The organism is Streptomyces triticisoli (assembly GCF_003270085.1).
Classification (GTDB): Bacteria; Actinomycetota; Actinomycetes; order Streptomycetales; family Streptomycetaceae; genus Streptomyces; species Streptomyces triticisoli.
Window position 1 is genome coordinate 1 of the sequence record NZ_QFDQ01000024.1, and the last position, 41,026, is coordinate 41,026.

At 72.2% G+C, this 41,026-nt stretch carries 32 protein-coding genes and 2 pseudogenes; 15 read left to right on the forward strand and 19 right to left on the reverse strand.

Going from position 1 to position 41,026, the window contains the following annotated elements; translation table 11 throughout:
* The first annotated feature begins 273 nt into the window (after nucleotides 1–273).
* Together DEP02_RS04785 and DEP02_RS04790 are read left to right on the forward strand one after the other, a co-directional pair.
* Nucleotides 274–1,578 carry a carboxylate--amine ligase gene (locus DEP02_RS04785; RefSeq protein WP_112466068.1) on the forward strand — a complete coding sequence of 435 codons (1,305 nt, stop codon included), beginning with the start codon at nucleotides 274–276 and terminating at the stop codon, nucleotides 1,576–1,578.
* Nucleotides 1,579–1,580: 2 nt separating this feature from the next.
* Nucleotides 1,581–2,843 (forward strand): NAD(P)-binding domain-containing protein, encoded by a 1,263-nt coding sequence (locus tag DEP02_RS04790; protein WP_112466094.1) that lies wholly within the window; start codon nucleotides 1,581–1,583, stop codon nucleotides 2,841–2,843.
* A gap of 596 nt (nucleotides 2,844–3,439) precedes the next feature.
* Here DEP02_RS04790 and DEP02_RS04795 read toward each other — a convergent pair.
* The 5 genes and pseudogenes from DEP02_RS04795 to DEP02_RS35770 form a co-directional block, all read right to left on the reverse strand.
* A complete protein-coding gene (locus tag DEP02_RS04795) occupies nucleotides 3,440–4,000 on the reverse strand; it encodes a chaplin (RefSeq protein ID WP_112466069.1) in 561 nt (186 codons plus the stop codon).
* A 155-nt stretch (nucleotides 4,001–4,155) separates the two neighbouring features.
* Nucleotides 4,156–5,019: an ABC transporter permease gene (locus DEP02_RS04800; RefSeq protein ID WP_112466070.1), complete on the reverse strand. Its 864-nt coding sequence runs from the start codon at nucleotides 5,017–5,019 to the stop codon at nucleotides 4,156–4,158.
* Nucleotides 5,016–7,667 carry an alpha/beta fold hydrolase gene (locus tag DEP02_RS04805; RefSeq protein WP_198668283.1) on the reverse strand — a complete coding sequence of 884 codons (2,652 nt, stop codon included), beginning with the start codon at nucleotides 7,665–7,667 and terminating at the stop codon, nucleotides 5,016–5,018. The genes DEP02_RS04800 and DEP02_RS04805 overlap by 4 nt, the downstream gene beginning before the upstream one ends.
* A gap of 187 nt (nucleotides 7,668–7,854) precedes the next feature.
* Nucleotides 7,855–9,357, reverse strand: a complete 1,503-nt coding sequence (mmsA, locus tag DEP02_RS04810) for a CoA-acylating methylmalonate-semialdehyde dehydrogenase (RefSeq protein ID WP_112466071.1) — start codon at nucleotides 9,355–9,357, stop codon at nucleotides 7,855–7,857.
* A gap of 308 nt (nucleotides 9,358–9,665) precedes the next feature.
* Nucleotides 9,666–9,839 (reverse strand): annotated as a pseudogene (locus DEP02_RS35770) (5-deoxy-glucuronate isomerase); the annotation flags it as partial.
* A gap of 316 nt (nucleotides 9,840–10,155) precedes the next feature.
* Here DEP02_RS35770 and DEP02_RS04825 point away from each other — a divergent pair.
* Nucleotides 10,156–10,356, forward strand: coding sequence for a helix-turn-helix transcriptional regulator (locus tag DEP02_RS04825; protein ID WP_112466096.1), 201 nt, complete (start codon nucleotides 10,156–10,158; stop codon nucleotides 10,354–10,356).
* A 25-nt stretch (nucleotides 10,357–10,381) separates the two neighbouring features.
* Here DEP02_RS04825 and DEP02_RS04830 read toward each other — a convergent pair whose 3' ends face one another.
* The gene (locus DEP02_RS04830) at nucleotides 10,382–11,425 is read right to left on the reverse strand and encodes a zinc-dependent alcohol dehydrogenase family protein (protein ID WP_112466072.1); all 1,044 of its coding nucleotides are present in this window, start codon (nucleotides 11,423–11,425) and stop codon (nucleotides 10,382–10,384) included.
* A 329-nt stretch (nucleotides 11,426–11,754) separates the two neighbouring features.
* Between DEP02_RS04830 and DEP02_RS04835 the strand changes: the two genes are divergently transcribed.
* On the forward strand, nucleotides 11,755–11,994 hold the full coding sequence (locus DEP02_RS04835) for a heavy-metal-associated domain-containing protein (RefSeq protein ID WP_112466073.1): 240 nt from the start codon (nucleotides 11,755–11,757) through the stop codon (nucleotides 11,992–11,994).
* Between the two features lie 86 nt (nucleotides 11,995–12,080).
* The gene (locus DEP02_RS04840) at nucleotides 12,081–14,324 is read left to right on the forward strand and encodes a heavy metal translocating P-type ATPase (protein ID WP_232838964.1); all 2,244 of its coding nucleotides are present in this window, start codon (nucleotides 12,081–12,083) and stop codon (nucleotides 14,322–14,324) included.
* 646 nt (nucleotides 14,325–14,970) lie between these two features.
* On the opposite strand, the gene DEP02_RS04845 is transcribed toward DEP02_RS04840, so the two are convergent.
* From DEP02_RS04845 to DEP02_RS04865, 5 genes are all read right to left on the reverse strand, one after another.
* Nucleotides 14,971–16,260, reverse strand: coding sequence for a citrate synthase (locus tag DEP02_RS04845; protein WP_112466075.1), 1,290 nt, complete (start codon nucleotides 16,258–16,260; stop codon nucleotides 14,971–14,973).
* 303 nt (nucleotides 16,261–16,563) lie between these two features.
* Entirely contained in the window at nucleotides 16,564–18,825 is a 2,262-nt protein-coding gene (gene recD2 / locus DEP02_RS04850) for an SF1B family DNA helicase RecD2 (RefSeq protein WP_112466076.1), read from the reverse strand.
* A gap of 193 nt (nucleotides 18,826–19,018) precedes the next feature.
* Nucleotides 19,019–19,855 carry a sugar phosphate isomerase/epimerase family protein gene (locus DEP02_RS04855; protein WP_112466077.1) on the reverse strand — a complete coding sequence of 279 codons (837 nt, stop codon included), beginning with the start codon at nucleotides 19,853–19,855 and terminating at the stop codon, nucleotides 19,019–19,021.
* On the reverse strand, nucleotides 19,852–21,003 hold the full coding sequence (locus DEP02_RS04860) for a dihydrodipicolinate synthase family protein (protein ID WP_112466078.1): 1,152 nt from the start codon (nucleotides 21,001–21,003) through the stop codon (nucleotides 19,852–19,854). The genes DEP02_RS04855 and DEP02_RS04860 overlap by 4 nt, the downstream gene beginning before the upstream one ends.
* Nucleotides 21,000–22,151 (reverse strand): Gfo/Idh/MocA family protein, encoded by a 1,152-nt coding sequence (locus DEP02_RS04865; protein WP_112466079.1) that lies wholly within the window; start codon nucleotides 22,149–22,151, stop codon nucleotides 21,000–21,002. The genes DEP02_RS04860 and DEP02_RS04865 overlap by 4 nt, the downstream gene beginning before the upstream one ends.
* 284 nt (nucleotides 22,152–22,435) lie before the next feature.
* On the opposite strand from DEP02_RS04865, the gene DEP02_RS04870 reads away from it, so the two are divergent.
* The 6 genes from DEP02_RS04870 (at nucleotide 22,436) to DEP02_RS04895 (ending at nucleotide 29,524) form a co-directional block, all read left to right on the forward strand.
* The gene (locus DEP02_RS04870) at nucleotides 22,436–23,485 is read left to right on the forward strand and encodes a LacI family DNA-binding transcriptional regulator (RefSeq protein ID WP_112466080.1); all 1,050 of its coding nucleotides are present in this window, start codon (nucleotides 22,436–22,438) and stop codon (nucleotides 23,483–23,485) included.
* A gap of 361 nt (nucleotides 23,486–23,846) precedes the next feature.
* Complete coding sequence (locus DEP02_RS04875; protein WP_112466081.1) at nucleotides 23,847–24,458, forward strand: dihydrofolate reductase family protein; 612 nt, start codon at nucleotides 23,847–23,849, stop codon at nucleotides 24,456–24,458.
* Between the two features lie 77 nt (nucleotides 24,459–24,535).
* Nucleotides 24,536–25,468: a bifunctional helix-turn-helix transcriptional regulator/GNAT family N-acetyltransferase gene (locus DEP02_RS04880; protein WP_112466082.1), complete on the forward strand. Its 933-nt coding sequence runs from the start codon at nucleotides 24,536–24,538 to the stop codon at nucleotides 25,466–25,468.
* Nucleotides 25,469–25,718: 250 nt separating this feature from the next.
* Nucleotides 25,719–26,636, forward strand: coding sequence for a LysR family transcriptional regulator (locus DEP02_RS04885; protein ID WP_112466083.1), 918 nt, complete (start codon nucleotides 25,719–25,721; stop codon nucleotides 26,634–26,636).
* Nucleotides 26,637–26,954: 318 nt separating this feature from the next.
* On the forward strand, nucleotides 26,955–28,832 hold the full coding sequence (locus tag DEP02_RS04890; RefSeq protein ID WP_112466084.1) for a glycoside hydrolase family 3 protein: 1,878 nt from the start codon (nucleotides 26,955–26,957) through the stop codon (nucleotides 28,830–28,832).
* 77 nt (nucleotides 28,833–28,909) lie between these two features.
* On the forward strand, nucleotides 28,910–29,524 hold the full coding sequence (locus DEP02_RS04895) for a hypothetical protein (RefSeq protein ID WP_112466097.1): 615 nt from the start codon (nucleotides 28,910–28,912) through the stop codon (nucleotides 29,522–29,524).
* Nucleotides 29,525–29,718: 194 nt separating this feature from the next.
* On the opposite strand, the gene DEP02_RS04900 is transcribed toward DEP02_RS04895, so the two are convergent.
* From DEP02_RS04900 to DEP02_RS04920, 5 genes are all read right to left on the reverse strand, one after another.
* Complete coding sequence (locus DEP02_RS04900) at nucleotides 29,719–30,108, reverse strand: hypothetical protein (RefSeq protein WP_112466085.1); 390 nt, start codon at nucleotides 30,106–30,108, stop codon at nucleotides 29,719–29,721.
* 94 nt (nucleotides 30,109–30,202) lie between these two features.
* Nucleotides 30,203–33,934 (reverse strand): ABC transporter ATP-binding protein, encoded by a 3,732-nt coding sequence (locus DEP02_RS04905; RefSeq protein WP_112466086.1) that lies wholly within the window; start codon nucleotides 33,932–33,934, stop codon nucleotides 30,203–30,205.
* Nucleotides 33,935–34,026: 92 nt separating this feature from the next.
* Complete coding sequence (locus DEP02_RS04910; RefSeq protein ID WP_198668285.1) at nucleotides 34,027–34,893, reverse strand: serine hydrolase; 867 nt, start codon at nucleotides 34,891–34,893, stop codon at nucleotides 34,027–34,029.
* Nucleotides 34,894–35,012: 119 nt separating this feature from the next.
* A complete protein-coding gene (locus DEP02_RS04915; protein ID WP_112466088.1) occupies nucleotides 35,013–35,345 on the reverse strand; it encodes a hypothetical protein in 333 nt (110 codons plus the stop codon).
* On the reverse strand, nucleotides 35,342–35,656 hold the full coding sequence (locus tag DEP02_RS04920; protein WP_112466089.1) for a hypothetical protein: 315 nt from the start codon (nucleotides 35,654–35,656) through the stop codon (nucleotides 35,342–35,344). The genes DEP02_RS04915 and DEP02_RS04920 overlap by 4 nt, the downstream gene beginning before the upstream one ends.
* A 162-nt stretch (nucleotides 35,657–35,818) precedes the next feature.
* Between DEP02_RS04920 and DEP02_RS04925 the strand changes: the two genes are divergently transcribed.
* The 3 genes from DEP02_RS04925 (at nucleotide 35,819) to DEP02_RS04935 (ending at nucleotide 37,538) form a co-directional block, all read left to right on the forward strand.
* A complete protein-coding gene (locus DEP02_RS04925; protein WP_112466090.1) occupies nucleotides 35,819–36,613 on the forward strand; it encodes a helix-turn-helix domain-containing protein in 795 nt (264 codons plus the stop codon).
* On the forward strand, nucleotides 36,606–36,827 hold the full coding sequence (locus tag DEP02_RS04930) for a DUF397 domain-containing protein (protein ID WP_112466098.1): 222 nt from the start codon (nucleotides 36,606–36,608) through the stop codon (nucleotides 36,825–36,827). The genes DEP02_RS04925 and DEP02_RS04930 overlap by 8 nt, the downstream gene beginning before the upstream one ends.
* A gap of 102 nt (nucleotides 36,828–36,929) precedes the next feature.
* Nucleotides 36,930–37,538 carry a hypothetical protein gene (locus tag DEP02_RS04935; RefSeq protein WP_112466091.1) on the forward strand — a complete coding sequence of 203 codons (609 nt, stop codon included), beginning with the start codon at nucleotides 36,930–36,932 and terminating at the stop codon, nucleotides 37,536–37,538.
* Nucleotides 37,539–37,613: 75 nt separating this feature from the next.
* Here the strand turns inward: DEP02_RS04935 and DEP02_RS04940 are convergent, their stop codons facing one another.
* The 3 genes and pseudogenes from DEP02_RS04940 to speB form a co-directional block, all read right to left on the reverse strand.
* On the reverse strand, nucleotides 37,614–37,871 hold the full coding sequence (locus DEP02_RS04940) for a type II toxin-antitoxin system VapB family antitoxin (RefSeq protein ID WP_112466092.1): 258 nt from the start codon (nucleotides 37,869–37,871) through the stop codon (nucleotides 37,614–37,616).
* A gap of 69 nt (nucleotides 37,872–37,940) precedes the next feature.
* A pseudogene (locus DEP02_RS04945) lies at nucleotides 37,941–38,876 on the reverse strand (thiamine pyrophosphate-dependent enzyme).
* Nucleotides 38,873–39,853: an agmatinase gene (gene speB / locus DEP02_RS04950; protein WP_112466093.1), complete on the reverse strand. Its 981-nt coding sequence runs from the start codon at nucleotides 39,851–39,853 to the stop codon at nucleotides 38,873–38,875. Before speB ends, DEP02_RS04945 begins: the two are co-directional and overlap by 4 nt.
* Nucleotides 39,854–40,090: 237 nt before the next feature.
* On the opposite strand from speB, the gene DEP02_RS04955 reads away from it, so the two are divergent.
* On the forward strand, nucleotides 40,091–41,026 hold a 936-nt coding region (locus DEP02_RS04955), incomplete at its 3' end, for a PucR family transcriptional regulator ligand-binding domain-containing protein (RefSeq protein ID WP_232838965.1).

The window sequence follows — 41,026 nt, forward strand, 5'->3', positions numbered from 1 at the left end:
CCTCCACGCCCGCCGCCGGGCCGGCCGCCAGGGTGGCCAGCCCGGCGACCGCCGCCGCGCCCACGGCCAGCCGGCGGACCCGGGCCCGTTTGTGCTCTGGGGTCATGCCTGTTCCTTTCTTCGCTCCGGTCCGGTCTTTCGTCCTGTTTCCCGATATTGACGGACCGTCACATGAAGTCACGCACAGGAAAGCCCCTGGCGCCACCGCCGTCGCGGCTTTCGAGTGCCTCTCTCGCCCGTGCGGGTGAGCCGATCCAAAGAAAGAGGAAATTCGTGCCGTTGCTCGACACCCGTGTCCCCGCGGTTCTGCTGCGGATCGACCGGAATCCCTTTCACCACGGAACGCTGGGTGCCGTGCGCTCGCTCGGCAGGGCGGGAGTGGATGTGCATCTCGTCGCCGACGCGGCGGAAAGCCCCGTCCACGCCTCGCGTTACGTACGCGAGGTGCATCCCCCGCCGCTTCCGGGGGCGTCCGCCGACGACATCGCCGCCGTGCTGCGCCGTGTGGCCGACCGGGTCGCGCGTCCCGCCGTGCTGGTCCCGCTGGACGACGCGAGCGCGATTGCCGCGAGCCGGATGCGGGACGTACTCGCCCCTTCCTATCTGCTGCCCGAGATGCCGGGCACGTTGCCCGAACGCGTCGCCGACAAGGCGGAGCTGGCCGCCGTGTGCGCCTCGGCGGACGTCCCGCACCCGGTGACGCTGATCCCGGACAGTCCGGCGCAGGCCGCGGCGGACACGCGCCGGCTCGGACTGCCGCTGGTGGCCAAGTGGAGCCGGCCCTGGCTGCTGCCCGCCGGCAGCGACCTGCGCAGCACGGTGCTGGTGCGCTCCGAGCAGCAGGCCCGGGAGCTGTACCTGCGCACCGAGGAGGCGGGCAGCCGGCTGCTGCTGCAGGCGTATCTGCCGCCGGGGCCGGACCGCGACTGGTTCTTCCACGGCTACGCCGACCGTTCGGGCACGGTGCGCGCGGGCGGGGCCGGCCGCAAGCAGCTGGCCTGGCCGCGCAGCGCGGGGCTGACCGCGGTGGGCCGCTGGACGGCCAACCCCGAGGTGCGGGCGCCGGCCGAGCGGCTCACCGGCGAGCTGGGCTACCGCGGCATCTTCGACCTCGACTTCCGCCGCTGCGGGGCGACGGGCCGCTACCACCTGCTCGACTTCAACCCGCGCCCCGGCGCCCAGTTCCGGCTCTTCGCGGACAGCGCGGAACTGGACGTCGTACGCGCCCTGCACCTGGACCTGACGGGCCGTGCCCTGCCGGACGGGGCCCCGAGGGTCGGGCGGGCGTTCGTGGTGGAGAACTACGCGCCGCTCGCCGCGCTGCGTGCGGCGCCGGGGGGCCGCGAACTGGCCTGGTACGCCCGGGACGACCGCGCTCCCGGGTGGGCCATGTGGGGCCTGTGGTGCCGTCATGTGTCCCGTCGGCTGCGGCAGCGGCTGGGCGCCACGGCGACGCTTCCGGCGCCGCGCCCGGCTCCCCGGGCGGCCACCGGCCCCCTCTCCTCACCTTCCCCCTCTTCCCTTCCCTCCCTTCCCTCCCTTCCCTCTGTGAGCGACAACGAGAAAGCGAGCAGTTGATGATGTACGACCTTGTAGTGGTGGGCGCGGGACCGTACGGTCTGTCGATCGCGTCCCACGCCGCTTCCGCGGGGCTGAACCTGCGCGTGTTCGGCCGGCCCATGGCCTCCTGGCGGGACCACATGCCCCGCGGCATGCTGCTGAAGTCCGAGCCGTGGGCGTCGAACCTGTCCGACCCGAAGGGGCGTTGGCGCCTGGACGCGTACTGCGCCGAACACGGTCTGACGGCGCGTCACGCCGAGCCGATCTCGGTGGAGCACTTCGCCGCGTACGGCCTGTGGTTCGCGCGCCACGCCGTGCCGGAGGTGGACGAGCGCCAGGTGGCCCGGGTGACGTCCGGGCCGGGCGGCTTCACGGCGGTCACCGAGGACGGGGAGACGGTGCACGCGCGCACGGTGGCGCTGGCGGTCGGTGTGATGCCGTTCGTCGAGGTACCGCGGGCACTGCGCGGACTGCACTCCTCGCTGGTGTCGCACAGCAGCGACCACGGCGACCTCGACCAGTTCCGCGGCAAGGACGTCACGGTGATCGGCGGTGGCCAGGCGGCGCTGGAGACCGCGGCACTCCTCGCCGAACAGGGCACACGCGTGCGTGTGCTGGCCCGGGCAGGCCGGCTGGTGTGGAACGACGTGCCGCCGCCCTGGGAGCGGCCCTGGTGGCAGTCGGTCCGCTCCCCGCACAGCGGCCTGGGTCCCGGCTGGCGGAACTGGTTCTACTCCGAGCGTCCCGACCTCTACCGGCGGCTGCCGGAGCAGACCCGGGCACGGATCGCGACCACGGCGCTGGGTCCGGCGGGCGCCTGGTGGGTGCGGAACCGGGTGGAGGGCGCGGTGGAAGTGCTGACGGGCCACGAGGTCACCGCGGCCCATGCGGTGCCGGGCGGCCTGCGGCTGGGCACGGTGAGCCGCGAGGGCGCCACGCGCACCCTGGAGACCGAACACGTCATCGCCGCCACGGGGTTCAAGGCGCGCTGCGACCGGATCGCGATGCTCTCCGCCGGTCTGCGCGCGACGCTGGCGACCCTGCCCGACGGCTCCCCGGAGGTCGGACGCGACTTCGAGTCCTCCCACCCCGGCCTGTTCCTCGCGGGCCTGATGACCGCCTCCGGCTTCGGCCCGGCCATGCGCTTCGTCCAGGGCGCGCCCTTCACGGCGGCGACCCTCGTCCGCGGGGTACGCCGCCGCCTCAGGACGACCCCGACCGGCGGAACGATCCCCGTACCGGGCGGCAGCCGCAGCAGCTCACCGTCCCCGGTACACGGCTGACGCGGGCGCCTCGCCCCACCACCCGGGATCGGCTCCATCGTCGGCACGACGCGTACGGCGGCCCATGACCGGACCGGCCACGGCTGCCTTGTGCGGCAGATCCCGCCGGTCCGAACCGTCCCTGGCCGACCCCGGTGCAGCGCGGGTGCCGAGCCGGTCGCCGTCGCCGATACGCGGCTGACGCAAGGCACCCGCTCGGCAAACCGCGCAGGTCCGGGTGGCGCAAACCCGGACCCCGCGGGATCCAGGTGCCGGGCGGGCAGCCTTCGCCGGCGCACGGCCGACGCAGGGCTCCCGCCCGGCCGCCCGCGCCGGGACCCGCCGCCGACGCGGCCGTGCGACGGCTCGCTCCCGGACCGGCTCGGACTGCCCTGCTCGGTGGACCGCAGAGGTCCGGGTGGCGCGGGCCCGGACCTCGCGGGGTCAAGTGCCGGCCGGTCGCCGTCGCCGGCGCCGACGCACGGCTGACGCACGGCTCCCGCCCGGCCGCCCGCACCGGGACCCACCGCCATGGCCCGTACAGGGGACCGTCGCTGCGGGCTCGGTGCGAGGCGAGCGCGGGTGCCGGACGGGTCATGTCCGGCACCCGGCGGCGGCTACCGGGGGGAGGTGGCCCGGCCGCGGCGGTACAGCATCGTCCCGCCCATGACCAGTGCGGCGCTGGCGGCCGAGGCTGCCAGCAGGGCCTTTCCGCCGGTCTCGGCCAGCTGCGGCGGCTCACCGGGCTGCTCACCGGCGGCCGGAGGCGGCGTCCGGTCGGTCCGCGTGGGCGGAGCCGTGGGACGCGGCGGCTCGCTGGTGCGCGGGGCCGGCGGGGTGGGAGCGCCGGTGACCGGCGGAGCGTCCTCGCACTCGTCGGTGCACTCCTCGGACTCACTGGGAGAGGGCTTGGGCGTCCGGACCTCCGTTCGGTCCGAGGCGTTGACACAGGTGTTGTCGAACGCGCCGCTCAGCCCCGCGAGCACACCGACGGCGTTGCCGCACACGTTCACCGGCACATCGACCGGCACCTGCACGGTGTTCCCGGACAGCACGCCGTGAGAATCCTTGGCGGTTCCTGTCGTGGACGTGTCGGCGAGGGCGGAGCCGCCGTACAGGGACAGAATGCCCGTGGTGGCGGCTGCCGCGGCCACTCCCCTGCTCAGTGTCTGTCGCAATGTGCTTGTCTTCCTTGCTCGACGAATCGGGAAAGCCGGGCCCTGTCGGGCGGGGGCACGTACGTTTCCCGTAGCGCCGCGTGCCCTCCTGCTTCATCAACCCGATGCGTGCGCATTGGTGTCGGGAGTTCACCCGGTTGGACCGCGCAACCAGGTCAGGACACCACGTCCTTGCGGGCGAAGGAGCGGAAGGCCAGGGCGAACAGCACCAGCGCGTAGGCGACGGAGACCGCCGCGCCCTGGATCATCCCGGACCACTCGGGGCGCGGCTGCAGGGCGTCGGCCCAGGCGAACTGCCAGTGCGCGGGCAGGAAGTCGCGCCAGTGCCCCAGAGCCGTGACCGCGTCCAGGACGTTGCCCACGATGGTCAGCCCGACCGCCCCGCCCACCGCGCCCAGCGGCGCGTCCGTCCTGGTCGACAGCCAGAACGCCAGGCCCGCGGTGACCAGCTGCGACACGAAGACGTACGCCACGACCACCACCAGCCGCTGGACGGCGGTCCCCGCGTCCAGCGCGCCGCCGGTGGGTATCCGCAGCGGACCCCAGCCGTAGACGGCCGTGCCGACGGCGAGCGCCACGACCGGCAGCAGCACCATCGCGGCCAGGCTCAGCCCGAGCCCGACGACCAGCTTGGACCACAGCAGCCGGGCCCGCGGCACGGGCGCGGCGAGCAGATAGCGCAGGGAGGACCAGCTCGCCTCGGAGGCGACCGTGTCCCCGCAGAACAGCGCCACCGGGATCACCAGCAGGAATCCCGCCGACACGAACAGGTTCACCGCCGCGAAGTTGGCGCCGGACGCGGTGGCCGCGTCCATCAGCGTCACCCGGTTGCCGCGCCCTGCCGGGTCGCCGCCGATCGCGAAGGCGGCGGCCAGCACGAAGGGCAGCGCGGCCAGGATGCCGCCCATGACCAGCGTGCGGCGCCGCTTCAGTTGCCGTATCAGCTCGACCCGCAGGGGCAGGGTGCGGCCCGCCCGGTAGCCGGCAGCGGCCTCGGTGCTCTGGGCGAGCGTGCTCATGCGGAACCTCCGATCAGGGTGAGGAAGGCGTCTTCCAGCCGGCGGTGCGGGCCGACCGAGGAGACCGGCACCTCCAGCCGCACCAGGTCCACGACCAGGTCCTGCGCCGTGCCGCCGGGCTCCAGCCGGACCAGCAGGCCGCCCTCGGTCCGTGTCGCCGAGGCCACGTCCGGCAGCCCGGCGACCTTCTCCACGACCGGCTCCGCCACGGGCGCGGCGGTGCCGACCAGCAGGGTGTCCCCGGAGCCGACGATCTCGCCGACCTCACCGGCCTGCACCAGTCGTCCGCGGTCCATCACCACCAGGTGCGTGCAGGACTGCTCGACCTCGGAGAGCAGATGGCTGGAGACGATCACCGTACGGCCGCCGGCCGCGTAGCGGATCATCACCTCGCGCATCTCGCGGATCTGGGGCGGGTCGAGGCCGTTGGCCGGTTCGTCCAGGATGAGCAGGTCCGGCAGGCCCAGCATGGCCTGGGCGATCGCCAGGCGCTGACGCATGCCCTGCGAGTAGGTGCGCACCGCGCGGGCCAGGGCGTCGCCGAGACCGGCGATCTCCAGGGCCTCGTCCAGGTGGGCGTCCTCGGCCGGGCGGCCGGTGGCCCGCCAGTACAGCTCCAGGTTCTCCCGGCCGGACAGGTGGGGCAGGAAGCCGGCGCCCTCGACGAAGGCGCCGACCCGCGACAGCACGGGCGCGCCGGGCCGGATGGCGTGGCCGAACACGCGGATCTCGCCGCCGTCCGGCCGGATCAGGCCCATCAGCATGCGCAGGGTGGTCGTCTTGCCGGCGCCGTTCGGCCCGAGCAGGCCGAGCACCTGGCCCTTCTCCACGCGGAAGGACAGGTCCCGTACGGCATACCTGTCCGCGGACTTCGCGTACCGCTTGCTCAGGCCGGTGATCACCAGCGGGACGTCGGCGAGCTCCGGGTCGGGGGCGGGCGCGGCCGTGCGGCGGCGGGCGGTCAGCAGCAGCACGAGCGCCACCACCGCGCCGGCGAGCGGCAGCCACCACACCCACGCGGGCAGCGGAGCCGCCGCGGTGGTCACACCGGGCGCGGTCGGCACCTTCAGATCGCTCTTGGGGGTGACGGTGTACGTGGCCGGGGCGGTCGGGGAGGCGTAGCCGAGGTCGGTGGAGGCGAGGAGCAGGCGGAGCCGGTGGCCCTTGCGCACCTCGTGGTCGATCGCCGGGAGGGTGAGGGTGACGTCCTTGCCGGCCTTGGCGCCCTCGACGCGCACGGGGCTCACCAGCTGGGCGGGCAGCACCGGACGCGCCTCGCCCGGCCCGACGTCGTACACCTTGGCGAAGAGCACCGCGTCCTCGCTCGTCGACGTGACGTGGACGGTCACCGTCGGCGACCCGGTGATGCGCAGGTCACTGCCGAGGGGCGCGGAGTCGAACTTCGCGTACTGGCCGGGGAAGTCCAGCGACACGCCGGCGCCGAGCGAGGACAGCTGAGCCAGTGGGCCGGAGCCGCCGAGGCCGGGCAGCGAGGACACGGCGGGCGGGTTGGCCCCCGCCGGGTTCTCGAAGCGCCGCTCTCCTCCGCTCAGGGCGATGGACCGCTGCCCGCTCTCCAGCCCCGGATACGCGCTGCCGCTCGCGCCGCGCAGCACGGCCCTGCCGTCGGTGGAGTCGACGCCTCCGGTGCGGGTGACGCGGAAGGCGGGCCCGGTGTCGGCGGCCCTGTCGTCCTTGAGGTGGCGGTCGAACCAGGTCTTCACGCGCGCCTGCACCCGGCCGGTCTCCGCGTCGCCGCCGTCGTGGCCGCCGGCGATCCAGTCGATGTCGACCGGTGCGCCGTTCGCCCGGATCGCCTTCGCGGCGGCATCGGCCTGGCCGAGCGGGAAGAGCGAGTCGGACTGGCCCTGCACCAGCAGCGCCGGCACCTTGATGCGGTCGGCGACGGCGGACGGCGAGCGCTGCCGAAGCATCCCGCGCGCCTCGGCGTCCGGCTTCCCGGACTCGGCGACCCGCTCGTACATCCGGCACAGCGCGGGCTCGAACTTCGCACAGCCGCCGCCCGCGCTGATGAACCAGCCCGCCCACAGTTTCTTGAGGACGCCGTTCGGGAACAGGGCGTCCGCGAGGTTCCAGTACGTGATCGCCGGGGCGATGGCGTCCACCCGGTCGTCGTGTCCGGCGGCGAGCAGGGAGATCGCGCCGCCGTAGGAGGCGCCGGTCACGCCCACGCGCGGGTCGCCGGGCCTGTCCAGCTCGACCTCGGGCCGCTTCGCCAGCCAGTCGATCAGCTTCGAGACGTCGGCGACCTCGGCCTCGGGATCGTTCAGCCCGATCCTCCCGGTGGACCCGCCGAAGCCGCGTGCCGACCAGGTCAGCACCGCGTACCCGTCCCGGGCGAGGTCCTCCGCCTGCTGCCGTACGTCGTCCTTGCTGCCGCCGAAGCCGTGCCCGATCAGCACGGCGGGGTGCCGGCCGGCGGTGTCCGGGGTGAAGTACGAGGTGTCGATCCGCACCCCGTCGCCCATGGCCATGACCCGGTCGGCGCGGTGCACCGGGGGCGGGTCGTCGGAGGCGGCCACCGCCCACGTACCGGCACCGGCGAGCACGACGACGGCGGCCCCGGCGGCCAGCAGCCGCCGGGGCCTCCGCAGCAGCCCACGCGGTCCGGGCAGTCGAAGATCCATGTCCTCAACGGTACGGGCCACGACCGACGACCGATGCCCCCGCCGGACCGACCCCGCCCCCCTCCCCCGGGAGTACGGGCCCGCCACGGCATACCGCGGCCGTGGTACACGCCCGGCCCGGCCCGTACGGCATCCGCAGTGCGCACGGGGCCGTCCGGACACCGGGCGGCCCCGCCCCTTCATCGCATCAGTGGTTGCGCGGGAAGCCCAGGTCCACGCCTGCCGGGGTCTCGGACGGGTCCGGCCAGCGGGTGGTGATCACCTTGCCGCGGGTGTAGAAGTGGGTGCCGTCGTTGCCGTAGATGTGGTGGTCGCCGAAGAGGGAGTCCTTCCAGCCGCCGAAGGAGTGGTAGCCCACCGGCACCGGGATCGGCACGTTGACGCCGACCATGCCGGCCTCGATCTCCAGCTGGAAGCGGCGGGCGGCGCCGCCGTCCCGGGTGAAGATCGCGGTGCCGTTGCCGAACGGCGAGGCGTTGATGAGGGCCACGCCCTCCTCGTAGGTGTCCACGCGCAGCACGCACAGCACCGGGCCGAAGATCTCGTCCTGGTACGCCTTGGCGGTGGTCGGCACCCGGTCGAGCAGCGAGATGCCGATCCAGTGGCCGTCCTCGAAACCCTCCACGGTGTGGCCGGTGCCGTCCAGGACCACCTCGCAGCCCTCGTCGGCCGCGCCCTTCACGTAGGAGGCGACCTTGTCGCGGTGGGCGGCGGTGATCAGCGGGCCCATCTCGGAGGCCGGGTCGTTGCCGGGGCCGATCTTGATCTTCTCGGCGCGCTCGCGGATCTTCTCCACCAGCTCGTCGCCGATCGCGCCGACCGCCACGACGGCCGAGATGGCCATGCAGCGCTCGCCCGCCGAGCCGTACGCGGCCGAGACGGCGGCGTCGGCGGCGGCGTCCAGGTCGGCGTCCGGCAGGACCAGCATGTGGTTCTTGGCGCCGCCCAGGGCCTGCACACGCTTGCCGTTCGCGGAGGCCGTGGTGTGGATGTGGCGGGCGATCGGGGTGGAGCCGACGAAGGAGACCGCCTTGACGTCCGGGTGCTCCAGGAGCCGGTTGACGGCCACCTTGTCGCCGTGCACGACGTTGAACACACCGTCGGGCAGCCCGGCCTCGGCCAGCAGCTCGGCGATGCGGAGGGAGGCCGAGGGGTCCTTCTCGCTGGGCTTGAGCACGAAGGTGTTGCCGCAGGCGATGGCGACGGGGAACATCCACATCGGGACCATCGCCGGGAAGTTGAACGGCGTGATGCCGGCGACCACGCCCAGCGGCTGCCGGATCGAGGCCACGTCCACGCGGGTGGCGACCTGGGTGGACAGCTCGCCCTTGAGCTGCACGTTGATGCCGCAGGCCAGGTCGACGATCTCCAGGCCGCGCGCGACCTCGCCGAGCGCGTCGGAGTGCACCTTGCCGTGCTCGGCGGTGATCAGCTCGGCGATCTCGTCGCGGTGGGCGTCCAGCAGCGCGCGGAACTTGAACAGGATCGAGGTCCGCTGGGCCAGCGAGGACTGCCCCCAGGTGGCGTAGGCGTCCTTGGCCGCGGCGACCGCGGCGTCCACCTCCTCCACGGAGGCGAACGCGACCTTCGTGGTGACCGCGCCGGTCGCCGGGTCCGTGACCGGCCCGTACGTCCCCGAGGCGCCTTCGACGGTCTTCCCGCCGATCCAGTGGTTGACGATCTTCGTCATGCCCGGTTACTCCTTCACAGATGGCGGCGTCGGGTCGAGACCTGCCGTTCGTACAGCTCATGTGCCCGGGCCCCCGACGGTCGGGTCGCGGTCCCGGTCACATGTCCATCCCACCAGCGTCGCGCGTCGAGCGCGCCCGACACTGTGTCTGCGGTTTCCGTGTCCACGTAGACACATGTGGGAGTGTCGCCGCGCGCGCCTCGCCGCGGGGGCGGCGCGGATTCCGCAGGCAGGCGGATTCCACAGCGGTGGTGCGGGGCCGCCTGCCGCCCCGCCGCTTCCGGCGGGGATGTCGGGGATCTGTCGGAGACCTCCGGCGCGGGGCCGTAGCGGGCGGGGAGTCGACGCTCGCACTTCGCTCCTGCCAGGGCGAAGCGGCCTCCCGCGCCGGAGGCGATCAGTGCCCGGGCGCCGCGAAGACGCGTGGGATCTTCACCCAAAGTGCCCTCGCTGCCCGGGATGGGAAACTCTTCGTCCTCCATGGCGCCGGGTGTCCGTACCGTCCCGTCCACCGGCTGCCTCTACCGGTTGTAGTGCCGGTACCGGGCCCTGTCAATGGTTTGTCCGGACATTCGGACGAAAGTGAGGGGGATTGCCTCGGATGTGTCACAAAGACCTCTGCCGCGTCACACATGTCGCACGCACGTGTGCCCTCGGTCACATCCGGCCGACAGGCGCTTGCCGGTGCGCACGGAGCGTCGTTGACCGAGCACAGGCTTGATGATCACCAGCGCTGCGCCCGGCTCCCCCGACGGCCTCCCCGGCCGCCGCCGTGGCGTGCGCGGGGAGGTACGCGTCATGACCGACCTAAGGCTCTGGTCGTACAAGGAGATCGCGGCGCACATCCGGGTGCAGCCGGACACCGTGCGGTCCTACCGCAAGCACGGGCTGCTGCCGCCGCCCGACCACGTGGAGGGCGGCAAGCCCTACTGGTACGCCGACACGGTCCGCGCCTGGGTCGCCGCCCGGCCCGGCAACCGCGGCCGCAGAGCCGACTGAGGCCCCGCCCCCGTCCCGGACCGGATCAGCTCCACGGCTCGATGACCGTGACCCCGGACCCCGGTGCCGTCCCCATCGCCGCGAGCGCGTCCGGGGCGGCCGCCAGGGGGATGGCGGACGTCACCAGCAGGTCGGGCCGCAGCACACCGGCCTCCACCAGCTGGAGCATCCGCGGGTAGGCGTGCGCGGCCATGCCGTGGCTGCCCAGAAGTTCCAGCTCCAGGGCGACCGCGCGCGCCATGGGCACCGGGGTGGTGCCCGTCGGGGAGGGCAGCAGGCCGACCTGGACATGGCGGCCCCGGCGACGCAGACCGTTCACCGAGGCCGCGCAGGTGGCGGGCGAGCCGAGCGCGTCGAGCGAGAGGTGGGCGCCGCCGCCGGTCACCTCGCGCACCCGTTCCGCGGTGTCCCGCACACCGGTGGCGTCCACGCACTGCTCGGCGCCGGACTTCCGCGCCAGTTCCAGGGCCCGGGCGGACACGTCCACCGCGACCACTCTGGCCCCGGCCGCCGCCGCGATCATCACCGCCGACAGGCCCACGCCCCCGCAGCCGTGCACGGCGACCCACTCGCCGGCGGCGACCCGGCCCTGCTGGACCACCGCGCGGAACGCCGTGGCGAACCGGCAGCCGAGCGAGGCCGCCGTCGCGGAGGACAGTCCGTCGGGCACGGCGACCAGGTTCACGTCGGCGTGGTCGAGCGCCACGTACTGGGCGAAGGAGCCCCAGTGCGTGAAGCCCGGCTGGGTCTGCCGCTCGCACACCTGCTGGTCGCCGGCCGCGCAGGCGGGGCAGGTGCCGCAGGCGCAGACGAAGGGCACCGTGACCCGGTCTCCGGGGAGCCAGCGGGTCACCCGCGGGCCCACTTCCTCCACGGTCCCGGCGAGTTCGTGTCCCGGCACGTGCGGCAGGGTGATGTCGGGGTCGTGGCCCTGCCAGCCGTGCCAGTCGCTGCGGCACAGGCCGGTCGCCTCGACCCGCACCACCACCCCGTGCTCGGCGGGCCGCGGGTCGGCGACCTCGCGCACCTCGGCCGGCTCCCCGTACCGCTCGAACACCACAGCCCGCATCCGCCGCCTCGCCTTCCGCCGGGGTCTGCCCGCGGCTCACCGCTTCCGACCGCTTCCGGCGGAACCGTAGTACGCGGCCCCAATACGCGGCGCCCGGCCCCGGGGCGCGGCCCTGCCCCGCCACCGCCGGCACGGTTCACCGGGCACGGGCGCGCACGGAACGGCCCGGCGTTGATACTCGCCCACGAGGGTGCCGAGGGCGGCGCCACCCGGGTCAGGGACCCTTGGAGGAATACCCCCTAGGGGTATAGTGTTGAATGTGCGCGAGGCCCCCGCGGGCCCCGTGCACCCCATCCACCACGACATGCACCACGACCGAGGAGTACGACATGACCGACCGGACCGGCACCCCGGACACCGTCACCACCGTCTACAAGGTGAGCGGGATGAGCTGCGGACACTGCGAGGGTTCCGTCTCCGCCGAACTCTCCGAGCTGCCCGGCGTCAGCTCGGTGAAGGCCGTCGCCTCCAGCGGCGAGGTCACCGTCGTCTCGGCGGCCCCGCTCGACGAGGAGGCGGTGCGCGCCGCCGTGGACGAGGCCGGCTTCGAGCTCGTCGGCACGGCCTGACGAAAACCGTCCACATCACTCCCCCTTCCCCCCGTCCGCCGTCTGGAGTTCCACGGATGAACACCCCCGCCGCCACACAGACGCCCATGACCGACCGGCCGGACCTCTCCGAGGTCGAGCTGCTCGTCGGCGGGATGACCTGCGCATCCTGCGCGGCCCGCGTCGAGAAGAAGCTCAACCGCATGGACGGCGTCACCGCGACGGTCAACTACGCCACGGAGAAGGCCAGGGTCACCTACCCGGCAGGGGTATCCGTCGCCGACCTGATCGCCACCGTGGTGAAGACGGGCTACACCGCCGAGGAGCCCCCGCGGCCTCGGCCGGAACCGGAAGCACACCCTGCCGAGCAGCAGGAACCCCAGGACCCCGAACTGGTCTCCCTGCGTCAGCGCCTGATCGTTTCCGCACTCCTCGCCGCTCCCGTCGTCCTGCTCGCCATGGTCCCGGCCCTGCAGTTCGACAACTGGCAGTGGCTCTCGCTGACCCTCGCCGCGCCGGTCGTCGTCTGGGGCGGCCTGCCGTTCCACCGCGCTGCCCTGACCAACGCCCGGCACGGCGCCGCCACCATGGACACGCTCGTCTCGATCGGCACCCTCGCCGCGTTCGGCTGGTCGCTGTGGGCGCTGTTCCTCGGTGACGCGGGCATGCCCGGCATGCGCCACGGGTTCAGCTTCGCCGTCTCCCGGATGGACGCGTCCTCCACGATCTACCTGGAGGTCGCCGCCGGAGTCCTCGCGTTCATCGTGCTCGGCCGCTACCTGGAGGCCCGCTCCAAGCGGCGGGCGGGGGCCGCGCTGCGGGCGCTGATGGAGCTGGGCGCGAAGGACGTCGCCGTGCTGCGGGGCGGGGCGGAGGTGCGGATACCGGTGTCGGCGCTGGCCGTCGGTGACCGGTTCGTCGTACGGCCCGGCGAGAAGGTCGCCACCGACGGCACGGTCGTCGAGGGCACCTCGGCGGTCGACGCCTCCATGCTGACCGGCGAGTCGGTGCCGGTGGACGTCGGCGTCGGCGACACCGTCACGGGCGCCACGGTCAACGCGGGCGGCCGTCTGGTCGTCGAGGCCACCCGCGTCGGCGCGGACACCCAGCTCGCGCGCATGGCGCAGCTGGTCGAGGACGCGCAGAACGGCAAGGCCGAGGTGCAGCGGCTGGCCGACCGGATCTCGGCGGTCTTCGTGCCGGTGGTCCTGGTCATCGCCCTGGGCACCCTGCTCACCTGGCTGTTCGTCACCGGTGACGTGACCGCGGCCTTCACCGCGGCCGTCGCGGTGCTGATCATCGCCTGCCCGTGCGCGCTGGGCCTGGCCACACCGACCGCGCTGATGGTCGGCACCGGCCGGGGCGCCCAGCTCGGCATCCTGATCAAGGGTCCCGAGGTGCTGGAGTCCACCCGCCGCGTCGACACCGTCGTCCTGGACAAGACCGGGACGGTCACCACGGGCCGTATGACCCTCCAGGAGGTGTACGCCGCCGAGGGCACCGACGAGAAGCAGCTGCTGCGTCTCGCGGGCGCCCTGGAGCACGCCTCCGAGCACCCGATCGCCAAGGCCGTCGCCGCCGGCGCCGAGGAGCGGGTGGGGCCGCTGCCCCCGGTCGAGCACTTCGAGAACGTCCCCGGGCGGGGCGTACGCGGGCGCGTGGAGGGCCACGACGTGGCCGTGGGCCGGCTCGTGGACCTCACCGCCGAGCTGCCGGACGAGGTGGCCCGCGCCCGCCGCGAGGCCGAGAGTCAGGGCCGTACGGCGGTCGTCGTCGGCTGGGACGGGGTGGCACGAGGTGTCGTCGCCGTGGCCGACGCGGTCAAGGAGACCAGCCCTCAGGCCGTACGGCAGCTGCGCGCGCTGGGGCTGCGGCCCGTCCTGCTGACCGGGGACAACCGCGCGGTCGCCGAGACCGTGGCACGGGCGGTCGGGATCGACCCCCAGGACGTGATCGCCGAGGTGCTGCCGCAGGACAAGGTCGAGGCCGTCCGGCGGCTGCAGGCCGAGGGGCGGACCGTGGCCATGGTCGGCGACGGCGTCAACGACGCCGCCGCGCTCGCCACCGCCGACCTGGGCCTGGCGATGGGCACCGGCACGGACGCCGCCATCGAGGCCGGCGACCTGACGCTGGTCCGCGGCGACCTGCGGGTGGCCGCGGACGCCATCCGGCTGTCCCGGAGGACGCTGACCACCATCAAGGGCAACCTGGTGTGGGCCTTCGGCTACAACGTGGCCGCGCTGCCGCTGGCCGCCGCCGGCCTGCTCAACCCGATGATCGCGGGGGCGGCGATGGCGTTCTCGTCGGTGTTCGTGGTGACGAACAGTCTGCGGCTGCGGACGTTCCGTTGAGAACATCCGACTTCTGACGGAAGTAAGAGACCCTCTAGAGTCCGACGCGTGCCTCACATAAGCTCTTCACAAGGCTCGCGCATCATCCTTACGCCGGGGCCCGTTCGCCATACCCGGGCCCTTGCGTACCCAACGGACACATGCGAGAGACGCAGATCACAGTGGTGTGAACGTAACCATCGAAGGGGTTCGAAGGTCTAAGTTGGCGATGTCATGTCGGGAAGCGTCTTGGGGGGCGCCGACCGGCATCCGGGGATGTCTTGGGGGACTTCCTCGGAGATGCGTTGCCGGGGCAGGTACAGCGGGGAGCTTTGAGCGGCCCTCCCGTGCGTGCGCTGTCCCGGCAGATCGCACCGGCAGTACGACTGCGATACAGAAGTGCGGCGAGTTCTGCTCGTTGTGCTCACAGCGATTCAGGCGCTGGTCCTCATGAACGCCCGGCCGGATCCCGTGGGGGGAATCCGCACCGGGGCATGGGAAGGCGCCCTGGTCGTCGGCCCGTGGGGGGACCGGCGCACCGGGGCGCCTTCCGCTTTCCTCATGCCCTCTTCATGCCCTCTTCGGCGGTCGGCCTTCGGCGCTCGGCACGAGGCCCCGCGTCCGCCGAAGGCTCGGATACGGGGCCCGGTGACGACGGCTGCCTGCGTCAGCGCTCCTCGACCGGAACGAAGTCGCGCTCGACCACGCCCGTGTAGATCTGGCGCGGGCGGCCGATGCGGGAGCCCGGCTCCTTGATCATCTCGTGCCACTGGGCGATCCAGCCCGGCAGCCGGCCCAGGGCGAACAGGACCGTGAACATCTCGGTCGGGAAGCCCATGGCCCGGTAGATCAGGCCGGTGTAGAAGTCGACGTTCGGGTAGAGCTTGCGCTCGACGAAGTAGTCGTCGGACAGCGCGTGCTCCTCCAGCTTCAGGGCGATGTCGAGGAGCTCGTCCTCCTTGCCCAGCGCGGAGAGCACATCGTGCGCGGCGGCCTTGATGATCTTGGCGCGCGGGTCGAAGTTCTTGTAGACCCGGTGGCCGAAGCCCATCAGGCGGACGCCGTCCTCCCTGTTCTTCACCTTGCGGATGAAGGTGTCGACGTCGGTGCCGGAGTCGCGGATGCCCTCGAGCATCTCCAGCACCGACTGGTTGGCGCCGCCGTGCAGGGGGCCCCACAGCGCGCTGATGCCGGCCGAGATCGAGGCGAACATGTTGGCCTGCGCGGAGCCGACCAGGCGGACCGTGGAGGTCGAGCAGTTCTGCTCGTGGTCGGCGTGCAGGATCAGCAGCTTGTCCAGCGCGGAGACGATGACCGGGTCCAGCTCGTACTCCTGGGCGGGGACCGAGAAGGTCATGCGCAGGAAGTTCTCGACGTAACCGAGGTCGTTGCGCGGGTAGACGAACGGGTGACCGATCGACTTCTTGTACGCGTACGCCGCGATCGTCGGGAGCTTGGCGAGCAGGCGGATGGTGGAGAGGGTGCGCTGCGTCTCGTCGAACGGGTTGTGGCTGTCCTGGTAGAACGTCGACAGCGCCGAGACCACCGACGACAGCATCGCCATCGGGTGGGCGTCGCGCGGGAAGCCCGTGTAGAAGTTCTTGACGTCCTCGTGCAGCAGGGTGTGCTGCGTGACCCTGTACTTGAAGGCGGCGAGCTCGTCGACGGTCGGCAGCTCGCCGTTGATCAGCAGGTAGGCCACCTCCAGGAAGGTGGAGCGCTCGGCCAGCTGCTCGATCGGGTAGCCGCGGTACCGGAGGATGCCCTGCTCACCGTCGAGATAGGTGATGGCGGATTTATAGGCGGCTGTGTTGCCGTAACCGCTGTCCAGGGTCACCAGACCGGTCTGGGCGCGCAGCTTCCCGATGTCGAAGCCCTTGTCGCCGACGGTGCTGTCGACCACCGGGTAGGTGTACTCGCCACCGTCGTACCGCAGTACTACAGAGTTGTCGCTCACGTCTTCCCTCACCGACGTAGTGCCTCATCTTCGAGGTGCCCTGACTGTCTCTACCATCCCCCATTTGGCCCAGGAGAGTGCACTCGGGGTCGACCATTGGGCCCATTGGCGGCACTCAGTGCCGCCAATCTGCTCATCCTGCCCGTTCACTCCGGCCACGGGAAGTGCTGTGTGACCTTTACGACTCGTATGATCGATCATTTTTTGTGACGCAGCGTCAGAAGGCGGGTTCAGGCCCGGTGAACGGCGGTTCCCAGCCACCACGGAGCCGGTCGGCCGGCGCCGGACCGGGCCGGCCGCAGGTCAGCCGCCGAGCCGGAAGTCCAGCGCCGTACAGCGCCGTCCCGCCGACACCGTGCGCACCGCCTGGCCGATCGCCTTGCGCGAACCGACGAGGACGACCAGCTTCCTGGCCCGGGTGACCGCCGTGTAGAGCAGGTTGCGCTGGAGCATCATCCAGGCACCGGTGGTGACCGGGATCACCACCGCGGGATACTCACTGCCCTGTGAACGGTGGATGGTCACCGCGTACGCGTGCGCCAGTTCGTCCAGTTCGTCGAACTCGTACGGAACCTCCTCGTCCTCGTCCGTCCGCACCGTCAGACGCTGGTCGACCGGGTCGAGCGAGGTGACCACGCCCACGGTGCCGTTGAAGACACCGTTCTCCCCCTTCTCGTAATTGTTGCGAATCTGAGTGACCTTGTCCCCGACGCGGAAAACCCGTCCGCCGAACCGCTTTTCCGGCAGATCCGGCCTGCCCGGGGTGATGGCCTGCTGGAGCAGGCCGTTCAGCGTGCCGGCGCCCGCCGGGCCGCGGTGCATGGGCGCGAGCACCTGCACGTCCCGGCGCGGGTCGAGCCCGAACCGGGCCGGGATGCGGCGCGCGGCCACGTCCACGGTGAGCCGGCCGGCCTCCTCCGTGTCGTCCTCGACGAAGAGGAAGAAGTCCTTCAGGCCGTCGGTGAGCGGGTGCTGCCCGGCGTTGATCCGGTGGGCGTTGGTCACCACACCGGACTGCTGGGCCTGGCGGAACACGCGCGTGAGACGGACGGCGGGGATGGGGCCGGCATCGGCCAGCAGATCCCTGAGGACCTCCCCGGCCCCGACGCTGGGCAGCTGGTCGACGTCCCCGACGAACAGCAGGTGGGCGCCCGGGGGCACGGCCTTGACCAGCTTGTTCGCCAGCAGCAGGTCCAGCATGGACGCCTCGTCGACGACCACGAGATCGGCGTCGAGCGGCCGGTCCCTGTCGTACGCGGCATCCCCGCCGGGCTTGAGCTCCAGCAGGCGGTGGACGGTGGAGGCCTCCGCGCCGGTGAGCTCCGACAGCCGCTTGGCGGCGCGTCCGGTGGGCGCGGCCAGCACGACCTTCGCCTTCTTCGCCCGGGCGAGCTCCACGATCGAGCGCACGGTGAAGGACTTGCCGCACCCGGGGCCACCGGTCAGCACGGCCACCTTCTCGGTCAGCGCCAGCTTCACGGCCGCCTCCTGCTCGGGAGCGAGGTCGGCCCCCGTACGGCCCTTGAGCCAGCTCAGCGCCCTGTCCCAGGCCACGTCCCGGAAGGACGGCATCCGGTCGGCGTCCGTACGCAGCAGGCGCAGCAGCTGGGCGGACAGGGAGAGCTCGGCGCGGTGGAAGGGCACGAGGTAGATCGCGGTGACCGGCTCACCACCGTCGTGCCCCGGCACCTTCTCCCGCACGACCCCGGGGTCGCCGCCGTCCTCCGCGGGCTGCGCGAGCTCGGCGAGGCACTCGATGACGAGCCCGGTGTCGACCTGGAGGAGCTTGACCGCGTCCGCGATCAGCCGCTCCTCGGGCAGGAAGCAGTGACCCTGGTCGGCGGACTGCGACAGCGCGTACTGCAGTCCCGCCTTGACCCGCTCCGGGCTGTCGTGCGGGATCCCGACGGACTGGGCGATCTTGTCGGCGGTCAGGAAGCCGATGCCCCAGACGTCGGCGGCGAGCCGGTACGGCTGGTTCTTCACGACGGAGATGGAGGCGTCGCCGTACTTCTTGTAGATCCGCACCGCGATGGAGGTGGACACGTCCACGGTCTGCAGGAACAGCATCACCTCCTTGATCGCCTTCTGCTCCTCCCAGGCGTCGGCGATCCTCTTCGTCCGCTTGGGCCCGAGGCCGGGGACCTCGACGAGCCGCTCGGGCTCCTCCTCGATGATCCTCAGGGTGTCCAGCCCGAAGTGCTGGGTGATGCGGTCGGCGAAGACCGGCCCGATGCCCTTGACCAGCCCGGAGCCGAGGTACCGGCGGATGCCCTGGACGGTGGCCGGCAGGACGGTCGTGTAGTTCTCGACCTGGAACTGCTTGCCGTACTGCGGGTGGGACCCCCAGCGCCCCTCCATCCGCAGCGACTCCCCCACCTGGGCCCCGAGCAGCGCGCCCACCACCGTGAGCAGGTCACCGGCGCCTCGGCCGGTGTCGACCCGGGCGACCGTGTAGCCGTTCTCCTCGTTGGCGTACGTGATGCGCTCCAGGACGCCTTCGAGTACGGCCGTCCGCCGCTCCCCGGCCCCGGCCTGCCCCGCCCGATTCGCCTCCGTGCTCATGCTGCGACGGTACCGCCGGGCGGTGACATTCGAGGGGGCCCGGTCCTCGACCGGGCCCCCTCGGCTTCCCCTCCGGTATCAGAACCCCCCGCGATCCCCCCGGATCCCCCTCCAGGAGTCCTGACGCCAGTTACGACACACTGAGCGCGGGAAGGGTTGCACGGCTCGGCAAGATTTTTCTCGGATCACCCGCTCACCGGCTCACGTGCTCCACGAACCGGGCCGCGGTCTCCGCCAGCACCTCCCGTCCGTTCCGCGCCCACAACCCGTCGTTGAACAGCTCCACTTCGATCGCGCCGGTGTATCCCGCCGCCTCCACGTACCCCTTCCACTCCCGCATGTCGATCGCGCCGTCGCCGATCTGGCCGCGGCCGTTGAGGACTCCCTCGGGCAGCGGGGTGGTCCAGTCGGCGAGCTGGAAGGTGTGGATACGGCCGGCCGCGCCCGCGCGGGCGATCTGCTCGGGGGCACGGTCGTCCCACCAGATGTGGTACGTGTCGACGGTGACGCCGACCTGGTGGGCGGGGAAGCGTTCGGCCAGGTCGAGGGCCTGGGCGAGGGTGGAGACCACGCAGCGGTCGGCAGCGTACATGGGATGCAGCGGCTCGATGGCGAGCCGCACACCGTGGCTCCGAGCGTACGGGCCCAGTTCGGCGAGGGCGTCGGCGATGCGTTCGCGCGCGCCGTGCAGGTCCTTCGAGCCGGCCGGGAGGCCGCCGGAGACCAGGACGAGGGTGTCGGTGCCGAGGGCGGCGGCCTCGTCGACCGCGCGGCGGTTGTCGGCCAGGGCGGCCGACCGCTCGGCCGGGTCGGTGGCCGTGAGGAAGCCGCCCCGGCACAGGGTCGTCACCGTCAGACCCGCGTCGCGGACGAGCTTCGCCGCCGCCTCCACGCCGTGGGCCCGGACCGGCTCGCGCCACAGGCCCACGCCGGGTACGCCCAGCTCCACGCAGGCTTCCACCAGTTCGGGAAGGGACAGCTGCTTCACCGTCATCTGGTTGATGGAGAAGCGTTCGAGACCGGTACTCATGGGGTCACCCCGTACAGCGACAGCAGGTTCCTCATCCGCTCCTCGGCGAGGGCCGGGTCCGGGAACAGGCCGAGGCCGTCGGCGAGTTCGTAGGCGCGGGCGAGGTGCGGCAGGGAGCGGGCCGACTGCAGGCCGCCGACCATCGTGAAGTGCGACTGGTGCCCGGCGAGCCAGGCGAGGAGGACCACGCCGGTCTTGTAGAAGCGGGTGGGAGCCTGGAACAGGTGCCGGGACAGCTCGACCGTGGGGTCGAGGAGGCCGCGGAAGCCCTTGACGTCCCCGGTGTCCAGGACCCGTACCGCCTCGGCCGCCAGCGGGCCCAGGGGGTCGAAGATGCCGAGCAGCGCGTGGCTGTGGCCCTGCTCGTCACCGGCGATCAGCTCGGGGTAGTTGAAGTCGTCGCCGGTGTAGCAGCGCACGCCCCCCGGCAGGCGGCGGCGCAGGTCGATCTCGCGCTGGGCGTCCAGCAGGGAGATCTTCACGCCGTCGACCTTGTCGGGGTGGGCGGCGATGACCTCCAGGAAGGTGTCGGTGGCCGCGTCCAGGTCGGCGGAGCCCCAGTAGCCCTCCAGCGCCGGGTCGAACATGGGGCCGAGCCAGTGCAGGATCACCGGGTCGGCGGCCTGGCGGAGCAGGTGGCCGTAGACCTCCAGGTAGTCTTCCGGGCCGCGCGCGGTGGCCGCGAGGGCGCGCGAGGCCATCAGGATCGCCTGGGCGCCGGACTCCTCGACCAGGGCGAGCTGTTCCTCGTAGGCCGCGCGGATGTCCGCGAGCGACCCGCCGGTGATCTGGTCGGTTCCGACGCCGCAGGCGACACGGCCGCCCACGGCCCGCGCCTCGGCCGCCGACCGGCGGATCAGCTCGGCCGCGCCCGCCCAGTCCAGGCCCATGCCGCGCTGCGCGGTGTCCATGGCCTCGGCCACGCCCAGCCCGTGGGCCCACAGGTGGCGGCGGAAGGCGAGGGTGGCGTCCCAGTCGACGGCGGCGGGCGAGTCGGGGGACACGTCGGCGAACGGGTCCGCGACGACGTGCGCCGCGGAGAAGACCGTACGCGAGGTGAAAGGGGTGCCCGGGGTGGCGGCGAGGGGCTCGGTGCGGGGTTCGTAGGCCCTGAAACCGCCCTTGAAGTCCGGTAGGCGGATGGTCACAGTGAGATCTCCGGTACGTCGATGCGGCGGCCCTCGGCCGAGGACTGCAGGCCCAGTTCGGCGAGCTGGACGCCGCGGGCGCCGGCCAGCAGGTCCCAGTGGTAGGGGGCGTCGGCGTAGACGTGCTTGAGGAACAGCTCCCACTGGGCCTTGAAGCCGTTGTCGAAGTCGGCGTTGTCGGGCACCTCCTGCCACTGGTCGCGGAAGACCTCGGTGGCGGGGATGTCCGGGTTCCACACCGGCTTGGGGGTGGCGCTGCGGTGCTGGACACGGCAGTTGCGCAGGCCGGCGACGGCGGAGCCTTCCGTGCCGTCCACCTGGAACTCGACCAGTTCGTCGCGGTTGACGCGGACCGCCCAGGAGGAGTTGATCTGGGCGATCACGCCGCCGTCCAGCTCGAAGACGCCGTAGGCGGCGTCGTCGGCGGTGGCGTCGTAGGGCTTGCCGTGCTCGTCCCAGCGCTGGGGGATGTGGGTGGCGGTGAGCGCCTGGACGGACTTCACCCGGCCGAACAGCTCGTGCAGCACGTACTCCCAGTGCGGGAACATGTCGACGACGATGCCGCCGCCGTCCTCGGCACGGTAGTTCCAGGAGGGACGCTGGGCGTCCTGCCAGTCGCCCTCGAAGACCCAGTAGCCGAACTCGCCGCGCACGGACAGGATCCGGCCGAAGAAGCCGCCGTCGATCAGCCGCTTCAACTTCAGCAGGCCCGGCAGGAAGAGCTTGTCCTGTACGACGCCGTGCTTGATGCCGGCGGCCTGCGCCAGGCGCGCGAGTTCCAGGGCACCGTCGAGGCCGGTGGCGGTGGGCTTCTCGGTGTAGATGTGCTTGCCGGCGGAGATCGCTTTCCCGATCGCCTCCTCGCGGGCCGAGGTGACCTGGGCGTCGAAGTAGATGTCGACGGACGGGTCGGCGAGGACCGCGTCCAGGTCCGTGGAGACGTGCTCCAGGCCGTGCTTCTCGGCGAGCGCCTTCAGGGCGTGCTCGCGGCGGCCGACCAGAACGGGTTCCGGCCACAGCACGGTGCCGTCGCCGAGGTCGAGTCCACCCTGCTCGCGCAGGGCGAGAATGGAGCGGACGAGGTGCTGGCGGTATCCCATGCGCCCGGTCACGCCGTTCATGGCGATCCGCACCGTCTTGCGTGTCACGTCAGTCCCCTTCGTACGAACGTACGCGGTCCACGCGCCGCGTACGCCCCAGCGGTATCGCTGGTAAACAGTACAGCAAGCGCTTTCTATACAGAGAGAAGCTAGCCTCTGAACGGCGGTCTGGACAAGAGCACGTCCAGGGACGCGTTTGTTCGAGGGGACGAACGGGGGGACCCAGTGGTCGTAAGGTCTGCACGACACGCCGTGTCCGGCGGCGGCCCCGCGGGCTGTGGACAGGGACGTACGAGCACGTACGACGACATGCGCGACCGGAGGACGACGAAATGACGGTGACCCTGGCGGACGTGGCGGCCCGCGCACAGGTCTCGCCCGCGACGGTGTCGCGCGTGCTGAACGGGAACTACCCGGTCGCCGCCTCCACCCGGGAGCGGGTGCTGAAGGCGGTCGACGAGCTGGACTACGTCCTCAACGGCCCCGCGAGCGCGCTCGCCGCGGCCACCTCCGACCTGGTCGGCATCCTGGTCAACGACATCGCCGACCCCTTCTTCGGGATCATGGCGAGCGCGATCCAGTCGGAGATCGGCGGCCCGGGAGGCCGGGCGGGCGGGGAACGGCTGGCGGTGGTCTGCAACACGGGCGGCTCGCCGGACCGCGAGCTGACGTACCTGACCCTGCTGCAGCGGCAGCGGGCGGCGGCGGTGGTGCTGACCGGCGGGGCCGTGGAGGAGGCGCCGCACGCGGCGGCGGTCTCCGCGAAGCTGCGCAAGCTGGCGGACGCCGGGACGCGCGTGGTGCTGTGCGGGCGCCCGCCGGCGCCCGACACCGGGGCGATCGCGCTGGCCTTCGACAACCGCGGGGGCGCACGGCAGTTGACCGGGCATCTGATCGGACTCGGCCACCGGCGGCTCGGCTACATCGCGGGGCCCGCGGAGCGCACGACCACCCGCCACCGCCTGGAGGGGCACCGCGAGGCCCTGGCGGCGGCGGGCGTCGAGGACGACCCGCGCCGCACGGTGTACGGCCACTACGACCGCCGGTCCGGCTACGAGGCCACCCTGGAACTGCTGCGCCGCGACCCGGACCTGACGGCGGTCGTCGCCGCGAACGACTCCGTCGCCCTAGGTGCCTGCGCAGCCCTGCGCGAGTCCGGGCTGCGCATCCCTCAGGACGTCTCGGTGGCGGGCTTCGACGACCTGCCCTTCAGCATCGACGCGGTGCCGTCGCTGACGACCGTACGGCTGCCGCTGGCCGAGGCGGGCGCCCGGGCGGGCCGCATCGCGATGGGCCGCGAGGAGCCGCCGCCCGGGGGGATCGCGACGGTGCGGGGGGAGCTGATGGTGCGGGGGTCCTCGGGGGTGCCGCGGTCGTCCTGAGCGGGTGCGACCGACTTGAGCGGGCGCGGTCGTTCTGAGCAGGTGCGTCCAGCCTGAGCGGACGAGGCCAGCCCGAGCGGACGCGGCCGACTTGAGCGGGTGCGACCAGCCCGAGCGGACGCGGCCAGCCTGAGTGGGTGCGGCCGGCTTGAGCAGGTGCGACCAGCCTGAGTGGGTGCGGCCGGCTTGAGCGGGTGCGACCAGCCCGAGCGGACGCGGCCAGCCCGAGCGGGCGCGGCCGGCTTGAGCGGGCGCGTCGGCCGTCGGCAGGACGGGCAGAGCTGTGAGCGATGAGTTCCGGGGTCCGCCGCGGTCTTCACTGCCGTACGTACCGACCGACCAGAGAACTGGAGCATCTCCCATGCGTATCGTCGTCACCGAGTTCATCAGCCTCGACGGAGTCGTGCAGGCCCCCGGCGGGCCCGAGGAGGACACCGACGGGGGGTTCGCGCACGGCGGGTGGTCGCACCCGTTCTTCGACCCGGAGGTGGTCGGCGGGGCCTTCGACGCGGGCCTCAAGCGGGCCGAGGCGCTGCTCTACGGGCGCCGTACCTATCAGACGATGGCCGCCGCGTGGCCCGAGCGGGCCGGGGACCCCTTCGCCGACCGGCTCAACTCCCTGCGGAAGTACGTCGTCACCGACACCCTCGGCGACTCCGAGCTGACCTGGCAGAACACCGTGCGCATCCCGGGCGCCGGGGCTCTCGCCAAGGTGCGCGAGCTGCGTGCGGCCGAGGGCGGGGACCTGGCGATGATGGGCAGCCCCACCCTGGTGCGGGCGCTGCTGGGTGAGGGCCTGGTGGACGAGTTGCAGCTCGTCGTCGCGCCGGTGCTCCTCGGCGGCGGCAAGTCGATCTTCCCGGCGGACGGGGTGAAGCGAACCTGGGAGCTGGTGTCGTCGGCCATGGGGAAGACCGGGGTGCAGGTCAACGTGTTCCGGCCCGCCGTGGGGGGTGGTGCGCCGGACGCGTAGGCATGGACGGCGCGGACGCGGTGGGCTTAGTCTCGGAACCAGATATCTCTGACTGAGTCAAACATCCGGGGGTGGGCATGACCGTCCAGGACGTCCGCGCCTTCAACCGCTTCTACACCAACGTCATCGGCGCGCTCGACTACGGCCGCCACCTCTACGCGCCGTACACCCTCACCGAGTCCCGCGTCCTGTACGAACTCGCGCACGCGCCGCACCTGGACGCCGCCGACCTCCGCGCCCGGCTTTCCCTGGACGCCGGATACCTGAGCCGCATCCTGAACAGCTTCGAGGAGGCGGGGCTGATCCGGCGCGGCCCGTCGCGGACCGATGCGCGGCGGCGCAGCATCCGTCTCACCGCGCGCGGTCACGAGGCCGCCGGCCTGCTCGACGAGCGGGCCCGGGAGACGGTCGGGGCACTGCTCGACACCGTCGCACCGGACGACCGGCCGCGGCTCGCGGAGGCGATGCGGACCGTCCGGAACATCCTCGGCGACGAGCGGCCCCCGGCCTCCGGGGACGTCGTGCTGCGCGAGCCCCGCCCCGGCGACCTCGGCTGGATCGTGCAGCGCAACGCCGCCCTGTACGCCGCCGAGTACGGCTGGAACGCCGGCTACGAGGCCCTGGTGTCCCGGATCGTCGCCGACTTCGCCGAGAGTCACGACCCGCGTCTGGAGCGGGTGTGGATCGCCGAGTCGGAGGGGCGGCCGGTGGGTTGTGTCATGTGCGTGCAGGACGACGTCCCGGCCACCGCCCGCCTGCGCCTCCTCCTCGTCGAGCCCGGCGCACGTGGCCTCGGCGTCGGCGACCGGCTGGTGCGGGCGGTCGTCGGCTTCGCGCGCGAGGCCGGCTACCGGGACCTGGTGCTGTGGACCAACGACGTGCTCAGCAGCGCCCGCCGCCTCTACCAGCGGCACGGCTTCGTCCTGGTCGCCGAGAAACCGCACCGCTCCTTCGGAAAGGACCTGGTGGGCCAGGACTGGCGGCTGAGTCTGTCCGAACCGGGCGGGTGACGAGCGGGGTCCCGGTCCTCCTCCGCCGTCACCCGCCGGATCGGCCGCTTGCGCCGGCCCCCACATGTTGATCATGTACCCGGCCAGGCCGTGGACCGCCTCCTTGACCGCCTCGCCCAGTGTGGGGTGGGCGTGGTCGAGGATCACTCCGCGGACCGTGCAGCACCAGCGATGCTTGCTGCACCGTTGCGCGAAGCAACGCCAACCAGTGGGCCGGCCGGAGAAGGACCGGGGAAAGGCAGGAGGAACCGTGCTCGATCTCCAGCGTCTGCGCGCCCTGCACGCCGTCTCCGTGCACGGCACCGTCGGGGCGGCCGCCGCCGCGCTCGGCTACACCTCGTCGGCGGTGTCGCAGCAGATCGCCAAGCTGGAACGGGAGACCAGGACCGTCCTCCTCGAACGCGAGGGGCGCGGTGTGCGGCTCACCGACGAGGCACATCAACTGGTCACCGCCGCCCGGGAGTTGCTGGCGATCGTCGAGCGGGCCGAGACCGAGCTGGAGGAGCGGCGCGGGGTGCCGGCCGGGCGGCTGACGGTGGCCGCGTTCCCCTCGGCGGCGCGCGGGCTGATGCCGTCCGTCCTCGCGGACCTCGCGAAGAGGCACCCCGCCCTCGACGCCCGGCTCAGCGAGATCGACCCGCATCTGTCCGTGGACCTGGTCGCCAAGGGCGCCGTCGACCTGGCCGTGGCGCACGACTGGGACATCGCCCCGCTGCCCGCCCCGGCCGGGGTGGAGCAGGCGGTCATCGGGGACGACCTGTGCGACCTGCTCGTGCCGGCGGGGCATCCGTTCGCGGGGCGCGGCGCGGTACGGCGCTCGGAGCTCGGCGGCGAGCGGTGGGTCTGCCGGCCGCCGGGCCGGGTCTGCCGCGAGTGGCTGGTGCGCACCCTGCGCGCCGCCGGCCACGTGCCGGACGTCGTCCACCAGGCCGACGAGAACCCGACCCTGGTCGCCCTGGTCGCCGCCGGTCTCGGCATCGCGCTGATCCCGCGCCTGGGCCGCGGCCCGCTGCCCGAGGGTGTCGTGGAGGTCCCGCTGGACCCCATGCCCGTACGGCGGCTGTACGCGCTGTGGCGCACGGGTGCCGCGCGCCGCCCGGCGATCGCCGAGACGGTCCGCACGCTGCGGGCGCACTGGCCGGCGGTGTCGGTACACGCGCCCCGCTGAGCCGAGGCCTCTTGCCCACCGGCTTCCGGCGGTCCGTGCCCGTCCGGGAACCCGGCCCCGTTCCCGCTCGTCCGACCGGCAGGCCGCCGGACGAGTCTCCGTGGTGCGGTGCCGGCCCTCGCCGCCTGCTGCGACCGCCGGCCACCCCCTCCGCCGTACCGCGGCCGGCGGCACGCCGCCATCGGCGCTCCCCCTCCGACAGCGCCGGTGGCGGCCCCTCGCCGAGGAGTGTGCGCTCCCTTGACTGGCAGAAACTTCCCGGATATTGGTGACTCCTCGGAAGTTTCCTTCAGCGGAACACCTCCGGAAGGAGCGCACGTGCACGACTCCACCCGCCCCTCCAGACGCACCGTCCTCACCGCCACCGCCGGCCTCACCGCCGCCCTCGCGGTCCAGGGCCCCGGCAGTGCCCACGCCGCCTCCCACGACGACAGCAAGCTGCGCGCCCTCATCTCCCGCATGACCTTGGAGGAGAAGGTCGGCCAGCTCTTCGTGATGCGGGTCTACGGCCACTCCGCCACCGCCCCCGACCAGGCCGACATCGACGCCAACCTCAAGGAGATCGGCGTCCGCACGGCCGCCGAGCTGATCGCCAGGTACCGCGTCGGCGGCATCATCTACTTCGCCTGGGCCCACAACACCCGCGACCCCCACCAGATCGCCGGCCTGTCCAACGGCATCCAGAAGGCGTCCCTCGGCCTGCCGCGCGGTCTGCCGGTGCTCATCTCCACCGACCAGGAGCACGGCATCGTCGCCCGCGTCGGCAAACCCGCCACCCTGTTCCCCGGCGCCATGGCCGTCGGCGCGGGCGGCTCGCGGTCCGACGCCCGTGCCCTCGGCCGGATCGCCGGGCGCGAGCTGCGCGCCCTGGGCATCCGCCAGAACTACTCCCCGGTGGCCGACGTGAACGTCAACCCGGCCAACCCGGTCATCGGCGTACGCTCCTTCGGCTCGGAACCGGAGGCCGTGGCCCGGCTGGTGGCCGCCGAGGTCGCCGGGTACCAGCAGTCGGGGGTCGCGGCGACCGCCAAGCACTTCCCCGGGCACGGCGACACGGTTGACGACAGCCACGCCAAGCTCCCCTACATCCACCACACCCGCGAGCAGTGGGAGCGGCTCGACGCGCCGCCGTTCCGGGCCGCGGTCGCCGCCGGCATCGACTCGGTCATGACGGCCCACATCGTCGTCCCGGCGCTCGACGACTCCGACGACCCGGCCACCCTCTCCCGCCCGATCCTCACCGGCATCCTGCGCGAGGAACTGGGCTACGACGGGGTCGTGGTGACCGACTCGCTCGGCATGGAGGGCGTGCGCACCAAGTACGGCGACGACCGGGTGCCGGTGCTGGCGCTCAGGGCGGGCGTGGACCAGCTCCTCAACCCGCCCTCCCTGGACGTCGCCTGGAACGCGGTGCTGAACGCCGTACGCGGCGGCGAGCTCACCGAGGCCCGGCTCGACGAATCGATCCTGCGCATCCTGCGCCTGAAGACGAAACTCGGCCTGTTCAAGGACCCGTACGTCAGCCAGGACGGCGTCGACCGCACCGTCGGCACCCGCGCGCACCTGGCCGCGGCCGACCGGATCGCCGAACGGACCACCACCCTGCTGGTCAACGAGGGCGGCCTGCTGCCGCTGTCCCGCCGCAGCCATCCCAAGCTCCTCGTCGTCGGCGCCGATCCCGCCTCCCCGTCCGGCACCACGGGCCCGCCGACCGGTGTGCTCGCGGGCGCGCTGACCGAGCTGGGCTTCAGCGCCACCGCCCTGTCCACCGGCACGGCACCGTCCCCCGCGGCCATCGCCCAGGCGGTGGCGGCGGCCCGGGACGCGGACGCGGTGGTCGTCGGCACGTACAACGTCACCGCGAGCAGCAGCCAGAAGACACTCGTCGAGCAGCTCTTGGCGACCGGCAGACCGGTGGTGGCGGTGGCGATCCGCAATCCGTACGACGTGGCCCACCTGCCCGGCGTGCCGGCGTACCTGGCTGCCTGCTCCTGGACCGACGTCGAACTCCGCGCCGCCGCACGGGTGATCGCCGGCCGGGTGCGGCCGCGCGGGAAGCTGCCGGTGCCGGTGCAGCGGGCCGACGATCCGGCGAAGGTCCTGTATCCCATCGGGTACGGCCTGTCGTACCAGCCGGGTTCGCGCATCGGACGTACGGCGCGTACGCCGCACACCCGGCGCACCACCCCCGACTGACCCAAAGCACCCCCGCACGTCTGGCGTGGCCCCGCCGCGGCGGGTCACGCTGGTCGGGGGTGGACCGGGGGATGGCGATGCGCGGGACGTGGTCGGTGGGGGTGGGGTGCGTGCTGTCGGCGCTGCTCGCGGCGCTGCTGACGGGCTGTCGGCAGGCGCCCGGCTCCGCGGAGCCCGGGGCACCGCCCGGCGGTACGCCGGCGCAGTCCTCCGGCTACGGCGCGGTGTTCCTCGGCGTGGGCGAGTGCAGTTCCTTCGGCACGACGAGCTTCACCGAGGTGCCGTGCACCGGCGAACGGGCCGCGGCCCGCGTGATCGCCCGCCACGACGGCGGGCCGGACGACGGGCCGCCGTGCCCGCCGGCCACCGACTTCGTGCTGCACATCGGCGCCCAGCCCGCCGCCGGCGGGGAAGGCCCGATCCCGCGGGGCTACGCCTGCATGCGCAACCTGCAGCCGCCGCACCCGGGCGACCCCGGCGGCGGGGGCGGGCCGCGCACCGTCGTCGGCGACTGCGTCCACGGCGCGGGCCGCGGCGAGGTGCGGGAGACCGCGTGCGACGGCTCGGGGAAGAGGAAGCCGGAGTACCAGGTGGTGCGGGCCGTGCGCGACCGCGCCCAGTGCCCGGCGTCGACCGCCCTGTACGTGCGGCTGGACGGCAGGGACCCGGTGGGCTGCGCCCGGAGGCTGTGAGGGGCCGTGAATCCGGGCGCAGCCGCCGTACTCAGCGTGCCGATGCACACCGTGAGCGCGAGCAGCCGTCTGAGCGCCTTGTGCATACGCTCTCCCCTTCGGGCAGATGTTCGCCGGAAGCTGTCGGAGCAACTCGGGCGCACACCAGGGGAGTAAGGGAAAGCCTCACACGCTGTCAGGGATTCGTCATGCGTTCAGCACAGGATCCAGCCGCTGCTCACCGACTGCGACCCCACCGATCCGGCGACGCGTACGCAGCGGCGGCCGGCGTGCACGGTGACCGGGCCGGCGTGCCGGGTGTAGCGGCCCTTGTCGGTGACCGGGCGGTTGCCGCGGGCCTGCACGGTGACCGACATCTTCCGCTTGGGGCCCGGGTTCTTGGCGAGGGTGAGGGCGCAGACGTAGCCGTCGCGTTTGTAGATCTGGACGGAACCGGTGGCGAACGGGAGCGTCTTGACCTGGCGGCCGGAGCAGGTGGACGCGGCCGCCTGCGCGGTGCCGGGCGCGGCGAGCGCCAGCAGTCCGGCCACGGTCAGTACGGCGACGCCGAGCGCCGACCGCCGACGTATCGCACCACTGCCCACGTCCGTCCCCCCTCACGACAGTTACTCAAGCGTACAGATGTACGGACGCGGTCCATACGCCGGATGGTTGCGCTCCGCTGATCGCATCCCGCGCTCAACGGGACGCGCCGACCGGTTCCTCCGGCTCGGGCGCGCCGACGAAGGTCCGCCACAGCTCGGCGTACCGCCCGCCGCGGGCCAGGAGTTCGTCGTGCGTGCCGTCCTCGGCGATCCGGCCGTGGTCCATCACCACCACCCGGTCCGCGCGGGCGGCCGTGGTCAGCCGGTGGGCGACCACCAGCGTCGTACGGCGGCCCGCGAGCCGGTCGGCGGCCTGGTTGACCTGGGCCTCGGTGGCCAGGTCGAGTGCGGCGGTCGCCTCGTCGAGCAGCAGCACGTCGGGGTCGACGAGTTCGGCGCGGGCCAGTGCGATGAGCTGGCGCTGACCGGCCGACAGGTTGCGTCCGCGCTCGGCGACCTCGTGCAGATAGCCGCCCTCCAGCAGGGCGATCATCTCGTGCGCGCCGACGGCCCGCGCGGCGGCCTCGACCTCGGCGTCGGTGGCGTCGGGGCGGCCGTAGGCGATGGCGTCGCGGACGGTGCCCGGGAAGAGGTACGCCTCCTGCGGGACGACCCCGAGCCGGTGCCGGTACGCCGTGAGGTCCAGCTCCCTCAGGTCCGTGCCGTCCACCGTCACCCGCCCACCGGTCGGATCGTAGAACCGGGCCACCAGCTTCACCAGGGTCGACTTGCCCGCGCCGGTCTCGCCGACGAACGCGACGGTCTGCCCGGCGGGGACGCGCAGGTCGATGCCGCTCAGCGCCTCCTCCTCGCCGCCGTACGCGAAGTGCACGTCCTCGAAGACGATCTCACCGCGCAGGGCGGGCACGTCGAGGGGCTCGGCGGCGGACTTCGTGGACGCCGGCTCCCGCAGCAGCTCCTGGATGCGGCCGAGGGAGACACTCGCCTGCTGGTAGCCGTCGAAGACCTGGGAGAGCTGCTGGACGGGCGCGAAGAACAGGTCGATGTAGAGCAGGTACGCCACCAGGGCGCCCGTGGTCAGCGTCGCCGCCTCCACCCGGCCCGCCCCCGCGATCAGCACCGAGGCCGCCGCGACCGAGGACAGGAACTGCACGAACGGGAAGTAGACCGAGATCAGCCACTGCCCCCGGATGCGGGCCCTGCGGTAGCCGTCGCTGCGTTCGGCGAACCGCCGCCCGCCGTCCCGCTCGCGCCGGAACGCCTGCACGATCCGCAGCCCCGCCACCGACTCCTGCAGGTCGGCGTTGACCACCGACACCCGCTCACGGGCCAGCTCGTACGCCTTCACGCTCGCCCGGCGGAAGAAGAAGGTGGCGACGATCAGCGGCGGCAGCGTCGCGAAGACGACCAGCGCCAGCTGTACGTCGATCACCAGCAGGACGACCATGATGCCGAAGAAGGTGACCACCGAGACGAACGCCGTGACCAGGCCGGTCTGCAGGAACGTCGACAACGCGTCCACGTCCGTCGTCATCCGGGTCATGATCCGCCCGGTCAGCTCGCGCTCGTAGTAGTCCAGGCCGAGCCGCTGGAGCTGGGAGAAGATCTTCAGGCGCAGCGAGTACAGCACGCGCTCGCCGGTGCGTCCGGTCATCCGGGTCTCGCCGATCTGCGCCGCCCACTGCAGCAGGACGGCGAGCAGGGCGAGCAGGGAGGCCGCCCAGACCGCGCCGAGGGCCATCCGGGTGACGCCCTGGTCGATGCCGTGCCGGATCAGGACGGGCAGCAGCAGGCCCATGCCGGCGTCCACGGCGACCAGGCCGAGGCTGATCAGGAGGGGCAGGCCGAAACCGCGTAGGAGACGGCGCAGGCCGTAGGACTCCTCCGGGCGGACCGCCTGCCGCTCGTCGATGTCGGGGGTGTCGGTCGCGGGCGGCAGGGCTTCCACCTGGGCGAGGAGCTCGGGGGTGGCCGGGCTGCCCGACAGGGCGGTGTCCTTCGGCTCCCGGTCGCCGGTCCACAGCCGTGGGGTCACCCCGCGCTCGGCGTCGAACTCGGCGTCCAGCTCGTCCCGTACGGACGTGTCCTCCCGTGGGGCCACGGGCTGCGCGTGGCCCGGGGAGACGCCGCCGAGTTCGTCGGGGTCGGTGAGCAGGCGCCGGTAGAGGGCGCAGCGCTCCTGGAGCTCGTCGTGGGTGCCGATGTCGGCGAGGCGGCCGTGGTCGAGGACGGCGATGCGGTCGGCGAGGTTCAGGGTGGAGCGGCGGTGGGCGATCAGGAGGGTCGTACGGCCCTCCATGACCTGCGCCAGGGCCTCGTGGATCTCGTGCTCGACGCGGGCGTCCACGGCGGAGGTGGCGTCGTCCAGCACGAGCAGGCGCGGGTCGGCGAGGATCGCGCGGGCGAGCGCGATGCGCTGGCGCTGGCCTCCGGAGAGCGTCAGACCGTGCTCGCCGACCGTGGTGTCGTACCCCTCGGGCAGCTCGGCGATGAAACGGTCGGCCTGGGCGGCGCGGGCGGCCGTCTCGATCTGCTCCTGGGTGGCGTCGGGACGGCCGTAGGCGATGTTGCCCCGGACGGTGTCGGAGAACAGGAAGGAGTCCTCGGGCACCAGCCCGATCGCGGCCCTGAGCGAGTCCAGGGTCAGCTCGCGCACATCGTGGCCGCCGACCAGGACGGCGCCGTGGGTGACGTCGTAGAAGCGCGACAGCAGCAGGGAGACCGTGGACTTCCCGGAGCCGGAGGAGCCGACGACGGCCAGCGTCTCACCGGGGCGGATCTCGAAGGACAGGCCCTCCAGGACGGGCCGGTCGTCCGCGTACCCGAACGACACGTCGTCGAACTCGACGGTGGCGGGAGCGTCGGCGGGCAGCTCCCGGGTGCCGTCGGTCAGCGTGGGCTCGGTGTCGATCAGCTCCAGGACGCGCTCGGTGCCCGCCCGGGCCTGCTGCCCGACCGTGAGCACCATGGCGAGCATCCGGACCGGGCCGACCAGCTGGGCGAGGTAGGTGGAGAAGGCGACGAACGTACCGAGCGTGATGTGCCCGCGCACCGCCAGCCAGCCGCCGAGGGCCAGCATCGCGACCTGGCCGAGCGCCGGCACCGCCTGCAGGGCCGGGGTGAACTTCGAGTTCAGCCGGATCGTGCGCAGCCGCCCGGCGAACAGCCGCCGGCCGACCTCCCGCAGCTTGGCGGTCTCCTGCTCCTCCTGCCCGAAGCCCTTCACCACGCGCACGCCGCTCACCGCGCCGTCGACCACTCCCGCCACGGCCGCGGCCTGGGCCTGCGCGTACCAGGTGGCGGGGTGCAGCTTCGCCCGGCTGCGTCTGGCGATCCAGGCGAGGGCCGGGGCGACGGCGAGGGCCACCAGGGTCAGCGGCAGCGACAACCAGGCCATGACCACCAGGGAGATCAGGAAGAGCAGGACGTTGCCGATGGTCATCGGCAGCATGAAGAGCAGGCTCTGGATCAGCTGCAGGTCGCTGGTGGCGCGGCCGACCACCTGGCCGGTGGACAACTCGTCCTGACGGCGGCCGTCGAGCCGGGTGATCGTCCCGTACATCTCCGTCCGCAGGTCGTGCTGGACGTCGAGGGCGAGCCGGCCGCCGTAGTAGCGGCGGATGTAGGTGAGGACGTAGACGACGAGCGCGGCACCGATCAGGGCGCCGGCCCAGGGGGCCATGCGGCGGCTGTGGTCGCCGATCACGTCGTCGATGATCACCTTGGTGATCAGCGGGACGACGGCCATGACCGCCATACCGGCCAGGGACGCTCCGAGGGCGAGTACGACGTCCTTCGGATACCGCCAGGCGTACGAGGCCAGCCTTCGCGCCCACCCTCGTGTTTCCGCCGGCTGCGCTGCCACGTCGGTGCCTCCCTGACGACCAGATCTTCCGCAAGGCACCAACACGGACGGGAGCGGATTTCATCCCGCCGCGACGATTCGCTCCACCGGAGTCAGCCGTTCGGCGGGACCGCCACAAAGGCCTCCTTGGGTGTGGTGGTAGGCGTGTAACGCGCTGTGTTCGCCGTCGTGGGGACCAGGTCCTTGTGGATGGCCCTGGCGATGTTCTGGATGGTGGCGACGCCGTGGTTCATGGTGCTGTTGTCCTGCGTGAGTACCGTGATCATGTAGTCGCGGCCGGCGCCCCTGAAGGCGCCGATGCTGTGCACACGCCAGCCATGGGTGGAGCGCTGCAACCAGCCGTTCTTGACATGTACGGCCACGGAGGACGGTGCCCCGGCGGGCGTGCCCCAGCGCTGGGAGGAGACGACCTGGCCCATGAGCTTGAGGATGTAGGCGCGGGAGTTGTCGCTCAGCACGGAGTTCTTCGCCGTGATCAGTGCGAGCAGCTTCTGTTCGTCGCGCACGGTGATCCGGGTCAGGCCCCAGTAGCCGTTCGCGCCCGGCTTGGTCCGGGTCATGCCGGCCGCGGTCAGGAAGCCCTTGATCTTCGTCATGCCCAGCTGCTTCCACAGGCTGGAGGTCGCGCTGTTGTCCGACTTGGTGATCATCGCCTTGGCGAGGGTGGACTCGCGGGCGGTGAGGTAACGGTTGTGCTTCTTGGCGTCCCACAGCAGGGTGGCGAGGACGGTGACCTTGACCACGCTGGCGGAGTCGTAGGCCGTCGACCCCCTGAGCGTGCAGGTCGTCTTCGTGCCGCGGTCGAGCAGACCGATCGCGACGGTTCCCTTGCGGCCCTTCATGGCCGCGGTGATGTCCTTCTGCAACTCGGCGGCCAGTCCCGCCTTGCCGGATGTGCAGCTGACCGTCGGAGCGGCGGCCGCGGCGGGCGTCGCGGCGGCCACGCAGGGAATCAGCATCCCGGCTCCGACACCTGCCGCAAGCACTCTGACGCGTCCGGATATCCCGTGAGTCATGCCCAGTTGACGCGCGGGCTCGGGGGAATGGTTGTGCGAGTGGGCCGTGATTTAACCAGTCGTTACCCAACGTCCTCAGGCTTTTGAGAACCGTCCGGGTCGTCGTGCGTAGACGCGAGGAGGCGGACACCACGGCTTTCGGCGATTCGGAGTACATCGGTCAGTGCATCGCGCATGCCCGCGAGTAGGTACCGGAGCTGGGCGGAGGTCGCCTGGTTGTCGGCCAGCATGTCGGCCGCGTGCCCGAGGAGGTCACCGGCCATCCCGAGTTGCACGCTCTCGATGGTGTCGGCCATCCGGGAGAGGCGGCCGGTTCCATCCGTGATGAGGTAACAGGACTTGCCCTCCACACCCGTCCACGGCAGCAGGCGTGGGACCTCGATGCTGTCCCTCACGCCGTCACCTCCACTCCGTGAATGACGCGCGGCCCTACGTCGACCCCGTGTACGGCAAGCCACAGCGTGCGGCGCCGGGCCCGTTGCCGACGGGCCTCCTCACGACGTTCATGGGCCACGAGGTATGGGCGGACCAGAGCGTTCTCCTCACCTCGGAGCGGGAAGGCGCCGGACTGCCGGGAGGTCGGCGCTTCGGCGCAGGGGGTGAGCGGCCGGCGGCCGGACGGCGGGGCGGTGCGGCGACGCCGTCCGCGACCGGGCAGCAGGAGCCGTAGCAGCGGCTCGAAGAGACGGACGATGTGGTCACTCATGTCGTCGACTCCATGGGTTCGTTGATGACCAAGCCCCGGACCGGTCACGTGGGCGCGGGGTCTCGCTTTGTGTAGCGATGCACTCACAGCGTGAGACGGGTCGGGCTAGGCTCGCCAGAGAGGAGCTGGTGACAGAGCTTTTGTCACAAAGGAGCTGACGGTTTGGGCAACAAGTACGGCGACTGGCTCAAGGCACAGCGCGAGGCAGCGGGCCTTACACAGCAGCAGCTCGCCGACATGGCGATCCTGACGCGCTCGTACATCGCGCATATCGAGGGAGGCCGACGGATCCCGTCCAAGCAGGACGCACGTCGGCTCGACACGGCTCTGAACACGGGAGACGTGCTGAGCAGTTTCCTGCCGGAGCAGGACATCGCGGTCGCCGACTACTTCGAGGCGGCGCGGCTCCTTGAGCAACAGGCGGTGGTGATCCGTGAGTTCGCCCTGTCGTTCGTCCCAGGCATTCTCCAGACCAAAAGGTACGCGCGTGCGGTTCTGAGCACGGCGTTTCCTCCGGTGAGTGACGAAGAACGTGACAGACGTCTTGTCACACGCCTTGAGCGCGCGAAGATCCTCGGCGATCCGTTGACGCCGGTGGTGTGGGCGCTGCTGGACGAGGCGGTATTACGTCGCCAGATCGGCGGGCCGGATGTCATGGCGGAGCAGATCCACCATCTCGCATGCCTCGCTGAGGTCGGCCGGATCCAGGTGTACGTCATGCCGTTCGCGTTGGGTGTCCACCCGCTCCTGAGCAACATGCTCACGCTGATGTGGTTCGAGGACCAGCCGCCCATGGCCTACGGCGAGGGCCTGCACATGGGCAAGATTCACGATGCTCCGTCCGTGGTCCAGGAGTTGCAGCATCGCTACGATTTCGCGCTGGGCAATGCACTGCCGCTCAAGGAGTCATTGACTCTGCTCAAGGCGACAGCAAGGGACTATGAACGCCATGACTGACCGATTCACTCCGAACGCGGCCGCATTGCAGGGCTGGCGGAAGTCATCACACAGCAACGACCAGGGCGGCAGCTGCCTGGAGATCCTCGGCGGCCACGTTTCCGGGGTTCCCGTGCGGGACTCCAAGGTTCCGCAGGGTCCGGTACTGGTCTTCTCGTCCGCCGGCTGGTCGTCGTTCATCGCCGCCGTCAAGGAGGTGCCCCCCTCCACCTGAAACGGTGAGCATCCGAGCCACCACTGTCCTCCTGTCGCTCATTTGAGTGCATGGATGACATTCACCCACCAGATGCTCACGCTTTTTCGCAGAGTGGGTGGGATGAGCCAGGGATTCGCGTACGGTCACAATCCGCACAGCACAGGACATGTCATCTCCACGGTGCGCACGCTGATGCGCACCGACGGCTTGGCCGTACCCCTGGCCACCATCGCCCGGCACTGCGGAACGTCACGTAACTTCCTCTATGCCAACTGGAAGACCGCCTCCGCCCTGCACCTGCTCGCGCTGAAGGCAGAACTCGCGCACGCCTTCGACACGTCGGACTACACCTGCCCCAGCGACGGCACCGTCCAGGGGCTCACCGGGCACCTGACGCAGGTGGTGCGCGTCATCCGCCGTCACCCCACGACCGCTGCCGTCGCCCGGTCCTCCCCCAGGGCGTTCTCGGCGGCGTACACGGCGACCGAGAGCCCGCTGCTCCAGGTCGCGATGGAACGCATCAGTGATCTGCTCCACCCCCTCTGCCCGCGCGGCGGGATCTGGGGCGACTCGGCACTGGCCTCCATGCCCTGGAAGATCCTGTGGATCGCCCGCCCCGCCGCCCTCTGCCCCGAAGCCGTCGGCGACCAGGACCGGGAGGACGCACTGGACGGCGCCTTCATCCAACTGCTGCGTGACCTGCTCGCCCCCTGGGCCCTCACCCGGTGACAGAACCACACGGCTGCTCACTCCGGGGAGCCGACACCGGAGAAGGAGCGGACGCTGGGGATCGTGCGCTGCAGCTCAGGTCGTTGTGCTGCCGGCCCCGTCGGAGCTCTGCTGACGGGCGCGCGCTCGTCCCGGGCCGGGCCGGGCCGTCCTCACAGCGTCCCCGCCCGCGCCACCCATCTCGACCAGCTCGTCCAGCGCCCTGAGCCTTCGGCGACGCTTGGCAACCTCCAGCAGGGCCGCGTTGACCGTGTCCTTCTTGGTCTTGGTGCCCAGTATCTCGGCGGCCTCGCTCAGGGCTTCGTCGTCGACTTCCACATAAGGATCGGACACGACATATCCTCCTTATGGGCGCTCCATATGAAGGATGGATCTGTGCCGTCCAGCAGGCACTGCCCGGCGTCAGGCATCACCCAGATGAGTGGGGGCGAACATGCGTAGCACCGCCGGGAGGACGACCACCGAGGGGCCTGGTTCGGTCAGGGCCCTCGACAGGTCCCTTTCGAGGGTCTCGGGGGTCGTGCGTACGCCCGGGACGCCGAAGGACTCGGCCAGGGCCACGTAGTCGGGGCGGGTGAGTTCCGTCGCCGTGGCCTGGCCGAAGGCGTCCGTCATGTACTCGCGGAGGATGCCGTAGCCGCCGTCGTCGACGATCAGCCAGGTGACGTTCAGGTCGTACTGGCGGGCCGTGGCCAGTACGGCGACGGAGTACAGGGCACCGCCGTCGCCGGAGACCGCGAGGACCGGGCGGGTGGGGTCCGCGACCGCCGCGCCGAGCGCTGCCGGGAAGCCGTAGCCGAGGCCGCCGGCGCCCTGGGCCGAGTGCATGGTGTTGGGGGACTTGGCGTCGAAGGCCGACCAGGCCCAGTACGCCAGGATCGTCATGTCCCAGAAGGACGGGGAATCGGCGGGCAGGGCGCGGCGGACGGAGGCCAGGACGGGAGCGGAGGCCGCCGCCTCCTGGAGGGCGGCCAGGGAGGTGAGGGCTCCCGGGCCGGTCGACAGGAACAGCGGCGCGGCCTCGCCCGTGATCCGGCCGTAGGCGTCCGCCGCGAAGCCCGCGTTGTTCTCGACCCGCAGGCCCACGTGTGTGAGGTCCGAGCGGCGCAGCGCGTCGAACAGGCCGAGGGCGTGCTGGCCCGGGCAGGCCGAAGACGGTCGTCGCGCCGAGCCCGGCGAGCGTCTCCACGACCAGGTCCCCGCCGTTGCGGCCAGTCATCACGTGGCGCGAAGCGCCTCTCCACGAGGGGTGGTGGCCGGGCGGCGGGAGGGAGGGTTGATCGCTGCCTCCGTCTGGGCGGGGGTGGGGCGGAGCACCAGGTCGTGGTCGTGGGTCACTGCGCTTCCGGGTCCTTCCGGGCCGCCGCGATCTGGCGGGACATGATGGTGGTCAGTTCGTACGCCGTGTGGGAGGCGGCGATCGAGGTGATCTCGGCGTGGTCGTACGCCGGTGCCACCTCGACGATGTCCGCCGACACCAGGTGGCAGCCGGCCAGTCCGCGCAGGATCTCCAGCAGCTCGCGGGAGGTCATGCCGCCCGCCTCGGGGGTGCCGGTGCCGGGTGCGTGGGCCGGGTCGAGGCAGTCGATGTCGATGGAGATGTACAGCGGGCGGTCGCCGATGCGCTGGCGCAGCTGGTCGGCCACCTCGTCGGCGCCGCGGCGGTAGACGTCCGCGGAGGTGACGATGCCGAAGCCCATCTTCTCGTCGTCGGTGAGGTCCTGCTTGCCGTACAGCGGGCCGCGGATGCCGACGTGGGAGAGGGCGGAGGTGTCGAGGATGCCCTCCTCGACGGCGCGGCGGAACGGGGTGCCGTGGGTGTACTCGGCGCCGAAGTAGGTGTCCCAGGTGTCGAGGTGGGCGTCGAAGTGCAGCAGGGCGACCGGGCCGTGCTTCTTGGCGACGGAGCGCAGCAGCGGCAGGGCGATGGTGTGGTCGCCGCCGAGGGTCATCAACCGGGCGCCGGTGCCGAGCAGTTCGTCGGCGGCGGCCTCGATGGTCTCCACGGCCTCGTTGATGTTGAACGGGTTGACGGCGATGTCGCCGCCGTCGGCGACCTGGGCGAGGGCGAAGGGGGAGGCGTCCTGTGCCGGGTTGTAGGGGCGCAGCAGCCGGGACGCCTCGCGAATGGCGTTGCCACCGAAGCGGGCGCCCGGCCGGTACGAGACACCGGAGTCGAACGGCACGCCCACGACGGCGACGTCGGTGGTGCCGACCTCGTCGAGACGGGGCAGCCGGGCGAAGGTCGCGGGACCGGCGTACCGCGGGACGCGGGAGGAGTCGACGGGACCGCGGGGTGTCTCGTTGCTGCTCATGGCGGTTTGCCTTCTTTCCTGCGCTTCATCGCGCATGTGCTGCTTTTCGATCGACTCTACTGGCGGACCGGGCGGGGCTCGGACGGAAGTTCGAGGGGCGGGGACGACGGCAGGGGCTCGCGGGACGTCCGCCCATGACGTGGCTGCCGGCCCAAGTCGACACTAGGTGGCCGAAAAGCGACTGCGAAGTGTACGTTTCATCCATTCGAGCGATGCCGCATGGAGGGAACGCACATCGTGCCGGACGCGCCAGTCCCTTCCGCCCCAGCCGTCCCCTCTGCCCCAGCGGTCCCATCGACCCCGCCGATTCCCCCGCCGACCCCGCCGATTCCCCTGTCGGCCCTGCTGGCCCGGGAGGACCTCGCCCTGCGCCGGATCGCGGGGCCGGCCGGCCGGGACACGGTGATCCACTGGGCGCACGCCTCGGAGATGACCGACCCGTACCCGTATCTGCTGGGCGGTGAGCTGCTGCTCACGGCCGGCGTCCACGTCGAGCCGGGCGCGGGCACCGGTCCGTACTTCGACGGCTACGTCTCCCGGATCGTGGCGGCGGGCGGCGCGGCCCTCGGTTTCGGGCTGGCTCCGGTGCACGACACGGTGCCGCCCGCCCTGGTGGCGGCCTGCGACGCCCACGGGCTCCCGCTGCTGGAGGTCCCCCCGCAGACCACGTTCTCCGGCGTCGCCCGCGCCGTCTGGCAGCTGATGGCCCAGGCCCGCCTCGCCGAACTCCGCCGCGTCACCGAGGCCCAGCAGAGCCTGGCCGCCGCCGCCTCCCGCCCGGACCCCGTCCCCGCCGTCCTCCGCCGCCTGGCCCACCACCTCACGGGCTGGGCAGTCCTCTACGGCCCCGACGGCACGGAAATCGCCTCGGCGGGACGGGAACCGCGCGACGAGGTCCGGGAGGCCCTCGCGGAGCTGGCCGACGTGGTGCGCCCGGCCCCGGCGGGCACAAGCCGGCCGTCCGCCCCGACGGAGACCGCACGGCCGACGGGAGCTCCCCGCCCGCCGACGAGCCCGCCGCCCACCCCACAGCCGGGCACCTCGGCCCGCCCGGCCGCCACACCCGCGACCCCCACCCACCCGGCTTCCGCCCCCGCGACCACCAACCGGCCCGCCAACACCTCGGGTGCCCCCGGCCGGCCCACCCCCACCGCGAACACCCCGAGCCAAACA

Bases quoted from the DNA above. Each gene is read 5' to 3' on its own strand.
- DEP02_RS04790 (WP_112466094.1), top strand. From the start codon at position 1,581: ATGTACGACCTTGTAGTGGTGGGCGCGGGACCGTACGGTCTGTCGATC.
- DEP02_RS04800 (WP_112466070.1), bottom strand. From the start codon at position 5,019: ATGAGCACGCTCGCCCAGAGCACCGAGGCCGCTGCCGGCTACCGGGCG.
- DEP02_RS04805 (WP_198668283.1), bottom strand. From the start codon at position 7,667: ATGGATCTTCGACTGCCCGGACCGCGTGGGCTGCTGCGGAGGCCCCGG.
- mmsA (WP_112466071.1), bottom strand. From the start codon at position 9,357: ATGACGAAGATCGTCAACCACTGGATCGGCGGGAAGACCGTCGAAGGC.
- DEP02_RS04825 (WP_112466096.1), top strand. From the start codon at position 10,156: ATGACCGACCTAAGGCTCTGGTCGTACAAGGAGATCGCGGCGCACATC.
- DEP02_RS04830 (WP_112466072.1), bottom strand. From the start codon at position 11,425: ATGCGGGCTGTGGTGTTCGAGCGGTACGGGGAGCCGGCCGAGGTGCGC.
- DEP02_RS04835 (WP_112466073.1), top strand. From the start codon at position 11,755: ATGACCGACCGGACCGGCACCCCGGACACCGTCACCACCGTCTACAAG.
- DEP02_RS04840 (WP_232838964.1), top strand. From the start codon at position 12,081: ATGACCGACCGGCCGGACCTCTCCGAGGTCGAGCTGCTCGTCGGCGGG.
- recD2 (WP_112466076.1), bottom strand. From the start codon at position 18,825: ATGAGCACGGAGGCGAATCGGGCGGGGCAGGCCGGGGCCGGGGAGCGG.
- DEP02_RS04855 (WP_112466077.1), bottom strand. From the start codon at position 19,855: ATGAGTACCGGTCTCGAACGCTTCTCCATCAACCAGATGACGGTGAAG.
- DEP02_RS04870 (WP_112466080.1), top strand. From the start codon at position 22,436: ATGACGGTGACCCTGGCGGACGTGGCGGCCCGCGCACAGGTCTCGCCC.
- DEP02_RS04875 (WP_112466081.1), top strand. From the start codon at position 23,847: ATGCGTATCGTCGTCACCGAGTTCATCAGCCTCGACGGAGTCGTGCAG.
- DEP02_RS04880 (WP_112466082.1), top strand. From the start codon at position 24,536: ATGACCGTCCAGGACGTCCGCGCCTTCAACCGCTTCTACACCAACGTC.
- DEP02_RS04895 (WP_112466097.1), top strand. From the start codon at position 28,910: ATGCGCGGGACGTGGTCGGTGGGGGTGGGGTGCGTGCTGTCGGCGCTG.
- DEP02_RS04910 (WP_198668285.1), bottom strand. From the start codon at position 34,893: ATGCTGATTCCCTGCGTGGCCGCCGCGACGCCCGCCGCGGCCGCCGCT.
- DEP02_RS04920 (WP_112466089.1), bottom strand. From the start codon at position 35,656: ATGAGTGACCACATCGTCCGTCTCTTCGAGCCGCTGCTACGGCTCCTG.
- DEP02_RS04930 (WP_112466098.1), top strand. From the start codon at position 36,606: ATGACTGACCGATTCACTCCGAACGCGGCCGCATTGCAGGGCTGGCGG.
- DEP02_RS04935 (WP_112466091.1), top strand. From the start codon at position 36,930: ATGAGCCAGGGATTCGCGTACGGTCACAATCCGCACAGCACAGGACAT.
- speB (WP_112466093.1), bottom strand. From the start codon at position 39,853: ATGAGCAGCAACGAGACACCCCGCGGTCCCGTCGACTCCTCCCGCGTC.